Source organism: Serratia sp. 2880STDY5682894 (genome assembly GCF_001537385.1).
In the GTDB taxonomy this organism is placed as follows: Bacteria; Pseudomonadota; Gammaproteobacteria; order Enterobacterales; family Enterobacteriaceae; genus Serratia; species Serratia nevei.
Map to the genome: position 1 here is coordinate 230687 of NZ_FCJA01000001.1, position 56159 is coordinate 286845.

General features: G+C 61.1%; 54 protein-coding genes and 1 riboswitch (2 of these 55 running past the window's edge). Of the genes, 29 read left to right on the forward strand and 25 right to left on the reverse strand.

Features of this window, described 5'->3' with window-relative positions:
• Positions 1–6423 carry the 3' portion of a non-ribosomal peptide synthetase gene (locus tag AWX27_RS00970; RefSeq protein ID WP_060418854.1) on the forward strand. It extends 2088 nt beyond the left edge of the window, so the window shows 6423 of its 8511 coding nt (coding positions 2089–8511); its start codon lies beyond the left edge, outside the window; its stop codon occupies positions 6421–6423.
• Positions 6424–6483: 60 nt separating this feature from the next.
• Positions 6484–7767: an enterobactin transporter EntS gene (gene entS, locus AWX27_RS00975; protein ID WP_060418855.1), complete on the forward strand. Its 1284-nt coding sequence runs from the start codon at positions 6484–6486 to the stop codon at positions 7765–7767.
• Positions 7768–7771: 4 nt separating this feature from the next.
• On the opposite strand, the gene AWX27_RS00980 is transcribed toward entS, so the two are convergent.
• On the reverse strand, positions 7772–8131 hold the full coding sequence (locus AWX27_RS00980) for a winged helix-turn-helix transcriptional regulator (protein ID WP_025302868.1): 360 nt from the start codon (positions 8129–8131) through the stop codon (positions 7772–7774).
• 104 nt (positions 8132–8235) lie between these two features.
• Here AWX27_RS00980 and AWX27_RS00985 point away from each other — a divergent pair, with 104 nt between their 5' ends.
• Positions 8236–8790: an NAD(P)H-dependent oxidoreductase gene (locus tag AWX27_RS00985; protein ID WP_060418857.1), complete on the forward strand. Its 555-nt coding sequence runs from the start codon at positions 8236–8238 to the stop codon at positions 8788–8790.
• Between the two features lie 37 nt (positions 8791–8827).
• On the opposite strand, the gene AWX27_RS00990 is transcribed toward AWX27_RS00985, so the two are convergent.
• Complete coding sequence (locus AWX27_RS00990) at positions 8828–9604, reverse strand: NAD(P)H-dependent oxidoreductase (protein ID WP_060418859.1); 777 nt, start codon at positions 9602–9604, stop codon at positions 8828–8830.
• Between the two features lie 84 nt (positions 9605–9688).
• On the opposite strand from AWX27_RS00990, the gene AWX27_RS00995 reads away from it, so the two are divergent.
• Positions 9689–10582, forward strand: coding sequence for a LysR family transcriptional regulator (locus AWX27_RS00995; RefSeq protein WP_060418861.1), 894 nt, complete (start codon positions 9689–9691; stop codon positions 10580–10582).
• A 13-nt stretch (positions 10583–10595) separates the two neighbouring features.
• Here the strand turns inward: AWX27_RS00995 and AWX27_RS01000 are convergent, their stop codons facing one another.
• The 4 genes from AWX27_RS01000 to AWX27_RS01010 form a co-directional block, all read right to left on the reverse strand.
• On the reverse strand, positions 10596–11075 hold the full coding sequence (locus tag AWX27_RS01000; protein ID WP_060418863.1) for a GNAT family N-acetyltransferase: 480 nt from the start codon (positions 11073–11075) through the stop codon (positions 10596–10598).
• A 110-nt stretch (positions 11076–11185) separates the two neighbouring features.
• On the reverse strand, positions 11186–11347 hold the full coding sequence (locus AWX27_RS25215; RefSeq protein ID WP_019455371.1) for a hypothetical protein: 162 nt from the start codon (positions 11345–11347) through the stop codon (positions 11186–11188).
• Positions 11348–11488: 141 nt separating this feature from the next.
• A complete protein-coding gene (locus tag AWX27_RS01005; RefSeq protein ID WP_060418865.1) occupies positions 11489–13555 on the reverse strand; it encodes a TonB-dependent copper receptor in 2067 nt (688 codons plus the stop codon).
• 225 nt (positions 13556–13780) lie between these two features.
• The gene (locus tag AWX27_RS01010) at positions 13781–14182 is read right to left on the reverse strand and encodes a DUF2946 domain-containing protein (RefSeq protein WP_072265387.1); all 402 of its coding nucleotides are present in this window, start codon (positions 14180–14182) and stop codon (positions 13781–13783) included.
• 230 nt (positions 14183–14412) lie between these two features.
• Between AWX27_RS01010 and AWX27_RS01015 the strand changes: the two genes are divergently transcribed.
• Positions 14413–15021, forward strand: coding sequence for a class I SAM-dependent DNA methyltransferase (locus AWX27_RS01015; RefSeq protein ID WP_060418869.1), 609 nt, complete (start codon positions 14413–14415; stop codon positions 15019–15021).
• A gap of 41 nt (positions 15022–15062) precedes the next feature.
• Here the strand turns inward: AWX27_RS01015 and AWX27_RS01020 are convergent, their stop codons facing one another.
• Both AWX27_RS01020 and AWX27_RS01025 read right to left on the reverse strand, forming a co-directional pair.
• Complete coding sequence (locus tag AWX27_RS01020; protein WP_060418871.1) at positions 15063–16364, reverse strand: PQQ-dependent sugar dehydrogenase; 1302 nt, start codon at positions 16362–16364, stop codon at positions 15063–15065.
• A 10-nt stretch (positions 16365–16374) separates the two neighbouring features.
• The gene (locus AWX27_RS01025; RefSeq protein WP_060418873.1) at positions 16375–16800 is read right to left on the reverse strand and encodes a DUF2231 domain-containing protein; all 426 of its coding nucleotides are present in this window, start codon (positions 16798–16800) and stop codon (positions 16375–16377) included.
• Between the two features lie 167 nt (positions 16801–16967).
• Here AWX27_RS01025 and AWX27_RS01030 point away from each other — a divergent pair, with 167 nt between their 5' ends.
• On the forward strand, positions 16968–17426 hold the full coding sequence (locus AWX27_RS01030; RefSeq protein ID WP_048233970.1) for a YbaK/EbsC family protein: 459 nt from the start codon (positions 16968–16970) through the stop codon (positions 17424–17426).
• An 85-nt stretch (positions 17427–17511) separates the two neighbouring features.
• On the opposite strand, the gene AWX27_RS01035 is transcribed toward AWX27_RS01030, so the two are convergent.
• Positions 17512–17889: a VOC family protein gene (locus tag AWX27_RS01035; protein WP_060418875.1), complete on the reverse strand. Its 378-nt coding sequence runs from the start codon at positions 17887–17889 to the stop codon at positions 17512–17514.
• 271 nt (positions 17890–18160) lie between these two features.
• Here AWX27_RS01035 and AWX27_RS25220 point away from each other — a divergent pair, with 271 nt between their 5' ends.
• Positions 18161–18355 carry a GrpB family protein gene (locus tag AWX27_RS25220; protein ID WP_072265388.1) on the forward strand — a complete coding sequence of 65 codons (195 nt, stop codon included), beginning with the start codon at positions 18161–18163 and terminating at the stop codon, positions 18353–18355.
• A 33-nt stretch (positions 18356–18388) separates the two neighbouring features.
• Positions 18389–18583 (forward strand): GrpB family protein, encoded by a 195-nt coding sequence (locus AWX27_RS25455; RefSeq protein ID WP_072265389.1) that lies wholly within the window; start codon positions 18389–18391, stop codon positions 18581–18583.
• 215 nt (positions 18584–18798) lie between these two features.
• Here the strand turns inward: AWX27_RS25455 and bla are convergent, their stop codons facing one another.
• The 4 genes from bla to AWX27_RS01050 all read right to left on the reverse strand — a co-directional run bounded on the left by bla (position 18799) and on the right by AWX27_RS01050 (position 21886).
• A complete protein-coding gene (gene bla / locus AWX27_RS24250) occupies positions 18799–19656 on the reverse strand; it encodes a class A beta-lactamase (protein WP_072265390.1) in 858 nt (285 codons plus the stop codon).
• Positions 19657–19857: 201 nt separating this feature from the next.
• Positions 19858–20238: a nuclear transport factor 2 family protein gene (locus AWX27_RS01040; RefSeq protein ID WP_060418876.1), complete on the reverse strand. Its 381-nt coding sequence runs from the start codon at positions 20236–20238 to the stop codon at positions 19858–19860.
• Positions 20239–20323: 85 nt separating this feature from the next.
• Positions 20324–20836 carry a hypothetical protein gene (locus AWX27_RS01045; RefSeq protein ID WP_060418879.1) on the reverse strand — a complete coding sequence of 171 codons (513 nt, stop codon included), beginning with the start codon at positions 20834–20836 and terminating at the stop codon, positions 20324–20326.
• A 39-nt stretch (positions 20837–20875) separates the two neighbouring features.
• Positions 20876–21886, reverse strand: coding sequence for a LacI family DNA-binding transcriptional regulator (locus AWX27_RS01050; RefSeq protein ID WP_060418881.1), 1011 nt, complete (start codon positions 21884–21886; stop codon positions 20876–20878).
• Positions 21887–22203: 317 nt separating this feature from the next.
• Here AWX27_RS01050 and AWX27_RS01055 point away from each other — a divergent pair, with 317 nt between their 5' ends.
• The 3 genes from AWX27_RS01055 to AWX27_RS01065 all read left to right on the forward strand — a co-directional run bounded on the left by AWX27_RS01055 (position 22204) and on the right by AWX27_RS01065 (position 25322).
• Positions 22204–23127, forward strand: coding sequence for a substrate-binding domain-containing protein (locus tag AWX27_RS01055; RefSeq protein WP_060418883.1), 924 nt, complete (start codon positions 22204–22206; stop codon positions 23125–23127).
• A gap of 67 nt (positions 23128–23194) precedes the next feature.
• Positions 23195–24370: a Gfo/Idh/MocA family protein gene (locus tag AWX27_RS01060; protein ID WP_060418885.1), complete on the forward strand. Its 1176-nt coding sequence runs from the start codon at positions 23195–23197 to the stop codon at positions 24368–24370.
• A 10-nt stretch (positions 24371–24380) separates the two neighbouring features.
• Entirely contained in the window at positions 24381–25322 is a 942-nt protein-coding gene (locus tag AWX27_RS01065) for a sugar phosphate isomerase/epimerase family protein (protein ID WP_060418887.1), read from the forward strand.
• Positions 25323–25358: 36 nt separating this feature from the next.
• Here AWX27_RS01065 and AWX27_RS01070 read toward each other — a convergent pair whose 3' ends face one another.
• Complete coding sequence (locus tag AWX27_RS01070) at positions 25359–26291, reverse strand: AraC family transcriptional regulator (protein WP_060418889.1); 933 nt, start codon at positions 26289–26291, stop codon at positions 25359–25361.
• 166 nt (positions 26292–26457) lie between these two features.
• Here AWX27_RS01070 and AWX27_RS01075 point away from each other — a divergent pair, with 166 nt between their 5' ends.
• The 7 genes from AWX27_RS01075 to AWX27_RS01105 all read left to right on the forward strand — a co-directional run bounded on the left by AWX27_RS01075 (position 26458) and on the right by AWX27_RS01105 (position 32919).
• A complete protein-coding gene (locus AWX27_RS01075) occupies positions 26458–27480 on the forward strand; it encodes an MBL fold metallo-hydrolase (protein WP_060418891.1) in 1023 nt (340 codons plus the stop codon).
• Positions 27481–27512: 32 nt separating this feature from the next.
• Positions 27513–28379, forward strand: coding sequence for an oxidoreductase (locus AWX27_RS01080; protein ID WP_060418893.1), 867 nt, complete (start codon positions 27513–27515; stop codon positions 28377–28379).
• Between the two features lie 27 nt (positions 28380–28406).
• Entirely contained in the window at positions 28407–29267 is an 861-nt protein-coding gene (locus AWX27_RS01085; RefSeq protein WP_043147473.1) for an oxidoreductase, read from the forward strand.
• 156 nt (positions 29268–29423) lie between these two features.
• Positions 29424–29888 carry a MarR family winged helix-turn-helix transcriptional regulator gene (locus tag AWX27_RS01090; RefSeq protein WP_015377885.1) on the forward strand — a complete coding sequence of 155 codons (465 nt, stop codon included), beginning with the start codon at positions 29424–29426 and terminating at the stop codon, positions 29886–29888.
• A complete protein-coding gene (locus AWX27_RS01095) occupies positions 29885–31822 on the forward strand; it encodes an FUSC family protein (RefSeq protein ID WP_060418895.1) in 1938 nt (645 codons plus the stop codon). Before AWX27_RS01090 ends, AWX27_RS01095 begins: the two co-directional genes overlap by 4 nt.
• 1 nt (position 31823) lies before the next feature.
• Complete coding sequence (locus AWX27_RS01100) at positions 31824–32036, forward strand: DUF1656 domain-containing protein (RefSeq protein ID WP_033648323.1); 213 nt, start codon at positions 31824–31826, stop codon at positions 32034–32036.
• 7 nt (positions 32037–32043) lie between these two features.
• Entirely contained in the window at positions 32044–32919 is an 876-nt protein-coding gene (locus AWX27_RS01105) for an efflux RND transporter periplasmic adaptor subunit (protein WP_060418897.1), read from the forward strand.
• Here AWX27_RS01105 and AWX27_RS01110 read toward each other — a convergent pair.
• A complete protein-coding gene (locus AWX27_RS01110; RefSeq protein ID WP_033648321.1) occupies positions 32916–33836 on the reverse strand; it encodes a LysR family transcriptional regulator in 921 nt (306 codons plus the stop codon). The two genes, AWX27_RS01105 and AWX27_RS01110, sit on opposite strands and share 4 nt — an antisense overlap.
• 115 nt (positions 33837–33951) lie before the next feature.
• Here AWX27_RS01110 and AWX27_RS01115 point away from each other — a divergent pair, with 115 nt between their 5' ends.
• Positions 33952–34839 (forward strand): SDR family oxidoreductase, encoded by an 888-nt coding sequence (locus AWX27_RS01115; protein WP_039566125.1) that lies wholly within the window; start codon positions 33952–33954, stop codon positions 34837–34839.
• Positions 34840–34898: 59 nt separating this feature from the next.
• Here the strand turns inward: AWX27_RS01115 and AWX27_RS01120 are convergent, their stop codons facing one another.
• From AWX27_RS01120 to AWX27_RS01140, 5 genes are all read right to left on the reverse strand, one after another.
• The gene (locus AWX27_RS01120; protein WP_039566127.1) at positions 34899–36434 is read right to left on the reverse strand and encodes a phospholipase D family protein; all 1536 of its coding nucleotides are present in this window, start codon (positions 36432–36434) and stop codon (positions 34899–34901) included.
• 86 nt (positions 36435–36520) lie between these two features.
• Positions 36521–37312 carry an AraC family transcriptional regulator gene (locus AWX27_RS01125; RefSeq protein ID WP_060418899.1) on the reverse strand — a complete coding sequence of 264 codons (792 nt, stop codon included), beginning with the start codon at positions 37310–37312 and terminating at the stop codon, positions 36521–36523.
• A 357-nt stretch (positions 37313–37669) separates the two neighbouring features.
• A complete protein-coding gene (locus AWX27_RS01130; RefSeq protein WP_038871643.1) occupies positions 37670–37987 on the reverse strand; it encodes a cupin domain-containing protein in 318 nt (105 codons plus the stop codon).
• 237 nt (positions 37988–38224) lie between these two features.
• Positions 38225–39247 carry an NAD(P)/FAD-dependent oxidoreductase gene (locus AWX27_RS01135; protein ID WP_230200963.1) on the reverse strand — a complete coding sequence of 341 codons (1023 nt, stop codon included), beginning with the start codon at positions 39245–39247 and terminating at the stop codon, positions 38225–38227.
• 38 nt (positions 39248–39285) lie between these two features.
• Complete coding sequence (locus AWX27_RS01140) at positions 39286–40458, reverse strand: MFS transporter (protein WP_228011806.1); 1173 nt, start codon at positions 40456–40458, stop codon at positions 39286–39288.
• 181 nt (positions 40459–40639) lie between these two features.
• Here AWX27_RS01140 and AWX27_RS01145 point away from each other — a divergent pair, with 181 nt between their 5' ends.
• Positions 40640–41509 carry a LysR substrate-binding domain-containing protein gene (locus AWX27_RS01145; protein WP_060418903.1) on the forward strand — a complete coding sequence of 290 codons (870 nt, stop codon included), beginning with the start codon at positions 40640–40642 and terminating at the stop codon, positions 41507–41509.
• A 19-nt stretch (positions 41510–41528) separates the two neighbouring features.
• On the opposite strand, the gene AWX27_RS01150 is transcribed toward AWX27_RS01145, so the two are convergent.
• The 4 genes from AWX27_RS01150 to AWX27_RS01165 all read right to left on the reverse strand — a co-directional run bounded on the left by AWX27_RS01150 (position 41529) and on the right by AWX27_RS01165 (position 45711).
• Positions 41529–42212: a hypothetical protein gene (locus AWX27_RS01150; RefSeq protein WP_060418905.1), complete on the reverse strand. Its 684-nt coding sequence runs from the start codon at positions 42210–42212 to the stop codon at positions 41529–41531.
• Between the two features lie 239 nt (positions 42213–42451).
• Positions 42452–42859, reverse strand: a complete 408-nt coding sequence (locus AWX27_RS01155; protein ID WP_060418907.1) for a DUF2000 family protein — start codon at positions 42857–42859, stop codon at positions 42452–42454.
• 52 nt (positions 42860–42911) lie between these two features.
• Complete coding sequence (locus AWX27_RS01160; protein ID WP_060418909.1) at positions 42912–43760, reverse strand: AraC family transcriptional regulator; 849 nt, start codon at positions 43758–43760, stop codon at positions 42912–42914.
• A gap of 70 nt (positions 43761–43830) precedes the next feature.
• Complete coding sequence (locus tag AWX27_RS01165) at positions 43831–45711, reverse strand: diguanylate cyclase domain-containing protein (protein ID WP_060418911.1); 1881 nt, start codon at positions 45709–45711, stop codon at positions 43831–43833.
• Between the two features lie 181 nt (positions 45712–45892).
• Positions 45893–45968, forward strand: a riboswitch (Fluoride riboswitch).
• Between the two features lie 40 nt (positions 45969–46008).
• Here AWX27_RS01165 and AWX27_RS01170 point away from each other — a divergent pair.
• From AWX27_RS01170 to eno, 3 genes are read left to right on the forward strand one after another with little or no spacing between them, the layout of a single operon-like run.
• A complete protein-coding gene (locus AWX27_RS01170; RefSeq protein ID WP_080432925.1) occupies positions 46009–46974 on the forward strand; it encodes a DHHA2 domain-containing protein in 966 nt (321 codons plus the stop codon).
• Positions 46975–46977: 3 nt separating this feature from the next.
• On the forward strand, positions 46978–47406 hold the full coding sequence (locus AWX27_RS01175; RefSeq protein ID WP_047730706.1) for an adenine nucleotide alpha hydrolase family protein: 429 nt from the start codon (positions 46978–46980) through the stop codon (positions 47404–47406).
• Between the two features lie 16 nt (positions 47407–47422).
• The gene (eno, locus tag AWX27_RS01180) at positions 47423–48706 is read left to right on the forward strand and encodes a phosphopyruvate hydratase (RefSeq protein ID WP_060418913.1); all 1284 of its coding nucleotides are present in this window, start codon (positions 47423–47425) and stop codon (positions 48704–48706) included.
• On the opposite strand, the gene AWX27_RS01185 is transcribed toward eno, so the two are convergent.
• The gene (locus AWX27_RS01185; RefSeq protein WP_060418915.1) at positions 48693–49115 is read right to left on the reverse strand and encodes a MerR family transcriptional regulator; all 423 of its coding nucleotides are present in this window, start codon (positions 49113–49115) and stop codon (positions 48693–48695) included. The genes eno and AWX27_RS01185 overlap by 14 nt on opposite strands.
• A 72-nt stretch (positions 49116–49187) precedes the next feature.
• On the opposite strand from AWX27_RS01185, the gene AWX27_RS01190 reads away from it, so the two are divergent.
• The 6 genes from AWX27_RS01190 to pqqA all read left to right on the forward strand — a co-directional run.
• Positions 49188–50408: an NADH:flavin oxidoreductase/NADH oxidase family protein gene (locus AWX27_RS01190; protein ID WP_060418917.1), complete on the forward strand. Its 1221-nt coding sequence runs from the start codon at positions 49188–49190 to the stop codon at positions 50406–50408.
• Between the two features lie 506 nt (positions 50409–50914).
• On the forward strand, positions 50915–52297 hold the full coding sequence (locus tag AWX27_RS01195; protein WP_071845411.1) for a diaminobutyrate--2-oxoglutarate transaminase: 1383 nt from the start codon (positions 50915–50917) through the stop codon (positions 52295–52297).
• An 18-nt stretch (positions 52298–52315) separates the two neighbouring features.
• Entirely contained in the window at positions 52316–53785 is a 1470-nt protein-coding gene (locus AWX27_RS01200) for a pyridoxal phosphate-dependent decarboxylase family protein (RefSeq protein ID WP_060419700.1), read from the forward strand.
• 146 nt (positions 53786–53931) lie between these two features.
• Complete coding sequence (locus AWX27_RS01205) at positions 53932–54858, forward strand: LysR family transcriptional regulator (protein ID WP_060418919.1); 927 nt, start codon at positions 53932–53934, stop codon at positions 54856–54858.
• A 133-nt stretch (positions 54859–54991) separates the two neighbouring features.
• A complete protein-coding gene (locus tag AWX27_RS01210) occupies positions 54992–56041 on the forward strand; it encodes a dipeptidase (RefSeq protein WP_060418921.1) in 1050 nt (349 codons plus the stop codon).
• 117 nt (positions 56042–56158) lie between these two features.
• Position 56159: a 1-nt sliver of a pyrroloquinoline quinone precursor peptide PqqA gene (gene pqqA / locus AWX27_RS24255; protein ID WP_004937827.1), read on the forward strand. Its footprint extends 77 nt past the window's final position; a 1-nt sliver of its 78-nt coding sequence is all that appears in the window; only part of the start codon is in view: it crosses the right edge, with 1 base visible at position 56159; its stop codon lies beyond the right edge, outside the window.

A 56159-nucleotide genomic window follows, 5' to 3' on the forward strand; every position in this document is an offset into this window, starting at 1 on the left:
ATGGGCAGCGAACTGGTTATCTTCGATGAGGAGCTGCGCCGCGACCCCTGGGCGCTGCTGGAACAAACCCAACAGACGCCGATCGATCTGCTGGACATCACGCCGTCGTTCTTCTCGCAACTGGTGGACTGCGGCCTGCTGAAGGGGCAGTTTCCGCTGCCGTCGTTCGTGATGATCGGCGGCGAGGCGGCGACGCCGACGCTGTGGAACCTGATGCAGCAGCATCCGGAGGTGGAGATCCACAACTATTACGGCCCGTCCGAATACACCGTCGATACCCTCGGCGCGCCGGTGACGGCCGCAGACCAGCCGGTAATCGGCCGTCCCCTCGCCAATACCTCAGTTTGGCTGCTCGACAGCCGCCTGCAGCCGGTGCCGATCGGCGCGGCGGGCGAGCTGTACATTTCCGGCAAAGGCATCGCGCGCGGTTACCTGCGGCGCCCGGATCTGACGGCGGCGCGCTTTGTCGCCAACCCGTTCGCCGAAGGCGAGGTGATGTACCGCAGCGGCGATCTGATGCGCTGGAGCGCGGAGGGCCAGCTGGTGTTCATTGGCCGGACCGATCACCAAATCAAGGTGCGCGGCTTCCGCGTCGAGCTGGGGGAGGTGGAAAGCGCCTTGGCCGCCTTGCCGGACGTGGGGCGTGCGGTGGTGATCGCCGAGCCGATCGGCGCCACCTATCGCCTGATCGGCTACTGCTCGGTGCAGGATGACGCGCGCCGCGCCTCGCCGGCGCTGCAAAACGAGCTGCTGGGGCAGCTGGCGCAGCGTCTGCCGGATTATATGGTGCCGGCGATCCTGGTGGTGATGCCGGAGCTGCCGCTCAACGTCAACGGCAAGATTGACCGCCAGGCGCTACCCAAACCGCAGGAGACGCTGGCGCAAAGCATTCGCGAACCGGCCACCGAGCAGGAAAGGCTGATTTGCCGCGCGATGGCCCACCTGTTGGGGATGGAGCGCGTCGGCGCCGACGACGATTTCTTTGCGCTCGGCGGCGACAGCATCTCGGCGATGGGGTTGGGCACCGCCCTGCGGCGCAACGGTTATCTGCTGCGGCCGCGCGAGATCTTCGCGCTGCACACCCCCGCGCGCATGGCGCAGGCGATGCAGCCGCTGGCCGTAGACTCTCAGGCCGCACGCAGCGTGCAGCAAGGCCCGATCGACGGGCTGCCGATCCTGCACTGGTTCGCCGAGACGGGCGATATGCATCGCCGCTTCGCGCACGGCGTTTTCCTGCGCGTGCCTGCCGAGCTGCAACCGGAACAGCTGCGTGATGCGTTGGACCAGCTGCGCGCGGCGCACCCGGCGCTGGGCGCCAGGATCCGCGATGGCCGGTTGGTGGTTGAAGAAGCCGCTACCGCTGAGCTCATGCAGGTTCAGACCGTATCCGGCGAACTGGAGCCGGCGGCGGAACAGGCTTTCGACGCCGCACTCGAGCATCTCGATCCGGCGGCCGGCGCCATGATGCAGGCGATCCTGTTGCAGCGCGACGGGCAGAGCCTGGGGCTGGTGCTGGCGATCCACCACCTGGTGGTCGACGGCGTTTCCTGGCGCATCCTGCTCGAGGAGCTGCGGCAAGTGGCCGACAGCGCCATGCAGGGGCGGCCGATCACGCTGCCGCCGGAAGAAACCTCGCTCTATGAGTGGTCCGCGCGTTTACGCGCCGACGTGGAACGCCGGGAAGCCGAGCTGCCGTTCTGGCGGCAAATGCTGGCGGACGGCGTGCCGCGTTTGGGCCGGCGCGCGCTGGAACCGCAGACCGATCGCATCGCCTCGGTGAGCGAGCGGCGCACGCTGCTCGACAGCCGGTTGACCGCCGCGCTGCTCGGCACATTGCCGCAGGATTATCGCGCCCAGGTTGAAGAGATCATGCTGTGCGCACTGGCTCAGGCATGCCGCCGCCGTTTCCAGGCCGCTTCGCTGCGTTTCTCTCTGGAGTCGCACGGCCGCGCCGAACTGGATGACGGCCTCGATCTGGCCCGCACCGTGGGCTGGTTGACGGCGGAGTATCCGCTGCGCATCGAACTGCATGACGCCGAGCACAATGAGGCCGTGCGCGCGGTGAAACGGGCGACGCGAGCGGTGGCCGATCGCGGCGTCGGTTACGGCCAGCTGCGTTATCTGCATCCGCAGCGTGACGATCTGGCGGCGCTGGCGCAGCGCAACGCCCCGGAGATTTTATTCAACTACCTCGGGCGCTTCAGCCAGGATGAGGGGCACTGGACGCCGCAGCGCAGCCAAAACCGCTTCCGCGACGCCTTCGCCGTGGCGCAGGATGCGCAGCAGGCGCCGTCTTACGGGCTGGAAGTGAACATCTTTGTCGAGGAACGGCGCGACGGCGCCTGCCTGGCGATCAACTGGAGCTGGCTGGAGGGAGTTTTCAGCGAGAGCGACATTGCGCAGCTGCACAGCGGCATCGAGCAAGCGGTGCGTTCACTGTGCGAATTTGCCGAACGGCATCCCGAACGCGCGGCGGCGACGTTGGTGGCGGCCGAGATCGCCCAGCCGGGCGCCGATGATGAGGCGGTGCGCGCCTGGGAGCGGGAGTGCGGGCCGTTAGCCGCGGCGCTGCCGCTGTTGCCGCTGCAACACGGCCTGCTGTTCCATGCGCAGACGGCGCAGCAGGGCGGCAGCTATAACTCGCTGACGCGCCTGAGCCTCTGCGGCGAACTGGACGCGCATCAACTCCAGCAGGCGCTGGATGCGGTGATCCGCCGCCATCCGCAATTGGCCGCCCGATTTAACCGCGAGGGCGAGCCGCTGCAGCTGATACCGCAGCAAAGCCATTGGCCGCTGGACAACCACGCGCTGCCGCCGCTGACGGAAGAACAAGAAGCGCAGGCACTGCACCGGCTGGAGCAGCAGGAACTGCAGCGCGATCTTTTCAACCAGCCGGGCGCGATGCTGCACGCGCTGTGGGTCAAACACGGCGATAGCGAACGCTACACGCTGTTCCTTAACGCGCACCACCTGATCGTCGACGGCTGGTCGACGCCGGTGGTGCTCAACGATCTGATGCTGGCCCTGCGTGAAGGCGAGCAGGCGTTGCCGCCGCTGCGTTCGAACTATGCCGATATCGTGCGCCGCCTGACCGCGCGGGATGCCGAAGCCTCGCGCCGCCTGTGGCGCGAGACGCTGCAGGACGTGCGCCCGACGTTGCTGTTCGGTGAAACGCAGGACGAACGCGTGCATGAGCTGGAAATGACGCTGCCGCCGGCCGAGGAAAGACGCTTGCTGACCCTGTGCCGCGAACGCGGGTTGACGCTCAATACCGTAATGCAGGGCATTTGGGCATTGCAGCTGGCCAGCTGTTGCGGCCAGCAGGACGTGGTGTTCGGCTCGCCGGTTTCCGGCCGTTTTGGTCAGATAGAAGGGATCGAGGAACACGTCGGCCTGTTCAGCAACACGCTGCCGGTGCGGGTTCGTCTGCAGCACGACCGTCCGTTGACGGAACAGCTAATCGACCTGCAGCACCGGCAGATTGAACTGCTGGAGCACGACGATTTGGGGTTAGGGGAAATTCAGCACCTGGCCGGGGCGGGCACGCTGTTCGATACGCTGTTGGTGGTGGAGAACTACCCGGACAACGACGCTCTGCTGGGCGGCGCCGGATCGCTGCGCTGCGACGCCATCCGCAACAAAGGCTATACCCACTATCCGCTGACGCTGCTGGTGCTGCCGGGCGAACGTCTGCGCCTGCTGATGGAGTACCGCGCCTCGGTGCCGCAGCCTGAGCGCTTCGCCGCGCGGCTGATGGCGCTGCTGCAACAGTGGATCGCCCAGCCGGATCTGCCGCTGCCGCGCTGGCAGTTGCAAACCCCACAGGAGCAGGCGCTGATCGCGGCGATCAACCGCACCGGGCAGGCGGTGGCGGACACCACCTTGCATCAGGCGATCGCCGATCAAGCGCGGCGCACGCCGGAACGCATCGCGCTGCAGGATGCCGGGCACAGCCTCAGCTACCGTGACATGCAGCGCCAGGCCGCGCTGCTGGCCGAGCGGCTGACGGCGGCCGGCATTCAGCCGGGGGATATCGTCGCGGTGGCGTTGCCGCGCTCCGTGCGTCTCAGCCTGGCGCTGACGGCGATTGTGCAGACCGGCGCCGCCTGGTTGCCGCTGGACACCGGCTACCCGGACGAGCGGCTGGCCTACATGGTGGAGGACGCCAAGCCGCGGCTGATTATCACCGAAAGCGCGTTGGATGCCCGCTTCGCCGCGCTGGCGCCGACGCTGCTGTTCGATGCGCTGGACGAGAGCGGGCGCGAACCGGCGCCGCGCCAACCGGCGGGGAACGGCGATTATCCCGCCTACGTGCTGTATACCTCCGGCTCTACCGGGCGGCCGAAAGGCGTGGTGGTGAACCACCGGGCGATCGTCAACCGCCTGTTCTGGATGCAGCACGAGTATGCGCTCGATGCGCAGGACGTGGTATTACAGAAAACGCCGTGCAGCTTCGACGTTTCCGTCTGGGAATTCTTCTGGCCGCTGATGGTCGGCGCACGCCTGGTGATGGCGCCGCCGGAGGCGCACCGCGATCCGCAGGCGCTGACGACATTGATCGACGACTATGGCGTGACCACGCTGCATTTCGTTCCGTCCATGTTGGCTATCTGGGTGGAGGCGCTGAACGAACGGGCGCCACAGCGCGCCGCCGCCAGCCTGAAACGCGTGTTCTGCAGCGGTGAGGCGCTGTCGTGTGAACTGGCTTCCCGTTATCAGGCGTTGGTTACCGCGCCGCTGCACAACCTGTACGGCCCGACGGAGGCGGCGGTCGATGTCACCTACCAACCGGCGTCCGGCGCGGCATTGGCGGCGGTAAACGGCGCCGGCGTGCCGATCGGCAAACCGGTCTGGAACACCCAGCTGAGCATTCTTGACGCCATGCTGCGGCCGGTGCCCGTCGGCTGCGCCGGCGATCTTTACCTGCGCGGCATTCAGCTGGCCGATGGCTATCTGCATCGGCCGGGGCTGACGGCGCAGCGGTTTGTCGCCGATCCCGCCGGCAATGGCGCGCGCATGTATCGCACCGGCGATATCGCCCGCTGGCTGGAAGACGGCAGCGTCGAGTATTTGGGACGCAGCGACGATCAGCTGAAGATCCGCGGCCAGCGAATCGAGCTGGGCGAAATCGAGCAGGCGCTGCTGGCGCAGCCGGGGGTAGCGCAAGCGGCGGTGCACGCCATCGAGCTGGGCGAGGGCGCAACAGGGCTGGGCGGCGCCGATATGCGCCAGCTGGTCGCCTGGCTGATCGCCCAACCGGGCGTGACGCTGGATACCGCCGAGCTGCATCAGGCGCTGGAGCAGCGTTTGCCGGCGCACATGATGCCGGTCAGCTATGTCATGACCGACCGCTTCCCGCTCAGCGCCAGCGGCAAGCTGGATCGCAAGGCGTTGCCACGGCCGCAGCTGGCCCTGCAAGCCGGGCGTGCGCCGCAGGGCGACAGCGAACGCCTGCTGGCGGCGCTGTTCGTGGAACTGTTGGGGCGCGAGACGGTGTATGCCGACGACGACTTCTTCGCGCTGGGCGGCCATTCGCTGCTGGCGATGCGTCTGGCGGCGGAGTTGCGTCGCCGCGTGCCTCGGCCATTGAGCGTCGGGCAGATCATGTTCGCCCGCAGCCTGGAGAAGATGGCGCACCTGCTCGATGACGCGCAGGCGGCCAACTCGGCCGAGAGCCGCGGCGTCGGCGAATGCCTGCAGCTGCGGGCCGGCCAAGGCCCGGCGCTGTTCTGCCTGCATCCCGCTTCCGGTTTCGCCTGGCAGTACTCGGGGCTGAGCCGTTATCTGCCGGGGAGCTACCCCATCATCGGGCTGCAGTCGCCAAGACCGGATGGCGCCATCGCCACCTGCGAGGATATCGAGCAGATGGTCGATCGTCATCTCGCTAATCTGCGCCGCCTGCAGCCACAGGGGCCTTACTACCTGCTGGGCTATTCGCTCGGCGGCACGCTGGCGCATTCGATGGCCGCGCGCCTGCAGCAGCAGGGCGAAGAGGTGGCGTTCCTTGGGATGCTGGATACCTATCCGCCGGAAGGCCAGGATTGGACCGGCCCCAGCGAGGAGGAGGCGCAGAAAGAGGTGGCGCAGGAGCAGGCCGAGTTTATGGCGGAAGATCATGGCGATCCGGCGCTGATGGCGGAGAAGGCGGCGATGTTCGACAGTATCGTCGCCAACTACCGCGACGCGGTGCGCATTCTGTCCCAGGCGCGCAGCCGGCGTTTCCACGGCACGGCAACGCTGTTTGTCGCCGACCAGACGCTGCCGCCGGAGATGGATATCGACGCCGTGTGGGCGCCGTATCTGGATGGGCTGATCTGTCATCACCAGCGCTGCGAACACGCGGACATTCTGTCGCCGGCTTCGCTGGAGACGCTCGGCCCACTATTGCACCAGCTGCTGACGCGGCAATACGGGTTGGTATAACGCAACCGGGCCGGGGGGCGTGCGTCCCGGCCCGTACTAAAACATGATATGCAGGACACTATGGCCAGACCTTCTTTTTTTCTTGATTTCAGCTTGCTGAGAAGCAATGCGCATTTCCGCGCGATTTTCTGCGCCCGCATGCTGTCGGTGTTTTCCCTCGGCATGTTGGCGGTGGGGGTGCCGATCCAGATCCAGGCGATGACCGGCTCCACGTTGCAGGTGGGCGTGGCGGTGGCGCTGGACGGGGTGGGCATGTTTATCGGCCTGATGCTGGGCGGCGTGCTCGCCGATCGCTACGATCGCCGCAAGCTGATCCTGTTTGCGCGCGGCACCTGCGGGCTGGGCTTTGTCGCCCTGAGTCTGAACGCCTTCGCCCCGGCGCCGTCGCTGTGGGCGCTTTACCTGCTGGCGGCCTGGGACGGGTTCTTCGGCGCGCTGGGCATGACGGCGCTAATGGCGGTGATCCCGCTGCTGGTCGGGCGTGAAAACCTGGCGGCGGCGGGGGCCTTGAGTATGGTAACGGTGCGCATCGGCGCGATCCTGGCGCCGGCGCTGGGCGGGATCATCATCGTGTTCGGCGGCGTGGGGCTGGCGTTCGCCGTGGCCGCCGCCGGGACGCTGGGCACCCTGATCCCGCTGGTGCGCCTGCCGACGCTGTTGCCGCAGCAGCAGGAGCCGGAACACCCGCTGCGCGCGCTCGCCAGCGGCTTCCAGTTTGTCTGGCGCAATAAGGTGGTGGGGTCGGTGGTGCTGCTGGGAATGCTGATGAGCATCGTCGGCGCCGTCAGGGTGCTGTTCCCGGCGTTGGCGCAGGGCGCTTACCACGTCGGTGCGTCCTCTATTGGCCTGATGTATTCCGCGGTGCCGCTCGGCGCGATGCTGGGCGCGCTGACCAGCGGCTGGGTGGGGCGATACGCTCGTCCCGGCGTGCTGATCCTGGTCGCCGCCATCGTCGCATTTACCGCTATCGCTTCGCTGGGGCTGTTCAACCACCTGGCGCCGGCGCTGCTGGCGCTGGTGTGCTACGGCTACGCCAACGCCATCGCCTCGCTCCTGCAATTCATGCTGATCCAGAGCAACACGCCGGATCATCTGCTGGGGCGGGTGAACAGCCTCGGCACCGCGCAGGACGTAACCGGCGATTCGATCGGCGCGCTGGGACTCGGCGTACTGGGCAGGGTGTTTACTCCATTGATGAGCGTGCTGTCGTTTGGCGCATTCGCCGCCGTGCTCGGCGTGCTGGTGGCCTTCAGCGTGCGCACGCTGCGCCAGTGCCGGCCGGCGGACGCGTTGGTCGAGCACGATGAGCCCGCTGCGGCAACCTCAGCGGCGGCAGACAACTAACCCGTCACGGCACCGGCTGTTCCGGCCGGTGCTGCTCCCCCCAGTTGCACATCATGTCGATCACCGGGATCAGCGAACGCCCGCGCTCGGACAGACTGTACTCCACCTTGGGCGGGATCTGCGGATACTCCTTTCTCACCACCAGGCGATCTTTTTCCAGCTCTTTGAGCGTCGAACTCAGCGTTTTGTACGAAATGGTGCCGATGCAGCGCTGCAGCTCGTTGAACCGCAATACCGGCTTATACAACGCCAGCCAGTAGAGAATAATCATTTTATATTTGCCGTTGATCACCGACAGCGTATAGCCATAGCCGGTGTCTTCGAGGCTGATGCCCGTTGGGCTGCAGTGGGATTCGGCGGTCATTAGGTACTTTATCCAGGGTAAGTATGTGTCGTGAGTGTGCGTATTTTACATTGTTCCAGCATAACCTATGATGCGCCGGTAGACACCTGACTGGAGAAATCGATATGAAAACCTTGGTGGTGGTGACCCATCCCGATATGGCGAGCTCGGTGGTCAATAAACGCTGGCTGGAGGAGCTGCGGCGCTATCCGGAGCGGTATACCGTGCACGAACTGCATCAGGCCTATCCGGATTGGCAGATCGACGTCGCCCAAGAGCAGCGGCTGATTGAAGCCCATGACAACATCGTACTGCAGTTCCCGATTTTCTGGTTCAGCAGCCCGCCGTTGCTGAAAAAATGGCTGGACGACGTGCTCACCTACGGCTGGGCCTACGGTTCCCGCAGCGGCTACAAGATGCAAAACAAGAAGCTGGCGTTGGCGGTCACGGCGGGGGTGCGTGCAGAGGATTACGCGCGCGACGGGCGCTATCGTTATTCGCTGGAGGAAATCTTCCGGCCGTTTGAAGTCACCGCCGGCTACGTGCGGGCCGACTATGCCTCGTTCTTCGCCTTTTACGGCAAGGAGGCCGCGTCGGACGGGACGGTGGAACCGCTGCAATCCCACGAGTTGGATCGCAGCGCGCAAGGCTACCAGGCATTTCTCGCTGCCCTGAATTAACGCCGCGCCCCGGATGCGCCAGAGCGTGCGCATCCGGCTACTCGATGTGAACGCCGAAACCGTCTTGCCCCGGCGCGAGATGCGCTTTCAGCGTCAGCTGCGGGATCAGATAGTCACCGGCGTTCTGCCGCCGAAAGCGGATTGGCTCGGCGTTCCACAGATTATCCAGCCGCTGCCCGAGCTGTTCGCACAGGGCGGCAAAGCGTGCCTCATCGGTTTTGCCGGCGCGGTAGGTGACGAACGGCGGCAGCACCTCGAAGCCTGGGTAGTGCAGCATGCCGTGCTGGATCGGGAACAGGATATCGTCGATCGGCCCGTTGATGCCGCGCGGGGCGTAATGAGACTCCCAGCCGCCGGCGGTGACGATCAGCATCGCCCGTTTGCCCGCCAGCGTCCCCTCGCCGTAACGGTTACCCCAATGGGTGTCGGAATGCTCACCCACGCCGTAAGCAAAACCATAGGCATAGACACGCTCGAACCAGCCTTTCAGAATCGCCGGCATCGAGAACCACCACAGCGGAAACTGCAGCAGCACCGCATCCGCCCAGCGCAATTTTTGCTGCTCCCGTTCGATATCGGCGCTCTGCATGCCGTTGGCGAACGCGCGCTGCGAATCCAGCGAAGGATCGAAACGAGCCGTTGCCGGGCCTTCCAGACTGTCGTCAGCGTCGAGCGCCGCTTTCCACTTCATGGCGTACAGGTCGGACACCTGTACCTGATGGCCGGCCTGCGTCAGGCGTTCAACGGCGAAATTTTTCAGTGAGCCGGTCAGCGACAGCGGCTCCGGGTGGGCGTAAACAATCAGCACATTCATAACAGCTCTCCTTGGTGTGAGAGCTGCAGGTTAGGGCGTTAGTCGGTATATTAGAAATGAATTACCGTTATCCCAGGTATAACTATGAATAATTTAAGGCGGCTGGATCTCAACCTGCTGGTGACGCTCGACGCGCTGCTGGCGGAGCACAACGTCACGCGCGCGGCACAGCGGCTCAATTTCTCCCAGCCGGCGGTCAGCGTGCATCTCGCCAAACTGCGGGCGATCTTTGACGATCCGCTGCTGTTGCCCGGCCCGCGCGGCATGCGTCCGACCGCCAGAGCGGAACAGCTGCGGGAACCGTTACGTCAGGCATTGGCGGCGCTCGAGTTGGCGGTGACGCCGGCGACGCCGTTCGATCCCGCCGTGGCGACCGATACCTGGCGCGTGGCTGCCTTTGACTACGGCGAATCCACCATCGTGCTGCCGGCGCTGAACGGTTTACGCACGGCGGCGCCCGGCACCCGGCTGGCGGTGTTGGAGATCGCCCCAGCGCGCCTCGCCAAACGGGCGGAGCAAGGGGAAATCGACCTGGCGTTTCATACCCGAGAAGGTGCGCCATCCGGCCTGCGGCAGCGCACGCTGTTTAGCGAACGCTATGTGCTGGTGGGCCGGGTCGGCCACCCCAAGCTGCATGCCAGGCTGACGCCGGCGCAATTTTGCCAATTGGAGCAGGTGATGGTCTCGCCGGACGGCGGCGGGTTCTATGGTATGACCGACAGGGCGTTGGCGGACGTGGGGCTGACGCGGCGGGTGGTGCTTTCCGTGCCACATTTTCTGTTCGTTATCTCGGTGCTGACGCAGTCCGATTTGGTGGCGATGCTGCCGGAGCGGCTGGTGCGCAACCAGCCTTTATTACAACGGCTCGAGCCGCCGCTGGCGGTGCCGGGCTTTGAAATGACCATGCTGTGGCACGAACGATCGCACCGGGATCCCGCTCACCGGTGGCTGCGCGAACATATCGTGCGTTCAGTGTGAGCGGGTTGGCGGGTTAAAGGGAGAAGCGTTTTTTGATTCTGTCGATCGGCGTGCCATCGCTGAGCGGCACCTGCGGTAAACGGTCGTAATCGCGAAAGCCCATTTTGTGATAGTAGGCGAGGCCACCGACGTTATCCGCCCGAATGGTGGCGTTGATGTGCTTGAAACCGTGCGACTTCGCCGCCGCTAAAGTGGCAGGGAACAACGCACTGCCGACGCCGCGCACCTTCGGCGACAGGCGGGAAAAGGTGGCAATATCTGCGGTATCGGGCGGCAGGGCATCATCTGAGCTCAGCGACTGGAAGCCCACCAACAGCCCATCCACCTCCGCGACCTGGCAGCTCAGCGCATTGCTGCCGCTGATGAACCATTCGCTGAATTCGGCGGGGGTGAGGGGCGTTTCTATCGCCGTCGTGCCGCCGGCGCCGATCACGTCATTCAATAACTGCGTCAGGGCTTCAGCGTCTTGCGGGGTTACCGTTCTGATCTTCATTGCGTTGCTATCTCCTATGATGAATCGGCTGGAACCATCGAAAGAAGATAGACGCAGACGTCCGATAATGAAATATCGGAACGTGCCGGACCAAAAGACAGTGAAGGGAATTACATGAACAGGAAGCGGTCGGCCAGCGGAACCCCACGTTCGAGGCGCGGCGGCAACGCGTCGTCACGATCGTCAGGCTGAGCAGCCTGCGGCGCGACGTCTTCGGCTTTTTCAATCATCAGCTCGCCGAGCAGGGCCAGAAAACGAGTGAGCTTTTGCATATTCCCTCCGGATCCTTGATTACATTGAGAGTGATACTAATCGCCGCTCAACCGAATGGGAAAAACTTAAAACTCATATCCTAAGAACCGGATCGCATATCGCCTGACCGGGCGACGGTTGCCCATCGCCCGGTGTACGGTTTAGAAGGTGACGTTAACCTTGGCCCACAGGGTGCGGCCCGGCTCATTCACCGCGCTGTTGGCCGAATACCCGAAGGCGCTGTTGCCCGCCAGGTTGAGGTGTTCGCTGTAGGTCTTGTTCAGGATGTTATCCAGACCGGCGCTCAGCTTGACGTTTTTATTCACCTTGTAGGCGGCGTTGGCGGAAAGCACGCCGAAGCCGGCGCTTTCGGCAAAGTCTTTGCCTACCACGTTGCCTTCGTTGATCGCCACGCGGTGTTGGCTGCTGACCAAACGCCACAGGCCGGTGCCGCTCCAGTCGCCGTACTCATAGGTGAGCCCCAGACGCGCCTCCAGCGGCGGGATCTGCGGCAGCGGCCGGCCGTCGCTGGTGTTTTTGCCCCAGGAGTAGGCCAGGCTGGCGTCGGTTTTCCAGTGCTCGCTCAGCTGGTAACCCATGCCCATTTCGCCGCCCATGATGTTGGCGTTGACGTTATCGGCCTGGCTGAGACGCGCGTTGTGCGGATCGTATTTGAACAGGATGAAGTCATCGACGCGGCCCACGTAAGCGGAAACCCAGCCGTTGAAGCGTTTGCCGTTGTACTGCGCGCCGATGTCGAGCTGCGTGGTTTTTTCGCTCTTGACGCTGGAGAACGGATCCTTGCTGCCGTTCGGGCCGAGCTTCGGCGAGAACAGCTCCCAATAATCCGGGAAGCGCTCGGTATAACCGACGCCGGCATACAGCATCAGCGGCAGGTCGGCCAACGTATGCTCAAGACGCATAAAGCCGCTCGGCAGGGTATCCGAACGCTCCCCGTCGCTGCCGCTGCGGAAATTCTCCACCAGGGTGCGGTCAAGACGCGCGCCGCCGATCAGTTTATCCTGTTCGCTGGTGGACCAGGTCAGTTCACTGAAGGCGCCGTAGCTGTTGAACTGGGCGTCTTTTTCCCAGCTGCCGCGGCTCATGCTGCGATGGGTGTTGGTTTGGGTGTCCAGGCCGCTTTCAAGCTTCACGTCCTGCCACTGCCAGGTGCCCATCACGCGGCCGCCGACGGTGCGGCGATCGAGCTGCATCGTCATGCCGGAGGACATCATGTGCCCGCCGTGGCCGCCCATGCTCATACCGCCATGGCCCCCGTGGCCACCCATGCCGCCGCTGCCCGGCGAGCGCAGGGTGACGTTGTCCATCACGTGGTTGGCGTAGTTGTAGTAGACCTGCGCTTCCAGCTTATCCAGCACCTCGCCGATGTTGGATTTTTCCACCCGCATGCCCAGGCTTTCGCGCTTGAACTGCGAACCGTCCATGCTGCGGCCGGCATAGCGCGCTTCGCCGTTGCCGCGGCCCATGGTCACTTCCAGCAGCGTGTCGTTGTCCGGCGTCCAGCCGAGCGCCAGATCGCCATTCCACTTGTCCCAGCGTGACGGCACGCGCGTACTCGTTCCGTCCTGATAGTCGTTGGAGCGGGATTTGTTGGCCATCACCCGCAGGTAGCCTTGTTCGGCACCGAGGCTGGCGTCGATATTCTCGTCCCAGCGGCCGTTGGAGCCGGTCAGTACGCTGGCGCTGCCCTTGATGCCCGGTTTGTCGAAGCGAGGGCGTTCACGCTCGAAACGCACCGTGCCCGCCGACGATCCCGGCCCCCACAGCACCGTCTGCGGCCCCTTGGTGATGGTCAACAGATCGAAGCTTTCCGGCGAGATGTAAGAGGTCGGCGCATCCATCCGCGCTGGGCAGGCGCCCAGCATTTCCGAACCGTCGGTGAGGATCTTCAACCGCGAACCGAACATGCCGCGGAACACCGGATCGCCGTTGGTGCCGCCGTTGCGGATCTGCGAAAAGCCGGGGATGGTTTTCAGGTAGTCCGAACCGTCGCTGGCCGGCACCGGCTGGCGCGGGGTTTTCGGCGAGGTGACGATGGTCAACGGGGAGTAGAGCGGCGCGGTGACGGTGATCACGTCGCCATCATTAACCTGTGCGTCGGTAGGGTGCTGATGCGCCTGCGCCGCGTGGCCGGCCAGCAGGAACAGCGGCATGGCGGTGGTGATGGCGCGGGTAACGGCGTTCTTTTTATAAGTCGGTTTAAACATCATCTTTCCTTAAGCTAACTCTTTTCCGTTCTTGGCCGTGGGATTATTCAGGCGTGGGGCGGCCTGGCGAAAATCACCATCGGAAAATACGGGGGTTAATTCCATCAACGTGGAAATAACCGGATTAATAATGTCGTCTCGATGATTAACCGTTGGGCGAATTAATTCCGCCGGGTTGAAGCGATCAACGGCAATACAGAGAGCGGCAATGGGCTTATTGTTAAATCAGAGGAAAGAGACGGGGGGCGCGCGCGGCTGTAATTCGGTGTGAACGACGTGGGCAAACAGGGGAACGAGATAGTGAATCGGCGGCGGGCGCGAAGCCAGCAACTGGGACCAGAACAGCGGGGCGTGGCTCACGTCCAGCAGCGGCGCGTGCAGCAACAGCACGCAGTAGCCGCAGGCGCTGTCGTCCATCATCATCGCCATGTTGTGATGGCCGCCGCCGTGCTGCATCAGCGGCTGTGAGGCTTTTTCAGGCTCAGGCGGCGGCGAGTGCATCCCGTGATGCATCGGCATCTCCATGCCGCAATCCGCCATGACGGTCGTTCCAGCACTTCCGGCGCGTACATGCTCCAGGGATCGCGAGACCACCGGCGCAATGAACAACATCAGAATGGCAAACATCCCTAACCAGGCGGCGGCCCGATGTCGCGATGCAGAGCGCTGAATTAACGACACAATCAACCTAAAAAAAGGGTTAACACAGGGTAGGGAATTGTACTGGTTTATGTCGAAATGTTAAAACCTTTTATTTCTGGTCAACGGTCTGTTGATGAATATATTATCGAATAAGCGCTTTAATTCTGACCAAAGGCTATTTTTTTGGCACCAATAACGTGATGGGGACAATATTAATGACGGAAAAACTGGCGAGCACCATTATCCCGCTTTATGACGAACATGCCGCCGCCTGGGAACGCCTCAGACCCACCACGCTGTTTGAACGGCCGTGGCTCGATCGCTTTTTGCAGCTCACCCCGGCCAATGCGCGGCTGCTGGATCTCGGCTGCGGCAATGGCGCGCCGATCGCCGCCTATTTTATCGAACAGGGGTATCGGGTCACCGGCGTCGATGGTGCTCAGGCGATGATCGCGCGCTGCCGGCAGCGTTTTCCTCAGCAGGAGTGGCGACAAATGGATATGCGCCAGCTGGATTTGGCGACGAAGTTCGACGGCCTGCTGGCCTGGGACAGCTTCTTTCATCTGGCGCGCAACGATCAGCGCCGCATGTTTCCGCTGTTCAGACGGCATGCCGGGCCGCACGCCGCACTGATGTTCACCAGCGGCCCAGCCGACGGCGTGGCGATCGGCAGCTTCGAAGGCCAGCCGCTGTTTCACGCCAGCCTGGCGCCGGAGGAGTACAGACGTTTATTGCAGGAGAACGGCTTCCGCGTGGTCGACCATGTGGTGGAAGATCCCGCCTGCGGGGGAAGAACGGTCTGGTTGGCGCAGGGTGTTGAGTGACAATGTCACGGGCAGATCCCCCAAGAACCTGCCCGTTAACGTTATTTAGCGCTGACGCGCCAAACGGTGTTGCCCACGTCATCCGCAATCAGCAGGGCGCCGGCCTTGTCGACCGTTAATCCTACCGGTGCGCCATAGAGTTCCTTCTCGTCGTCGGAGACAAAGCCGGTGACCACCGCTTTGAGTTTGCCGACCGGTTTGCCTTGCTCAAACGCCACGTAGCTGACCCGGTAGCCGTTCAGCGGCGAGCGATCCCAGCTGCCGTGCTCACTGACAAAGGCGCCGCCGCGATACTCGGCCGGCAGTGCGTTCGCGGTATAGAACAGCAGCCCCAGCGGCGCGACGTGCGAGCTGAGGGCGTAGTCCGGCTTGATGGCTTTCGCCACCCGATCCGGCCGCGCCGGCTGCACCCGCCGATCGACGTGCTGGCCGAAATAGCTGTAAGGCCAGCCGTAGAAGCCGCCGTCCTGCACCGAGGTCAGGTAGTCCGGCACCAGATCGGCGCCGATCTCGTCACGCTCGTTGACGATGGCCCACAGCTTGCCGCTGTGCGGTTCCCACTGCAGCCCGGTTGGGTTGCGCAGGCCGCTGGCGAAGACACGGCTGGCGCCAGAGGCGGTGTCCACTTCCAGCACGGCGGCGCGCCGGTACTCTACGGCCAGGCCGTTTTCGGTGATGTTGCTGTTGGAACCGACGCCGACATACAGCTTTTTACCGTCCGGGCTGGCCAGCAGGGCCTTGGTCCAGTGGTGGTTGATGGTGTCCGGCAGATCGGCCAGCTCTTTACCCGCATCGCTGATGCGCGTTTCGCCCGGCTGATAGGCGTACTGCATGATGTTGCCGGTGTTGGCCACGTACAGGGTGTTGCCAATCAGCTGGACGCCGAACGGGGAATCGAGCCCCTCGAGGAAAACATGCTTTTCCCAGCCGCCGTCGGCAGTTGGGCGCAGCAGGGTGATGCGGTTGCCGCCTTTGCCGCCTTTACCGGACTGGCCTTTCACCAGCCCGGCGATCAGCTGCTTGGGCGTACTCACCGCCTCCGTGCCCGGCCCGTTGGCTTCCACCACCAGGACATCGCCGTTGGGCAGGGTAAGCAGCTGGCGCGGATGCAGCAAACCGTCCGCCACCTTATCGATTTTCAAACCCTCGGCCACTTTCGGCATCTGGTTTTGCTGCCAGCCGACGCCCTTTGGCACCTGCATCGGCGGCATCAGGAAGTTTTGCGCCGCCGGCAACACCGGATCCGGCCCCATTTGTTGTTCTGGCGAAATGACGGCGCTGTTATCGCAGCCGGCCAGCGCCAGCACGGCCGAAAGCGCAATCGCGGTGGATGATAGCTTCATGAAAACCTCCTTATTTTGCGCGGGCGCCCACGGCCAGCAGAATGTTGGCGAGGCTCAGCAGCGCGACCACGATCGCAGACAGCACCAGGCCTTGCGGCACCACGGCATACGCATCCCGGCTATGCACGAAAGCGTTAATGATGGCGAGAACGATGGCGATCAGATTCAGCCAGAAATGGAGCTTGACCGGTGAGCCCTGCAGCCGGCCGCTGCCGAACCACACCTGAACCAGGTTAATCAGCCGGGGAATAATGGCAAAAACCAGGCCGATGGCGATCAGCCAGCTGGCACCATTGACCCACTGAATATTCGCCGTGCAGGCATAGATGATGTCGAAAATCAGCGCCGCGGTGAAAAATCCGTAGGGGAGCGGATTGAGCCATTCATAGACGGCCACCGCGGCCGCTGAAGGCCTTGCTGTGGTTTGCGTGGTCATGCAGATATCTCCATGAAAAATGATAGGTAAAAAGGCGTAGGCCCCTTAAAGCTTTGTTCAGATTCACCGATTTGAACAATTTTGATTCTCATTTTTAGCATGCGATGTTAAAACCTGAACCCTCACTGCGGCATTATCAATGGTTTAGCAACATCGGGAGGAAGGGCATGAGTATAGAGCGCGTTCAGCGATTTCTGGCCGAGCACGCCCCGGAAACGGCGGTGACGGTGCTGACAAAGAATACCGCCACGGTGGCGCTGGCGGCGGAAGCCTTTGGCGTGGAGAGCGGGCAGATCGCCAAGACGCTGTCATTTCGCGTGAACGACGGCGTGGTGCTGTTGGTGATGGCGGGAACCGCCAGAATCGACAACAAGAAGTACAAACAATTCTTCGGCGTAAAGGCGCGCATGCTGCCGGCGGAGGAGGTGGAGGCGCTGACCGGCTATCCGCCCGGCGGCGTTTGCCCCTTTGCCGCACCGGCAGCGGTGAGAATTTACTGCGATCGCAGCCTGTGCAGCTACGGTGAAGTGCTTCCGGCAGGTGGCAGCGATAACTCCGGCGTGAGAATTGCGCCACAGCGGCTAGCCAGCATCACCGGAGCAGAGTGGATTGACGTGACGGGGTAACGTTAAGTGACGGCGTCACAATTGCATTATGTTAAATTCGATGTGTTACCTCGTGATTAATATACTGTTTTAACTGGAAAAATCACTAGCTCATCGGGTTATGGCAAACCGCTTCGATATTGTGGCCATCCGGGGCGATCACAAATGCCGCATAGTAGTGGGCATGGTAATTGGGCCGCAAACCGGGTGCGCCATTGTCTATGCCGCCGGCATTTAGCGCAGCGTGGTAGAACGCATCGACCTGTTCACGGCTGCTTGCGGCAAATGCCAGGTGCAGGTGTGCCGGCTTTTCATCGGTTTGAAACAGGCACAATGACACGTTACCCCGATCGGGACATAGTTCGACGCCATAGCCGGGCTCGCCTTCGGCAACGATCTTTACGCCCAGCGGCGCCAGCGCATTGAGGAAAAACGCTTTGCTAAGGGCAAAGTCGCTGACGCCAAATTTCACATGGTCAAACATGGAGAGGCTCCTGGAGCATGGAAGAATATTCCCATTCAGTATAGCCAACGCCGTGGTGGGCGCCGAAAGCGATACAAACGCACGCCAATGCGTATTTAGCATACAAATAGTGCCCGTTTAAGTAACGCGTTTGGGAGAAATCTGCAGTATCGTAGCCGCCACGTTTTATCAGATTTCACGTAGCGCGATCAAAAAAGCAGGGGATTTCTGGCCAATATCGGCAGGTATGCGCCTTAGAAATCATGTCCGGTCATCATTACTGAAGCGGGAAATGGCCGCACGCAGCATCACGGTCGAGGGCTATGAGACGCAGTGGCTGGAACGTTATCAAGATGAGGCGCTGAAACTACGCGAGATGTTGGCTGGCGTATTAACGGCAATTCATCATATCGGTAGTACAGCAGTGCCAAACCAACGATTGATATCTTGCTGGAGATTGAAAGCCTGGCGGCGTTGGATGGTGTGAATGACAAGATGCATGATATGAGATCTACGCCGCGTGGCGAGAACAGCATTACTGGCAGGCGTTGCTGCAGCAAGTGAACAGGCGATCAGACAGTTGGCGTTCAGAGATTTCCTGCGCAAGCATCATGGTATTGCTGAGCAACACAAACACCAGGCAGCAGAAGACCGTCGGCAAAACCCGGCGGCTTATGGCCGGTTGAAAAACGAATTAGTTCAGCGGCATGAGTAGCCGGCGCCGGCATGGCTAGCCACAGGAGAAAGCCCATGAATCAGGCCTGGACGGCAGAATCCACATATCATCACCTAGGTACGCATAATGTATATTATGTTAAATTGAACGTGATGAATGCTAACCGCCATGGCGTGGAGCTTTCCTGAGTACGTAACTCTCTGCTGCTTATCGGGGCTCTTCCATAGAACCCCTAACCTCTTACTACTATCCTCTTAGTGGCTAAGGTATTCGTCAAATATATGCGAACCTAAAGTACGGATCACCGCTGAGCGTTCATCCAAAGAGGTATCCGCTTTTCTCACATAGATGCTGATGAATATAGGATCATGATTATTTGACCAGACCATCGACGTTATCCCTCTGACACCATAATCACTTGCACCTGACCTATCGGCGATTTCCCATCCTTTAGGAAGAGACGCTCTAAGCATATTATCAGCGACTTTGTTATTGACCATCCATTCTTTCAATTGCGCTTTTGATGCATCGCTGAGAACTTCGCCGGTCAAAATTTTCTTGATACTCTTGCTCATCGCATCAGGAGTCGTTGTATCTCGCAAATCATCCACGGGATTGACCGTCAATTCTGGCTCATATCGGTCAGAGCGAGTAACTGTATCTCCTATAGATCTCATAAATTCGGTCAGAGCTTCTGGTCCTCCACCCGAAAAAATAGCAAAATTAGCTGCTGTATTATCACTGTATTCATTGGCCGCTTTGCAAGCTTGCTCAAGCGTAAATGGCTTGTTCATATAATCTTTAGCAACGGGTGAATAGGTCACAATATTTTTTTCAGTCACTACCATAGAATGATTTAATGAAAGCTTCTTTGCATCAACCTTTGCCAGGACATTGGCACAAGCAATTGATTTAACTGTGCTATCTAAAGGAAAACGTTGGTTTCCATTTATAGAAATCGTTTTATCATCTGAAGATAGAATTGACAACCCTACCTTCCAGCCCTCTTTTTCGTACTGTTTAACTTGATCTTGTAAAGTCAAAGCAAAAGCAGAGGGTGCCATAGGCATGCTTAATACCAATGTGGCAAATATTGTAAGTCGCAATTTCATAGCAAACCTTTTATAGTCAATGTTTATATAATGAAATTATTCCAGCATAAATATAAGGTTTAATTTATGCAGGGTTTTGTTTTTCCTCATGATTATATTTTATTTTTTATGGTTAACAAATGATGATAATTTTTAGTAGCCTATAGAAAAACTTATAGCGTGAGTTAAATGACTCCATTCGATCAGCTTTTTAAACTCTGCTCAATCCTCTGCCGGCGTACCTTGATGAAAGCGCATCTGCCAACCCGCCTTTTCCGTCAGCAGCCAGATCGATGAGCGTTCAGTGCAACGAACGGCGCGGCCCTGCGCATCACGCTGAAAACTTTTGTACGTCAGCAACACGGCGCCTTCACTGATTTTCGCCAGCTTAAAACCTTCGGCGAAAATTGGCGGATAATCCATTTCCATCTCCAGCGCCGCAACGGTTTGGCATTTGTCATAACGTAGGCCTGAACGACCAATCTCTTCAAAGTCTTCATGCAACAATGCCGCGACATGTTTCGGATCGCAGCGCGTTGTTGGCTGGTGCAGTTCAACCTCAAGCGCCTGAATTTGGCTAAGCCACTGTGCAAAATGGGTCAAAATGCCCTCCTTTTTGATCGCGCTACGTGAAATCTGGCAAACTTCGGCAGTCAATCTACATCTGAATGACACTCGTGAAACCTGACTATTCCCAGGATTCCTTCTCATAGGGTTTTTGCCAGTTTTTTTCCGTGACGGGCACCAGTTCCCCGTTGAACGTATAGGTACAACAGCGGCATCTCACCGGCACATCTTCTGCGGTGAATGCCGGGTTCACTTTCTGCAGTATCCCGTGCTCATCTATGCATAGCCCGCTGTAATAGCTCGACTCACCACAGCAGACATAGCTCTGCCAGTTTTTACGGTGCAGCGCCACCAGGTAAAAAATAGGTGCTTCTTTATCCAACCGACTAACCGCTTCGCTGTGCACTTCACTCCAGGGTTGGCCCACTTTACTGAGCAAAAATTGAAATAGCGGCGTGTAATCCATGCCATGTTGTATCCGCCCATGCATGCTTTCACGCAGCGGCAACTGCTCATCATCCAGCTGTTTGCTATGCCGTTCCCAGCGGTACTCACCACCGCTGGCTATGGGCCCTCTGGATGTCACGCTTTCTCTTCTATAGAGTTTTTTCTTTCTATCTCGATGTGCTCTCATCAAGCCTCAATAGTGACATTGTCACACAAAAAGAAATCCTTACGCCGGTTTCCCAGCCAAATGCGACCGCCGAACCCGCAACTCTCCGTGCCGCCAGGCGCCGTCTGCCGTGGCGCGATTGTCGATCAGGCGATTCAAAGCCTCCTCGACCAGCCGGTCGATGCGTTGGCTGTAGCTGGTCAGCGCCCAATTGGCTGAGCCGGCTTCATCGATATCGTCGAAACCGACCACGGCCATCGCGGACGACGGCGCCGTTTGCCTGAGCGCTTCGAGCGCCCCCAGCGCCAACACGTCGTTCTCGCAGAACAGCGCCTCAACCCGCTCGCTTTCCGGCGTTGCCTGCAGGTATTCGCTCATCAGCTGGAAACCGCGTTGGCGATCGTAGTGGCCGGCGGTGAGCACCCGATCCAACTGAAAGCCGGCAGCCATCAGTTTGTCGCGGTAGCCTTCCATGCGCAGCAAATGGCTGCTTTGCGTGTCCGGCCCCTTCATGTAGCCAAAGCGCCGATGCCCTTGTTCTATCAGCAACTCAGCGATCTCTTCGCCGGCGCGGTAACCGTCGATATTGACCACATCAATGTGTTCACTTTCCGTATTGCGGCACACCTGCACCAGCGGGATCTGATGCAGGTCTTGCGCGATCGCCGCCCACTCTTGGGTTAACACCGTCGCCAGGAACAAAATGCCATCGACCTGCAGCTGATCGGCCATCGCCATCACCGCCCGGTAGTTTTCCCCGGCGGTGATGTTCAGCAGCAGCGCCATATAGCCGCGGGTTTGCAGCTGTTTGGTGACCATATCGAGCATCATCATCGAATGCGGGTTCTTCATCTCGTCGATGGCCACGCCGATGATGTGCGTGCGTTTTTGCGACAGGCTGCGCGCCAGCAGGTTTGGCCGATAGCCCAACTCGGCCGCCGCCGCCAGTACGCTTTCACGCGCGCTGTCCGAGATCGACGCGCCGGGCGTAAAGGCGCGCGATACCGTCCATTTAGAGACGCCGGCCTTTTCGGCGACGTCGCTGGCGGTGGCTTTGTGGTGTTTTATCATGGTTGCGTCGATCCCGGCTTCGATGAAGTCAAACTATACCCTGCTCGCTCAGATCCCCTAAGCGCCCGTCGGCATTCCTGCTGCAATTATGTCCCGTTTTTGCACCCGATTGCAATTTGTTGTGCAACCGGGTGCAAAAGGTAAAGAGTTTGTGATCGTCCACGCTGTTTTCACCTTTCCCCAGTTGACCGAATTTTATCCATAGCCGACATTCACGGTGGCATTCAGAGACTCATCGCCGTCTTGTCTCTTGTTTTGCACCCGGTTGCAAATACACTGCTTTAACACAACACCTCTCATCTCGACAGGATACCGTAATGAAAAAAACCAGACTGCTGTTGATGTTAGCCTGCTCGCTGTTTGTCGTGACCGCCCAGGCCAAGACCTACCAGGTCGGCGTGGCGCTGGCCAACTTCGATCTCAACTTCGTCTCCATCCTGCGCAGCCAAATGGCGCGTGAACTGGCTGTGCAGCAGCTGCAAGGCCAGTTCGTCGATGCCAAGGGCGATGTCGCCCTGCAGGTGCAGCAGGTGGACGATCTGATTAATCAGGGCGTGGACGCCATTATCCTCAACCCGGTCGATACGCAAGGCGTCCAGCCGATGATAACAGCTGCCCAACGCGCCGCGATCCCCCTCATCTTCGTCAACCGCAAGCCCGAAGTGCCGCTTAGCGGCGCGACGGCCTACGTCGGCTCCGATTCGGCGCTCAGCGGCCGCCTGCAGATGGAGGCCCTGGCGAAAAAAATGAATTACCGCGGCAACGTGGCGATCCTGATGGGTGCCCTCTCCAACGAAGAAACCCGCGAACGCACCCGTGCGGTAGAAGCGGTAATCGCCACACACAAAGACATGAGAGTGGTAGAGAAACAGACCGCCAAATGGCAGCGCAATGAAGCGGTCGACGTGGTTTCCGGCTGGTTGCTGAACGGCACGCCGATCGATGCGATCGCCGCCAACAACGATGAGATGGCCATCGGCGCGATCATGGCGCTGAAGCAGGCCAAAAAGAATGGCGTGCTGGTCGCCGGTATCGACGGCACGCCAGACGGCCTGCAATTTATCAAAAGCGGCGACCTGGCGGTGACCATTTTCCAGGATGCCAAAGCCCAGGCGATCGGCGCGGTGAAAGTGACCCGAGCGATGTTGGATCACACTAAAACCGAGCCTTACAACTGGGTGCCTTATGCCACCGTGACGCGAGAAAACTACCCGCAATTTGCACAGATGAACCAGAAATAAACCGTTGCCACTCTCTTTTTAAACCCATTTTGCACCCGAGTGCAAAACCACAGTATCAGGAGTCAGCATGTTAAATGGTGAAAGAAGCATCCCTCGCCCGCTGCGTTGGGCGATGATCGGCGGCGGCCGCCTCAGCCAGGTGGGCTACAAGCACCGTTCCGGCGCACTGCGCGACAACACCGCTTATCGGCTGGTTGCCGGCGCTTTTGATATCGACGCGGCGCGCGGACGTGAGTTTGGCGTCAACCTCGGCGTGCCCGCCGAACGCTGCTATGACAACTATCAACAGCTGCTGGATCAAGAAGCCGACCGCGAAGATGGCGTTGAGGTGGTGACCATCGCCACCCCCAACGGCACCCATTATGCAATCACGCGCGCCGCGCTGAATGCTGGCCTGCATGTCATCTGCGAAAAGCCGCTGTTCTTCACCACGGCGGAGGCGAGAGAAATCAAGGCGCTGGCGGCGGAGAAAGGCCTGATCGTCGGCGTAACCTACGGCTTCTCCGGCCATCCGCTGCTGATGCAGATGCGCGCCATGATCGCGAACGGCGACATCGGCGAAATACGCATGGTCGAATTGCAATACACCCACGGTTTCAATGCCAACGAAAGCGCGGACACGTTCGAGGCGCAAAAGTGGCGCGTCGATCCGAAAATCGCCGGCCCCTCTTTTGTGCTGGGCGACATCTCCACCCATACCTTCTACATCTCGCAGCTGGTGATGCCCGATATGAAGATTGCCTCCCTGCTGTGCGATCGCCAGAGCTTTATTCCTTCTCGCGCCCCGCTGGAAGACAACGCCATGGTGCTGATGCACTACGAAAACGGCGCCGTCGGCCGCATGTGGGCCTCCGCCGTCAATGCGGGCGCGATGGACAGCCAAAGCATCCGCGTGGTGGGCTCGCTCGCCAGCCTGCAGTGGAGCGACGCTGCCCCCGGCGAATTGCGCCATGAGATCCAGGGGCGGCCCAACCAAACGCTGCACCACGGCATGCCCTATCTGGACGACAGCGCCCTGGCCGAAGAGCGGCTCGGTGCGCTGCATACCGAAGGGCTGGCCGAATCCTGGGCCAATATCTACCTCAAGTTCGCCATCGCCATCAGCGCCAGCCAGCGCGGCGATCGGCAGACGCTGGCCACGCTGATCTATCCGGATATCGACGCCGGATTGGAAGGCGTGCGCTGGATTGAAAACTGCGTTCGTTCCGCCGACAACGGCGCCACCTGGGTTAATTACCAATAAGGAAAGCACCATGAAACTTTCATTCTGTACCGACAGCCTGGGTCATTTACCCTTCGAGCAGATGCTGGATCGGCTGCTGGAGCTGGGGGTGCGCGGCGTGGAAATGACCACCGGCGGCTGGTCTCCGGCGCCCCATCTGGATACCGACGATCTGCTGGCTAACCCCGCCAAACGCCGGCAGCTGCAGCAGGCGCTGGCCAGCCGCGGCATGGAGATCGCCGCGCTCAACGTCTCCGGCAATCCGCTCGATCCCGGCGAACTGGGGCAACGCCATCAGCGCCAAACCGACAATACGCTGGAGCTGGCCGGGCTGCTGGGGGTGAAAAAGATCGTTATGATGAGCGGCCTGCCCCCGGCCAGCCCGCATGACACCATTCCCAACTGGATCACCTATACCGTCAGCTGGCCGCCGACGGTGAAAAACTGTCTGGACTATCAATGGAATGAAGTGGCAATCCCCTATTGGCAGGCGCTGGTCGCTCGGGCCAAAGCGTGCGGCGTCGAGCGCTTTGCGCTGGAAAACTTCAGCGCCATGCTGGTGTGGAACCCGGAAACGCTGTTCCGGCTGCGCGAGGCCGTTGGCCCGATGGTGGGCCTGAACCTCGATCCCAGCCACCTGATCTGGATGGGTGCGGATCCCATCGCGGTGGCCCGCGCCCTCGGCCCCGCCATTCACCATGTGCACGGCAAAGACGTGCGCCTTGAGCGCGGCGTCGTTGAGGTTAACGGACTGCTGGAGACCAAACCGATCGACGACGTGGCCCGCCGCGCCTGGAACTATGTCGCCGTCGGCTGCGGCCGGGATCTGCAGTGGTGGAAGGCGTTCTTCTCGGTGGTGCGCATGATGGGCTACAACGACTGGGTGTCGCTGGAAATGGAAGACCTGACCATGTCGGTCGATGCCGGCATCGTTTCCTCCGTTCAGGCGCTGCAGCAGAGCATCAGCCAGTAAAGCCAGGCGCGGCGGTCACGGCCGCTGCGCCCCCTTTCACTCCGGTTCACTCGCCCCGGCCGGCATTTGCCGCCGATACTGCGACGGCGACTGCGCCATCACCCGTTTGAAGGCGGTGCTGAACGCGCTTTCCGAGCCGTATCCCAACGAGTAGGCGATCGACGCGACGTTTTCTTTACCGGCCCGCAGGCGATCTGCCGCCTGCAGCATACGCCAACGCGAGAGGTATTCCATGGCGGTGCTGCCAACCAGCCCTTTGAAACGTTGAGCGAATACGGTGCGGGAAATGCCGGCGATGCGGGCCAGCTCTTCCAGCGTCCAGTTGCGCGCCGGCTCGGCGTGCATGGCGGCGATCGCCAGGCTGATCTGGCGGTCGGTCAGCGCCAGAAACCAACCTTTCGGCAGCCCATGGGCCGTTTCGAGGAACTGGCGAAACACCTGCACCAGCATCAAGTGCGCCAGGTGGGTCGACATCAGCGCACCGCCGAGCTGCGGGTGGCGCAACTCGTTCGTCCACTGTTCGAGCGTCCAGCGCAAAACGCCCGCCTGGCTCGAGGCTTTGGGGATGTTGATGATCGGCGGCAGCGCATCAAACAGCAGCGCCGCATGCTGGCCGGAAAAACCGAAACGCCCGCTGATCAAAAAGACCTCGCCACCGCCGTTATGCACGGCGATGCCGTCGCGCGTCGCCTCGGCCATGATCTGCTCCCCTCCCTGCGGCGGCAACGCCGGATCGGACGCGACCCTGAAGCGCCGCCGACTGTTCAGCAAAAAGCAGTCCCCTTCGCGGAAATGGATCGGCTGCGTCAGATCGTCGGTCATGCCCCAGCAGGCGCCGCGCATCACCGCCGTGAATTTGATGCCTTCATGAGGGGGAAACTCGAACGACCAGTCCCCGGCGGCGTCGAAACCGGCGTAAAACTGGTTTTGGGGTTGCAGCAGCGACAACACGTCTGACAGCGGGTCCATGATGAAATCCGTACTCTTGATAAACAAACAAGTACTTTAGCGCATGGATCGTCCGTCCCTCAAGGCTTATTCTTGACGACAAGTTTTATCGCGTCGTGCGGGCAAAGGCGACCTGAACCGCGTCGCTGCCCGAATCATCCATTGCTGTGCTGAGGGAATTCTGACTTTGAGCCGTTGTTCCAAATTGCGCCCGACATCGGGCGGCTATGCTTCATCGCCACAATGGCGCGATCGGCGCTTTAACAATCAGCGGCCGCCGGCGCCGGGTGACCTGCCCGAGTCCACCCTGCGCGTGTGGTGGGACGTATTTTTCAACAAGCCCAAAGGCACGGTGCCGGCGACGCCGGTGCCGATTCAGCGCCTGTCGCGCGCCGAGCTTGAGGCGGCACCCGATCGTAGCCTGTACCGTCTGGGGCATTCCACGGTGTTGCTCAAGCTGCGCGGCCAATGGTGGCTGACCGATCCGGTGTTCTCCGAGCGGGCATCGCCGCTGCCGTTCGCCGGGCCAAAACGCTTTCACGCGCCGCCGATCGCGATCGAGGAGCTGCCACCGATCCGCGCCGTGATCCTCTCACACGATCATTACGACCATCTGGACCAGGCCGCCATTCGGGCGCTGGACGGCAAGGTGGGCCAGTTCGTCGCACCGCTCGGCGTGGGCGATCGCCTGGCGGCCTGGGGCGTGGCGCCGGACAAAATCCGCCAGTTCGACTGGTGGCAAGGCACGGAAATCGACGGCCTGCGGCTGACGGCTACCCCGGCCCAGCACTTTTCGGGCCGGAGCCTGACCGACGGCAACCGCACGCTGTGGTGTTCCTGGGTGATTGAAGACGATGAGCTGCGGGTGTTCTTCAGCGGCGACAGCGGCTATTTCACCGGTTTTGCCGAGATTGGCCGCCGTTTTGGCCCCTTTGACCTGACGCTGATGGAAACCGGCGCCTACGACAAACGCTGGCCCTATGTGCATATGCACCCTCAGCAAACCGTGCAGGCGCACCGGGATTTGCTCGGCCGCTGGCTGCTGCCGATCCATAACGGCACCTTCGATCTGGCGATGCACGCCTGGCAAGACCCGTTCGACCAGGTACTGCGCCATGCCGCTACCTCTAGCGTGCAGGTCGCGACGCCGATGATCGGCGAACGTGTCGATATCGTTCGGCCGCACCCCGGCAGCCGTTGGTGGCGCTAAGCGCCGTTTTATTTATTCGCAGGAAACCTGAAATGAACAATGACCATAAAGTGTGGCTGATCACCGGCGCCTCGTCGGGCCTGGGCAAAGCCCTGGCGGAAGCGGCCATCGCCAACGGCGATCGGGTGGTGGTGACCGCCCGCCGTCTCGACCGCCTGCAGGCGCTGGCTAAGGGCCAGGAGGATCGCGTGCTGCCTTTGGCGGTGGACGTCACGGATGCCGCCGCGCGCGATAAGGCGGTCGCCGATACCCTGGCGCGGTTCGGCCGCATCGACGTGCTGGCCAACCTGGCCGGGCGCGGTGTAGCCGGCGCCTGCGAAGAGTTCAGCCTCGAACAGCTGCGCGAGCAGATGGAGCTGAATTTCTTTGCGGCGGCGGAGATGACCCGCGCCGTGCTGCCGCAGATGCGGCGCCAGGGCAGCGGCAACGTGATCACCGTAAGCAGCATCGCCGGTCTGGTGGCGATGAACGCCGCCGGCCCCTATTGCGCGGCGAAGTTTGCCCTCGAAGGCTGGACGGAGTCGCTGGCCATCGAGGCCAGGCCGCTGGGGATCCACGTGACCCTGATCGAGCCCGGCGCCTTCCGCACCGAATTCGCCGGCGACGTGAACATGCGGCCGACGCAGCGCATCGAGGCCTACCGCCCGTCGATTGCACCGTTTGAAACCTACCTGGCGCAGTCCGCCGGCCGACAGATGGGCGATCCCGCCAAAGCGGCGCAGCGCATGCTTGAGTTGGTCACTCTCACGGCCCCGCCGGTGCGCCTGATGCTGGGGCGCGACGCTTACGCCATGTGGGACACCACCCTCGCCAAACGCCAGCAGGAGCTTAACGCCTGGCGCGAACGGGGCGAAGACACCGCCTTTGATGGCGCAGAACTCACTGAAATTCAACGGTAACTCCCCACGATAACGAGGAATCTCGATATGAACAAAACCTGGTTTATTACAGGCGCATCTTCCGGCTTCGGCCAGGCTTTGGCTGAGGCCGTGCTGGCCAAGGGCGACAACGTGGTGCTCACCGCCCGCCGTCTGGCGCCGCTGCAGGCGATCGCCGCCGGCCACGGCGAACGCGCGCTGGCTCTGCAGCTGGACGTGACCGATCCTGCGGCGCGCGCCGCCGCCCTGAAGAAGACCGTCGAAACCTTCGGCCGCCTCGACGTACTGGCCAACATCGCCGGCGCCGGTTCTTACGGGGCGCTGGAAGAGTTCACTTCCGAACAGATCCGTGCCCAGATGGAGCTGAACTTCTTTGCGGCCGCCGAGCTGTCGCGTGAAGTGCTGCCGCAGATGCGCGCTCAACGGTCCGGCCATATTCTCAATCTGACCAGCATCGCCGGCCTGGTGGCCTTCCCCGGCAGCGGCCTGTACAACGCCACCAAATTCGCGTTGGAAGGGTTTACCGAAGCGCTGCACCACGAGGTCAAGCCGCTGGGGATCCACGTCACGCTGATCGAGCCGGGCGCCTTCCGTACCGGTTTCGCCAGCAGCGCCGCCATGAAGGCCGAACGCGAAATCGCTGCCTATGCGCCACTGGATGCCGGCATGGTGGAATATTACCGCACGCAGAACGGCAAACAGATGGGCGATCCGGTCAAGGGCGCTCGCGTGATCGTCGATATGGTGGCCAGCGCCACCCCGCCGGTGCGTTTGATGCTCGGTAAGGACGCGTATCAGCTGTGGGACAGCGCGGTAGCCTCCCGCAGCCGCGATCTGGCGCCGTGGCGTGAACGCGGTGAAGATACGGCCTTCCCCGGCGCTGCGATGAACCCCGTTCAGGCGCTGTAATACCCACCTTTCAAACGGGCTACCTATGTAGCCCGTTTGTTTTATGTGACGTCGTCACGTATGTCTTACCTTTTGTTTCTCAGTCGAGTGTTCAAAACTAATTGCCAAAGCAACTGTTGCCATTTAACCTATATACACTGTTTGCCGAGGTATCCCATGTCATCGAAAGAAAAATCCCTCTATGCCCTCACCAACGCCCTGCAACCGGTTCGCCGGGTGTGGAAACAGGCTGCGACGCTGGCGATCGCCAAATCCGGCATATCCATGTCGTTGGCTACCGTCGTGGTTCTGGTGCATCGCAATCCGCAGGGCATCAATCAGCGCGACCTGGCGGAAGAAGTCGGCGTCAATCCCGGTGCGCTGGTGCGTCTGTTGGATCAGGCCGCCGCGTTAGGCTTCCTCGAGCGGCAGGAGTCGGCCGGCGATCGTCGGTTTAAAACCCTGCGCATTCTGCCCGCCGGCGCCGAATTGGCCAAAAAGGTCGAAACCGCGGCCGATAAGCTGCGAGTCGAGCTGATGCACGACGTGCCGTTGGAAGATATTGAAACCGCTACGCGCATTCTGCGCCTGTTTGAAGAGCGCGCAGGCCACTATCTGCAACAGGCCGGCAATGAGCCATGAACATCGGTAAACCGCAGCTGCTGTACGCCGCGAAACTGTTTATTTCCGCCATGCTGGCCTTCGCGCTGGCGGAAAGCATCGGCCTGCAAAATCCCTATTGGGCGATGGTGACCTGCTGCGTGCTGAGCAATCCGGTCAGCGGCGCCGTACGCGCCCGCGCCACCTACCGTTTTTGCGGCACGCTGTTCGCCGGCGTGCTGACGCTGGGCCTTTCGGCCTGGCTTAGCAACACGCCGGTGCTGTTGATCGTCGCCGCTGGGCTGTCATCGTCACTGATGCTGGGCCTCTCCTATCTCGATCGCACGCCACGCGCTTACTTTTTCCAGCTGGGCGCCATCACCATGATGCTGGTCGCCATCGCCTACATCAATCACCCGGACACGATGTTCACTATGGTCGTCACGCGGGTGACGGAGATCTGCCTGGGTATTTTGGCGGTGACGCTGGTAGACAGCGTGCTGTTCCCATCGCCGCTGGCGCCGGTGTTGCGCACGCGGCTGAAAGGCTGGCTGGCTGACCTGGCGCGTTGGCAGGAGGACAGCCTCGACGGCAAGGGCAGTGACGCCCAGGCCGACGCGGACCGTATCCGTTTGCTGGGCGACATCGCCTCGTTCAATCAGATGATGACCACCCTTGGCTATGACAGTTCGGTCGATAAGCCCACCCGTCAGGCGGCGATTTCGATACAGCAACGCGTACTGCAAATCGTGCCGCTGCTCTCGGCCATCGGCAGCAGCATCGCCGCACTGCCGGTCGGCCTGCGCCCCCGCCTGCAGCCGTGGCTGAATGAGGTCCGGCGGCAGGCCGTTGAACCCGCACCGCACGCTGCGCCCTCGGTAAGCTTGTTGCCGCCTGCGGCGTCGCTGTCGCCGTGGGAAACGCTGATCGTCGACGAGCTGGCTGAACAGGTTGAGCAGTGGTTAACGCTGTGGGCCGAGGTACAGCAGTTGAACGCATTCCTGGACGGCGAGCCGCTGCCCGCGGCGCTGCAGGCGCAGATGATGCGCAGCCGCGTCTTCTCGCCGCCGCCGGATATCGGCATGGCGGTGCGCATGTTCGCCGGAATTTTGACGACCTACGCCCTGCTATGCGGTCTCTGGTATTTCACCGGCTGGGAACAGGGCGCCAATATGGTGCTGATGGGGATCGTGGCCATCGCCTTCTTCGGCGCTGGCGATAATCCCGGCGCCACCATCGCCACTTTTGGCCGCTTCGCCGCTATCGCTATGGCCCTCGGCGCCCTGCTCAGCTATGTGCTGCTGCCGCTGGCCGGGGATTACGGCAGTTTCCTGATCGTGATGGGGCTGTTTTTGCTGCCGCTCGGCGTGTGGGCGGCGAGCAACCCGTTGGCGACGTTGGCGATCGCCCTGTCGCTCAGCAACGTCAACTTTCAGGGGCACTATGCGCCGAACAATATGGGGCTGTATCTGGAAAGCACTACCGGCACGCTGATCGGCGTCTATTTCGCATTCCTGTGCGCCGCGCTGTTCCGCCGCTGGGGCACCGATCAGGTGGTGGCGCGGCTGATGCGGCAGGATGCGCAAGAGATGCTGCGCCTCAATCGCCACGTCACGGAACGCGACTTACAGCGCTATCAGGCCCGCGCGTTGGATCGCATCACCGCGCTGGGTAGCCGCCTGGCCGCCGTTGGGCAAGCCGATCGCAGCCCACAGCTGTTGATGCGCTTAAAAACCGCTATCGACCTGATTCGTCTGCAGCAGGCCGGCGCTCTCAGCCCTGGCGCTTCGCCGAACGCCGGTCTGCCGGCGGCGTTCCGCCAACTTTCTCTGCACGCCGAGGCCCCCTCCGCGCTGCTGGGCCAGATCGACGCCGGTCTGCAACAGGCCTGGCGGCAGAACGATCGGCGCGCGCTGCGGCCGCTTACCCGGCTACGGCTGCTGCACTTCCCCACGGCTTTGCACTGGAATCCCTGACATGATCGGTGAAATCAACATTGACGGCGTGTTCATCTCGCCCTTGCTGCTGTGCCTGGTGTGCGCGTTTTTCTCGCGCATGGCGCTTTCCTGGACGCTCAGCGCGGTGGGCGTCTATCGCTGGGTCGCGCAGCGCCCGCTGTTCGACACCGCCCTGTTTCTTATTCTGGCCGGGCTGTTTTTCCACGGCCTGAAATGGCTTACCACCCCCTGAGGACCCCATGTTTCGTGAACGTACCCTTGCTCTGCTGCGCCCCGCGCTGACCCTGATTGCCGTTTTGATCGCGGCAGGCGTGCTGTGGCAGCTTTATCTCTATTACACCTATGCCCCGCAAACGCGCGACGGCAAGATCCGCGCCGATGTGGTGCCGCTGGCCACGGATGTTTCCGGCAAGGTGGACGCCGTGCACATTCACGACAACCAGGTGGTGCATAAAGGGCAGCTGCTGCTCAGCCTGGACAAAGTACGGCTGCGCAACGCGCTGGATCAGGCCGAGGCCGCCGTGGAACGCGCCAACGTCCAGTTGGCGTCATCCCAGCGCGAAAACCGGCGCTATCAAGCGCTGCAGTCGGCTATTTCACAGCAGGAACGCGACAATCGCCGCGATGCCCAATCGCTGGCAAAGGCCAATCTGGATCAGGCCCTGGCGGATCGGGCGCTGGCGCGCATCAACCTGCAGCGCGCCGATCTCTATGCGCCGGTGGATGGCGTGATCACCAACTTCTCCCTGCGCCCCGGCGCTTACGCGACCGCCGGTCAGCCGATCATGGCGTTGGTGGATTCCAACAGTTTCTACATCGCCGGATACTTCGAAGAGACCAAGCTGGGCCGCATCCAGAACGGTGACAAGGTGGTGATCCGCATCATGGGGGAACGGCAGCCGCTGTATGGCCACGTCGACGGGCTTTCCGCCGGCATCAACGACAGCGAGCGCACCACCGCCGCCGGCAATCTGCTCGCCAACGTCAACCCGACATTCAGCTGGATCCGTCTGGCGCAGCGCATCCCGGTGCGCATCGCGATCGACACCATTCCCCACGGCGTCGAGCTGATCGCCGGCCGCACGGCGACGGTCAGTTTGAGTGAAACTCATTAAGCCTGTCCCTCCGGCGTCAACCCGGCGATCAGCGCCTGCAGTAAAGCGCTGACCTTCGGCTGCGCCCGGCGGCTTTTCAGCCAGACCACGTTGATCGGCAGGCCGTCGGTCGCCAGATGCGGCAACACCTCGGCCAACGCCCCCTCCTCTAGCTGCCGTTTGACCAGCCAGGTCGGTAACTGGGCAATGCCGTGCCCCGCCAGCACCGCCGTCAGTTGCCCCTCCGCATCGCCAATGGCCACCCGCGGCGTCAACGTTCTTCGCTCTACCGGCTGGGCACCGCTTCCCGAGAAATGCCAGGGTGTCTGCACGCCGTCGTTTTCCTGATACAGCACGCAGTGATGATGCGCCAATTCAGCAGCGGTGGTGGGTTCACCCTGGCGCTTCAGGTAGCCGGGCGCGGCGCAGAAGATATGCCGCTGCTTACCAAGGTAGTGATGCCCCAGCGTATTTGGCCACACATCTGAACCGCCGATACGCACCAGGATATCGATGCCTTCACTGACCGGATCGGCGAAACGGTCCGTAAACGTGATATGCGGCACCAGCAACGGGTGATCCTCAATACATCGCAAGATCACCGGCAGCGCATGCAAACGGCCAAAGGAAGCGGGAAGATCGATGCGCACCCTGCCGCGCGGCTCGGCGCTTTCCGCCTGCATCGCCAGTTCGGCCTCTTCCAGCTCGGCCAGCACGCCGGTACAGGTGCGATAAAATTGGGTGCCGGCGTCGGTCAGCGCCAGCCGCCGCGTGGTGCGCTGGAACAGCTTCGTCTGTAATCGGCTTTCCAGCCGGGCGATCCCTTTGCTGACGGCGGAGGCAGTCAGGTTCATGCGTTCCGCCGCCAGCGTAAAGCTGCCCATATCGGCCACGCAAACAAACAGACCGATCCCTTTAAGACGTTCGGAAGAAAACATGCCCCTGCCTTATTGATGAATTTAGTTCCCGCAACTCGGTAATTTATAGCGCAAATCATGATTTTTATTCCGATAGACTTTCCCTCACAGCGTTAAAAACCGCAAGAGGTAAGTTATGAAGAACAAGAAGCCCCAGATCCTGATCACCGGCGCCACCGGCCAGATAGGCGGTGCGACCCTGCGTCTTTTACAATCCCAGGCAGAGATCGAGCCGGTTGCCGCCGTGCGCTCTCCCGCCAAGGCGGCGCCCTTCGAAAAACTGGGTATCCGCACCGTCCAGCTCGATTTTGATCGGGAAGAGACGCTGGCACCGGCGCTGGCCGGCATCGAGCGCGTATTTCTGGCCACTGGCTACACGGTGGACATGCTGCGGCAAAGCAAGGTGTTTCTCGATCGCGCGCGCCAGGCCGGCGTGCGGCATGTCGTGCACCTCGGCGCCTGCGGCCGTGACGACACCACCGTCGCGCATTGGGCCTGGCACCAGCTCATCGAGCGTTACATCGAGTGGTCGGGATTTTCTTTCACCCACCTGCGGCCGGAGTGCTTTATGCAGAACCTGCTCAACTACGACGGCGTACCGGCGGTGAAAAACGGCGTGATCCGGCAATATACCGGCGATGCGCCGTTCAGCTGGGTGGACGGCGACGATGTAGCGCAGGCGGCGGCGCTGGCGCTGCTACACCCCGAGCGGCACGGCGGCCAAACCTACCGCATGGGCTATGACGTTAAATCCTACGGCGAGATCGCTGCCATGATGACGGAAGAGCTGGGGCAGCCGTTCCGCTATGAATCACAAGATCCGCAGGTTTTTCTGGATGAGATGCGCGCGACGGGTGCCGAAATGGCCTACATGAGCTGCGTCTACGACAATTTTCGCCGCATGGCGGCGCGCGATATCCCAGGCGTCGATGAGGTTTTCGATAATTTCCCGCAGATCGCGGGCAGAGAGCCGATGCGGCTAAGGGCGTTTATCCGCAAGCACCGTGACAAGCTGGCCTACTGAGCCTCGCAAGGTTCGCCGGCCAACACCGGCGAACCTTCCTTTTCCCTCCCGCCGCGCCGTTACAGCATCCACTCGATCGGCAGCCAGCCGGCCACGGTGAGAATAATGCGTTTTACCCAGCCGGCGCCGGGCTCTTGCTGATGCACCTCGGTGTGGCCGTCTTCGAAGGCTTCTTTCCACACCATTTTGCCCTCGGGCGTCAATACCGGGCGGTAGGCGGCGTACTCGAGCGGGCCATCAAACAGTTGGCGAGTGTCGGCCGCCAGCGTCGGGCTGTCGATCAAGAAGCCCATTTCGCAGTTCAGGTGCGCCGAGCGCGGATCGAAATTGAACGAACCGATAAACACCCGCTTATCATCGATGGCGAAGGTTTTCGCGTGCAGCGCCGCGCCGGACAGCCCCAGCGGCTTGAGTTCCTTGCGCCCGGTCGGTTGACCGGCGCGCAGCTTCAGCTCGAACAGTTCGACGCCCGCCTGCAGCAGCTCACGCCGGTATTTCGCGTAGCCGGCATGCACCACCAGCACGTCGGTGGTGTTCATCGCGTTGGTCAGCACGCGTATGGACTTCCCCTGTTTGGCAAGCGATTCAAAGAAGCTCGCCCCTTCCCGCCCCGGCACGAAATAGGCGGAAACCAGATCCAGCTGCCGGCCGACGCCGCCGATGATCTTGCCGAGCTGCGTCACCATCAACCGATCGCGCGACGCCTTGCCCAGCCCTTTCGCCGGATCGTCGGCCACCAGCTCTACCTGGGTGAATTCCGGCTGGACGGCGCCATCGCGAAAGCGCACCGCGCTGGTTTCCAGCTGCACCGCCAATTTGCGGGCCCGCTCGCTGCTTTCGGTCGCGGTGGCCTGCGTCAGGAAGGCAGAAAGATTACCTTTGCCACGGATAATCTGCTCAACGCCGAACACCGACGCGCTGTTCCAGTAGCGATCGAAGACCTCGGCCGTTTCTGCCACTACGCTGCCGACGCTCAGCACGTCGAGATCGAGGAAATAGTTTTCGTCGCCGACCTGGAAATACTCGTCGCCAATGTTGCGGCCGCCGATGATCGCCACGGCGCCGTCGACGATGTAAGACTTGTTATGCATGCGCCGATTCATGCGCATAAAGTCAAAGGCGTAGCCGGCCAACTTCGGCGTGCGCACGGTTGATGGGTTGAACAGGCGGATCTCGACGTTTTCCTGGGCGTTCAGCGCCGCCAGGGTCTCGTCCATGGCGACGCCGTTATCGTCCAGCAGCAGCCGCACGCGCACGCCGCGTTGGGCGGCGTCATACAGGGTTTTCAGCAGGATCTGCCCGGAGGTGTCGTTATGCCAGATGTAGTACTGGGCGTCGATCGACCTTTCCGCCATCCGCGCCAACGCCAGGCGGCTGGCGAACGCATCGTGCCCGCTGGCCAGCGGCACCACGCCGCTCAGGCCAGGATGCGCCGCCATCAGTTCGGCGGCCCGCGCCGGCAACTGCGCGGCAGGATCCGCCGGCAACGCCGCCTGCGGCAGACGCTGGGAAATATCCGGCAAACGAAAGAGGACTCTTGCCGCAATAATGGCGATCGTCACGGCGAGAATCAGATACACGACAATTTTTATCACGGGAAGCGGCCTCGGAGGTTGACTGCTTTGCTTTATACGTCATTAGGTTGCTTCAATCTATAGGAGAAGCGCGCTATGCCATAAGGCTATAGCGTAAAGCGCGAAGGCGAAACGCCAAACAGTTTTTTGAACGCCACCGAATAGGCGCTGTGGCTCTCGTAACCGCTTTCGAAGGCGGCATGGATGATCGAGTTGCCGGCCAACAGCAGCGGAATGGACGACAGCAGCCGCAGGCGCTGTTTCCACTGGCCGAAGGTGATGCCGGTTTGTTGAGTGAAATGACGCTGGAAGGTTTTCGCGCTGATCGACAGTGAATCGGCCCAGGCCTCAATGCCGCGATCGTCGGCCGGCGTGATGACCAACAGCCGGCAAATCTCGGCCATTCTCGCCTCTGCCGGCCAAGGCAAATGCAGCGCCAGCTGCGGCTGCAGGCTCAGCTCCTCAAGGAACAACGCTCTGAGCAGCATATTGCGTTTGGTCTCCGCCCCTTCGGGCGCCAGCGTCGCCAGCTGAGCGATCAGTTCTCGCAGCAGCGGTGAGACCTGCAATACGCCGTCGCGCAGCGGCAAACGCGCGGCGGTGACTTCATCAACCAAAATCCCGTAAACGCAAATGTTGCTCTGCATGACCAGCTGATGTTCTACCCCCGGCCGCAGCCAGACCGCGGTGGTGGGCGGCACGATCCAGCGCCCGCTGCTCGCCTCGACCGCCATAACGCCCTGCTGCGAATAGAGCAAATGGCAGCGTTTATGCGAGTGGTAAGGAATGACAAACCCCGCCGGATAGTGTTTCACCAGCCCCGTCACCTCGAACGAGGAGTTTTCGTGGCTGCTGAGGTCGATGCGTTTCGTTTCGGCGTTGTCGACTTCGAATCCCATGGTCGTTTGTCCCTTTTGATAACGCGAATGTCTTTTATTTGATAGAGGCGCCGCATGATCCTCCATATAGTGACGTTCTCGCAAGCCACACCAGGGGCCTTATGCGAAGAAACTCACTATTTACACCAAAATTTCATCGTTCTGCGTAAAACCAAGGCGATGACGTTGCGCATGCGCTGCGCGATGGCGGCTCGTTGCGGGGGCGACGTTGCCGAAAGTGATGGAAAGGGAAAGCGCGGTGGCTTAAATCAGGAGGTATACGCATCAATCAGCAGGTAGCTCAGCCTGGGGGGCGGCTTAATGCTGCAGGGATAGGGAGAGCGCCTAGGCTCTCCTCTATCCATTCGTGTTATCACCTCAACGGGCCAACTCAGCGCCGTCCAGTTCGGAAATCGCCAGACAAATCACTTCAGTAATGGCCTGTACCGTATAGGCGGTATTGGCAGGGATGATTAACATCTCATGGGGTTGCAACGTCTGATCGTCAACCTTCAGTTCACCGCTCAGCACCATCAGTTTCACCCACCCCGGATGAAAACGCGCCGGTTGTCGGCTGCCCGCATCCAACTTCAGCAACGCCGTATGGCCAGGCGTCTCCCGTTTCAAAATATGAAAACGCACCCCATCGTAAGGCATGTTTTCGTAATGCAGTGACGCCAGTGTTCTCTTATGCATGGTAAGTGTCCTCGTGACCTGTGAGTAGCTGCTCCGCCTTCGGTCGCCATAAAAACGATTGGCGGCTGTCCCTACCGAAAGCACAGGCTCGCAGCCTCTTGGCGAACGGATTTAACTGTCGTACTTGCAGCGGCCCGACCGACCGCCGTTTCATGCCCAACCTGCCTCAGGCATGCTACTAAATATATAAGAGCCTCGCCGACGGCGCAAAAAACCGCTGCCAGGTTGAGCGTATATTCATTTCCCGTCGTCAAATCGCTCGGGGCGATAAGCGTGCGGAATGGCAGGATTGACGCCATACAGCAGCTCGTCGCTGACCAGTCGGCCAAGCGTTGGCGCGCACATCACTGCCGGGTGCATCACCGCCACATAGAGCCGGGTAGCGCCCAGTGGCCCGATGATGGGATAACCGTCGCGCGGCCGGGGCCGCATCCCCACCGAACACGCCTGCAGTTGCAAGGGTGCCGTATCCGGCAGGCGGTTTTTAATCGCCGATTGCGCGTCGTTTTCCACCCGTTTAACGTCCCCCTCCGGCGGGTAATCCTCCGCCGCCAGCAGATCGCCGCTTTGCGTATGGCGCACTTCAACGTCATCGCCCGCAATCAGCGTGTTCACTGCCAGCGCCGCCGCACGATAGCGTAACAGAATCGCCGGCGACGCCTCGATCGGCAGCGAGAACCCGCTGCCATCCAGCAGCGCGGAGATTCCCGTGCCGCAGGCGAGCACCACCCGATCGGCGGCAATCGCGCCTTCCTCGGTAACGATGCCGATTATCTGCCCCTCTTCACGCAAAAATCCGGTGACGGTTCGCCCCAGGAGCAACTCCCCGCCCCACGCGCTAACGCACTCGAGCAGCCGCTGTGTCACTTCTTGCGGATCGACGGCGCCGTCACGCGCCGCAAAATAGGCTTGGCTATCGGGCTGCCTGAGCCCCGGTTCCAGCGCGTTCACCTCGGCGGAGGGCAAAAGCCGATTGTCGGGGTTTTGCGTCGCCGGCGCCTGGCCATAGCTGAGCGCGCCGGACCAATTCACCCAGAGATCCGGGATCTCCTGCGCCAGGCGCATCCAGTCAGCGACGATCTCGCGCCGCAGAAACGCGTCGGGAGCGCCCTCAGGCACGCCTTCGCTGATCCAGCCAAACGAGCTGCCTGTGGCCCCCGCCGCGGGATACGCCTGCTCAACGACGACAACGTGCTGCCCCTGGCGCGCGAGATGATAGGCGACCGATGCCCCGACAATCCCGGCGCCCACGATAACCATGCGTGATGATGTTCCATTCATTTAATGATGTCCGTACCTCATTTCAAGTGCTGCCGCCAAAGCAGGCAGGCCGCCAAACAGGCTACTCCACCGCCGCAGGCCAATACGGCATAAGACGTGCCCCAGCTCTGGGTGGTATCCATCACGACGCCAAAGGATAAAGGGGCGAACGAACCGATGCCGAACCCCAGCAGCGATCGCCAGCCCATCACGCTGCCGAGCTGTTGCGGCGGCACGTTGTCCGCCATCGCGGCCGACAGCACGCCGGAGTCGCCGAGGATGAAGAAACTGCCGATGCTGACGGCCAGCAGCGTCCAGCCCGGCCCCCAGTTCGCCGACCACCCCATCAGCAGCGATCCCAACGCGCCGGCGGCGCCCATAAACATCAGCACCGATGCACGGTTAAAATAGTCGGAAACGGTGCCGACAATCAGCGTGGCAACCATGCCGGCCAGGTGGATCACCGCCGCGACGATCAATCCGGCGCTGAGCGGATCCAGAGAGAAACCGCTCAACGCCTCGCTGACCAGGCTGGGCGCCCAGGCCCAGTTGCCGAGCAGTTCCCAACTGTGGGCGATATACCCGACCAGCAACAGCAGGGTCGCATAGGTGATAGCATAACTTTCACGTTTCGTCTGCCTCCCCAGCGTGCGCGGCTGCGGTTCCCGATAACCGACCAGGGCCAACGAACCGGCCAGCGCCCCCAGCAACGCACCGGCGGCACACAGGGAGAACGCCACGCCGGCCCCCCAGCGCATGGCGCTCCAACCGGCGATGAAAACCGACAGAAAATACCCCAACGAACTGGCCGCCAGCATCATGCCGATGGCGTAACCGCGCCGGGCCGGGCCGTTCATCCCCATCGCCAGCAGCAGCGCCGGCGTATAGGCGCCGCCCTGCGTCAGGCCGACGAAGGCCATCAACACCAGCGCGCCGGCATAAGAATGGGCAAACACGGCGAACAGCATCAGCGCAGCGGCGCCCAGCCAGGAAAACAGCAGGTAAACCCGGCGCGCGCCCAGCGAATCACACCACCAGGAAGCCACCAGCAGCGCCAGCGCGTTGGTCAGGCTAAATACCGTTTGCACCGTACCGGCGGAGGCGGCATCGAGCTGCCACTCGCTTCTGATGGTCGGCAGTGCACCGGCGAACATCATGGTGCCCAGGCAGAGGCCGGCCCGGCTCACGCAAAGCAGAAAGAAAGCTCGCATCTCAGCGCCGTCTCCCTGCCCATCGAAGGGTGAGGATAATTCGACTAACACGAACGACAGACGGGGAAAATCGCTGCATGACACACTCGGCAAACCGGGAAAGATGCGTGATAATAGTGAGAAAAATCAACGGCCGACAAACGATCTTTCCTCGCTCATTAGGTTGAGCTAGACTCAACCAATGAAAAAAATTCACTCCCTGCCGCACCTGTCCGCTTTCGAAGCCGCCGCCCGCCTTGGCAGCTTCAGCGCCGCTGCGGATGAGCTGTTTCTCACCACCGGCGCGGTCAGCCGCCACATTCGCAGCCTGGAAGAACAGCTAGGGATCACACTGTTTTATCGCGGACACAAGTCCGTGCGGCTGACGCAGGCCGGCGAGAATTTTTCCCGTACCGCTTCGCGGGTGATAAGCGAACTGTATGCTGCGGAAAGCGCACTGAAAGCGAGCGCCGGCCGGCAGCGGCTGGTGGTGCACAGCCTGCCGACGTTCACCATGCACTGGCTGATGCCGAAGCTGGCGGCGTTCAATGAGATTCATCCGGAGGTCGCGATTGATATCACCACCAGCACAGGGGCCGTCGATCGCAATACGCCGTTTGATCTGGCGATCCGGCGCGATCCCGCGCACTTCTCCGGGCTGAAAGCGATCCCTTTTCTGCAGGAAGAGAGCCTGTTGGTCTGCAGCCAGAGCTACTTGCGCGCCATGCCGGTCAGTGCGCCCGGCACGCTGGCCGGGCATACCGCTATCCGCATCCGCGCCCGTGAGGATTTATGGCACAGCTGGCTGAATACCTACCCGACGGCGTTGGACGCCTCGCCGCCGCCGCTCACGCTCGACCATACCTTCGCCGCCATTCAGGCGGCCGAGGACGGCCTGGGGCTGGCCGTCGTGCCTTACCTGTTCTGCGCCAAGCATCTGTCGTCCGGCCGACTGGTGTCGCCTTTCCCGGCGTTGACTATCCGAACCGGCGTTTATTCCCTGCTGCTGCGCGATCGGGACGATGAGGTCGTGAGAAAGTTCGCCGCCTGGCTGCAGGCGTTTCAGGCGTAAGCGCCGGATCGGGAACGCGTCAGCCCTCCCGGACATGCGCGAGCGTTTCGTGCGTCCACTCGGCAAACCAGGCAAAGACGTGGTCAACATGGGTGATACAACGTTGCCTGACGCCATCCGTCAAGGGGATCGCCGCCAGTTCCGCATGATCCTGCAGCTGGGCATGCCCGCTCTCCAGCGCCAGATGAAACTCGCCGCAGTAGCGCAGTTCGACGCCGGTCGCCTGATGAATGCGCGTGGCCAGCGGCGCCGTCAGCCCAAACAACACGTTGCCGGTAGCTTCGATGGCCTCGATCACCACGATCCGCTCCAGGCCGCCGAGGCTGCTTACCTGTGCGCACAGCCGATAGGTCAATAACCGATTCGCCTGAGTGCTGTCGCTCCACAGCGTTTCCAGATGCGCCACCGTGTCGACGCAGCGGTTGTAACCGAGTTTGTCCAAATCCTCGAGATACCACGGCCAATGATGGTCATCTTCATGGGTATGCGCATTGACTTTCCGTTGGTAAATATCGGCCTCCGGCGTTTCATTACGCAGCATCAGCTTATTCACATCGGCGAAAGCCATAATAAAAAACGCGATATGGGGCAGAAACGCCAGCCGCTCCTGTGGCGTGCGATTTTCATCGCGCAGGAACTCAAACAGCGGAAGCTGGGCGTAACGTGCTTTATTGACCAAAATATGCTGCAGGACGGTTTTCATAAAAACCCCCTTGATATTGAAGTGATTTGATAGATTGCGTATCAGGCTGAACGGCTTGCGAGCCAAAAAGAAACGTTGGAGAACTCTCCTGCAGTATAGCTGCTTTCGTTTTATGCACACTGAAGGATAAATAAGGCATTTAATATGAGTTAAATAATCATGCCGTTGATTATTTAACTCAGCTTCAAACTCCTTAACGCTTATTTCGAGGCAAAAAAAACATCGCGCTCACGGTATTCTCAGCCGTGAAGCGCCAGGCCTTTTATCGCCTTATCCACCGCTTTTTTCGATCCGCGCAGCGCCAGACCGACCAAATCCAGATTGTCCGCGTCTTCAGCGAGAAAAACCTGCCGATTGGCTTCATCGTGCCCGGTCGAGAACATGGCGTGCACATAGGGGATCAACGTCAATTCCCGCTCCAACCCTTTGCGATGCACATTTTGCAGGCCCGGCAAATCTGCGGCGAAAATCAGCATCGGCTGCCCGGAAATACCGCCGTAGCGTCTGCCCTGCGCATCCACGTAACACTCGCCGATGATTTCCGGGGCGGCGGCGGCGATGCCCGTCGCCAGAAAGGCCACCACGTTCAGCCGCTGCCAGGTCTGCAGATCGTCGCGTACGATAAACGCTATCTTGGTATCAAACATCTTTCGCTCTACTCCGTAGTGCTGTTAAAAGCACATCATCGGAAATGGCAAATCAGCGGTATAGAACGTTTGTGCACTGGCGTTGATAGGCCGCCGGTGATAAACGGTAGGCACGCTGGAACCAGCGACCCAAATGGCTCTGATCGGCAAAGCCCACCTGCATGGCGACCTGCGCCGGTTCTTGCCCCTGCGCCAACAACAAGCGTGCGGCCCGCAGCCTCAACCGAACCAAATACGCATGCGGCGACTGACCAAAAGCCCGAGTGAATTGGCGAGTCAGGCGGAAACGGTCCAGACCACACTGAAGCGCCAGGTCATCCAGACTGGGATTATCCGCCATATGTGCATGCAGATAGTCCCGTAAGCGGTTCATCTCAACCAAAGCGTCGTCGTGTTGGGAATCCGGCCTGGCACGGATGTGCCGTGACAATAGCGTCAGCAGATGGTCCAGGCTTTGATCGCGCGCCAGTCGCCCCTCTCTATGATGCAACGAGAAAAAGGCCTGCTGTATCGCGGCCGCCAGCATCGGATCGTCGGTCAACGTGCTGTGGAAGGCACCTTCCAGCACGGAGGCGTCCCCCATTCCACGGCGGTGCATAGCGGCGGATACCCAATGCTGGGGCAAATAGAGCATCGCATAGGTAAATCCCTCGGCCTGCGGCGCATGGCCATCATGCACCGCATCCGGTTCGATCAGCATGGCGCGCCCCGGCCGGCTGGTATGCAATGAGCGGTGGCAGTTGAAACGCTGTAAACCCTGCTGCGTGACACCTACCAGCATTTCATCATGATCGTGAGGATCGTAGGCATGTCCCTGAAAGTGGGCATTGACGCTCTCAATACCGGTTTCCTCATCGCGTCGCAGTTCGAGCCAATCTTTATGTTGATGATTTGACGCCATGCAATAAATCCAGAGTTCTGCTCACAGGAAAAGAAAAACAGCTTACCCTGAGACCGCCACCGTTGCACGCTCACAGCTCGCAGATGGCGTAAGTGCCCTTTCCGGCCGATTTCGCCTGATACATCGCGCCGTCGGCGCGGGTCAGCAGCATCTCCTCCGTCACATCGCCGCGTGGGGAAATGGCCGCGCCGATGCTGGCGGAAAGCCGTACCTTCTGCGGCCCGATCTGCGTAATTTTGGCCAGATGCGCCAACACGTTTTCGCAAAACTCGCTGACTTCGCGCCGCGGATCCGTCAACGGCCACAGGATCACCGTGAACTCGTCACCGGCCAGACGCGAGACGCTGTGGCGCTCGCCGGCGCAGGTGCTGAGCAATGTGGCGAACGTCTTCAGGATCGCGTCGCCGAAGTCATGGCCATAGCTGTCGTTAAGGGTTTTGAACCCGTCGAGATCGATAAACAGCAGCGCCATCTGCCGCTGATGGCAACAGGCCTGCAGCGTGCCCGACAACCGGCGTAGAAACGCGCGGCGATTGGTCAATCCGGTCAACATGTCGTGGGTTGCGTCATATTCCAGCCGCTGCTGCAGCCGCTTCAGTTCGGTGATGTCCATGGCGAGAATGTAGAAGCCCTGCGCTTCGCACGGCACCAGCGTGGTGTGGATCATCAGCAGCCCTTGCCGGGTCTGCAGCTCATTCTCAAAACTCACCATTTCGCCCGCGAGGGCCCGCTCGATCATCGGTTTTGCTATTCGATAAACGCTTTCCCCCATGAAATCGTGCACCGTCATCCCCCTGAGGCTAGACTCCTCCAGACCGAACCAGGTTTTGTAGGCGCTGTTGGCGAACAGGTAGCGTTCATTGCCGTCGATCTGGCTGATTAAGGCCGGCATATTGTCGGTAATGGCGCGCAGACGCTCCTTCTCCGCACTGAGCTGATATTCGGCGAGCACCCGGGTCTCAATCTCTTCGTTGAGCTTTTTAACCACCACGTTCAGCTCCCGCGTGCGAATTTCGACGCGTTGTTCCAGCTCGTGTTGCAGAGCGAACAGATCGGCCTCGGCCGCTTTACGCTCGCTGATATCGACGATAACCGAGATGAAATGGTCCGGCTTGCCGTTCGGCAAACAGTTGAGCGCCACCGTCAGCTGCACCCAAACGATCGAGCCGTCGGCGCGGAAATAGCGTTTTTCCATCGAATAGGTACTGATTTCATTTTTCAGCAGCTGCTGCAGCTTTTCCAGATCGGTGTTGAGATCGAGCGGATAGGTGATGTCCTGGAAGGTGCGATCCATCAGCTCGCGCTCGGAGTACTGAAGCATTTCGCAGATGCGCGGATTCACCCGCAGCCAATATCCTTGCAGCGAGACCAGCGCCATCCCTACCGCCGCCTGGGAGAAGGTTTGTTCGAACAGCGCCTCCGTGCGCTGCAGGTCGGATTTCAGGTTTTCGGTATAGACGAGGCGTTCAATGCTCTGCAGATATTCCTCCACCACGGCGGCGAAATCGTGCAGATCGGCCAGTTGAGCAGGAGAAAACGGCTGCGGGTGGCTGTCGATAATGCACAGCGTGCCTAGCGGCAAGCCATCGAGCGACAGCAGCGGCTGCCCGACGTAAAAACCGATCCTCGGCCCGCCGATCACCAGCGGATTATCGAAAAAGCGCGGATCCTTGGCGGTATCGGGCACCACCAGCGCTTCGCGTTGCAAGATGGCATGGCCGCAAAACGAGATATTGCGCGGCGTTTCTCGGGCATCCAGACCGTAGCGCGATAAAAACCATTGGCGATCCCGGTCGATCAGCGACACCAGCGCAATGGTCACGCCGAAGTATTTCGCCGCCAACCGCGTGATGCGATCCAGTTTTTCCACCGAGTTCGAATCCAGCACGTTCAGTGAGTTCAATACCGACAGGCGTTCGGCTTCGTTTTCGGGGAAGCAGGGTTCGAGCATGTTGTCTCCCATTGTGTCACCCACGGACCCGGCATAGCCGGCGTGAGTCCGTTCAGCCTATCCGTCGGTTAGCGGCAAATAATATCCTTGTCCATCATAGACTCACTCACAGTATCAATCCGATTATGTATTCTCGCCAACTTTGCCGGGCGTTGCGTTTCCCCCCGCGCTGCGCTACAGTCGTTCACAAGGTGATGGTGTTCCACCTTTCCCAACCGCCGCGTTCACTCGAACCGGATGATGACGCCTGATATACAACTTCGCTTTATTTTTTAGGCAGGTATGTCAGGAGTTGCTATGAATGAAATCTCACGTTTTACCTCTTTTCCACTCCAGCCCGATGCCGTCGCGCGGGAAATGCCCCTGTGCGTTTTTGGCCATAAAAATCCCGACAGCGACAGCATCTGCAGCGCGCTGGTGGTCGCGGACTGGCTCAATCACCTCGGCAAACCGGCCGTGGCTTTCCGCCTTGGCGAGCTGACGCCGGAAACCCGCTACATACTGGCTGCCGCCGGCATACAGGCGCCTGCGCTGCTGACAGACGATCTCCGTGACCGCAAAGTCTGGCTGGTCGACTTTACCGATATCGAACAAGGCCCGGCCTCATTGCCCGACAGCGACGTGGTCGGCGTTATCGACCATCACCGGCTGGGCACGTTAGTCACCCGCAACCCGCCCGATGTCTGGGTGCGCGCCGTCGGCTGTTGCGCCACCGTGATCCTGCAAATCCTGACGACAGAAAAGCCAATGCCACTTAACGCCGCGCAGGCCACGCTGCTGCTGGGCGCCATCTTGAGCGACACCGTCGCGCTCAGTGCGCCGACCACCACGGAACAGGATCGGCTGGCGGTCACCCGGTTGCGCGCAATCTCTCACGTCGACTATGACGCTTTCATCGCCGGGCTGCTGGCCGCCAAAACCGATCTCTCCGGGCAATCCGCCCCGCAGTTGCTGCAGCGCGACGCCAAGAATTACCGCATCCATACCGTTTCGCTGCTGCTGTCGCAGATAGAAGTGCGGGCCATGAGCGACATCGATCCGCTGTTGCCCGCGCTGCAACAGGCGCTCGAGCAGGCGAAACAGGAGGCCGGGCTGGAGATGACCGCGCTGTTGGTTACCGATATCACCCACCGCCGTTCCACCCTGTATTTCTCGTCGAACCGGGTGCTCGCCATTCGGCAAGTGTCGCTGCCCGGTATGACGAGCCGAAAAAAAGAGGTTTTACCGTGGTTAACCCTACAGATTGCTCACGCAGGGAGATAAGTCATGCCGATCTACCAACACGCTTTACTGCTGGTACAGGATGAACGCGACGGCCGGCTGCTGTTGCGCCATGCCGAACGCCTCAATCAGCAGATGAATACGCGCATTACCGTGGCGCACATCAGCGCCGACTATGCCGAGCTGGACTACCTCAGCGATGCGCAAACCAAAGATCGCCAGTCCAGCGAGGTGATCGCCGCCAAAGCCATGCTCAGCCGCCTGGTGGACGACTGCTCAATCCCCCTGGAGGTGCGCGCAATGGTCAGCATCCATCGCTTCAAAGACGTCGAAGCCCTGATTGCCCGTGAAGGCGTCGATCTTTTGTTGCTCGGCCATCAGAACCGTCCGTTTGGCGTCTATGCCTCCTTCGGCTTCGAATTCATCAACCATTTATCCATCGACGTGCTGATAAAGCACGTTCCCACTCCCTAGAACGAGGTGACACCCCATGAACGATGAGATTGAAAGCGTAACCGCCAGAGAGATCCTGGATTCGCGCGGCAACCCGACCGTCGAAGTCGAAATGAGCGCGGCGGGCGTCGTGGCCCGGGCTTCGGTGCCTTCGGGAGCCAGCACCGGGTCGCGCGAGGCGGTGGAGCACCGCGACGGCGATCCGCACCGTTTCGGCGGCAAAGGCGTGCTGGAGGCGGTGCACAGCGTCAAAACGGCGATCAACGAGGCGCTGCGCGGAGTGGATGTGCGCCAACAAGAGGAGATAGACCGCCGGCTGATCGCGCTGGACGGCAGCGAGAACAAGAGCCGATTGGGGGCCAACGCCCTGCTCGGCGTTTCTCTGGCCGCCGCCCGCCTCGCGGCGCAATTGTCGCAGCTGCCGCTGTATCGTTATCTGGGCGGCATCGGCGCCAACCTGCTGCCGGTGCCCTGCATGAATATCATCAACGGCGGCGTGCACGCCCGGTGGCAAGGGGCGGACTTTCAGGAGTTTATGATAGCTCCCCTGGGCGCGCCGTCGCTGCGCGAGGCCGTGCGCTGGGGCAGTGAAGTTTATCAGACGCTGCGCCAAATCCTGTTGGAAAAAGGCCTGTCGGTCGGCGTCGGTGACGAAGGCGGTTTCGCGCCGGCGGTCGCCTCAAACCGCCAGCCGCTCGAGCTGATCGTGCAGGCGATAGAGAAAGCCGGCTACCGGCCGGGAGAAGATATCGCGATCTGCATGGATCCGGCCTCGAGCGAATTCTACGCCGACGGCAAGTACCGCCTGCGCAGCGAGAATCTCGAGTTGGACGCAGCCCAGATGACGGCCTATTACCAACGGCTGGTGCAGGATTTCCCCATCGTGCTGATTGAAGACGGCTTGGCCGAGGACGACTGGGCCGGCTGGCGTATTCTGAGCGACGCCCTGGGCGACCAGGTGGAGCTGGTCGGCGACGATCTGTTCGTCACCAACGTGAAATACATCCAGCGCGGGATTGATGAACGGTTGGCCAATGCGGCGCTGATCAAGCTGAACCAGATCGGCACGCTGAGCGAAACCTTCGCCGCCGTACAGCTCTGCCAGGCGAACGGCTGGGGCACCTTTATCTCGCACCGCAGCGGTGAAACCGTCGACAGCTTTATCGCCGACATGACGGTCGCGATGCGAGCCGGCCATCTGAAAACCGGCGCGCCGAGCCGCGGCGAGCGAATCGAAAAATACAATCAGCTGATGCGCATCGAAGACCAGTTGGGCGCCGCGGCGGTGTATGCCGGGCGTTCCGCCTTTAAACGCCGCTAAGCTTTGCCGGCCGGGCCGGCGATGCGTCGGCCTGTTTTTCGCCCTTGGCTTGGCACAGCCCGGCGACACCGGACTCCAATAAGGTCAGCCGGGTCGTCAACAAGGTTTCTCGTTGTTCATTCAGCGTGGCCATCATCAGCTCGATCTCCGCTAGCCGTTCATCGACGCCGCGTATCAACCCATCCTCATAAGCGCTGCCCTGTAGCGCCAGCACGCGTTGGATCGCCTGCAGCGAAAACCCCAGATTTTGGCCGATTTGGATCAGGTGCAATCGCTCCAGCGCGCTATCGCTGTAGACCCGATAGCCGTTGACGCCGCGCACCGGTTTCGGCAGCAACCCCAGCTGCTCGTAGTAGCGTATCGCCGAGGCGGCCACGCCGGCGCGCTGCGCCAATTCTCCGATCTTCATGCCCTATTGACCTTAAAGTTAACTTTAAACCTAGTATAGCGCCATTCCCCTTACGACAGGAGCGCAAAACCGATGTTTACCCCACTGACGCTGCCCAACGGCAGCCGCCTGACCAACCGTCTGGCCAAGGCGGCGATGGAAGAAAATCTGGCCGCCCCAGGCCAACTGCCCGGCCCGGCGCTGTGGCGCTTATACCGCTATTGGGCCGAAGGCGGCGCCGGCTTGATCATCACCGGCAACGTGATGATCGACGGCCGCGCCATGACCGGCCCCGGCGGAGTGGTGCTGGAACAAGACACGCTGCTCGCCCCGTTCGAAACCTGGGCCAAGGCCGCGCGCCAGGGCGGCGCGCAGGTGTGGATGCAGCTTAACCACCCGGGCCGGCAGGTGATGGCGAACATGGGCGGCAACGCATGGGCACCCTCCGCCATCCCGCTGGCGATGGGCAAGCACAGCAAGCTGTTCGCCCAGCCGCAGGCGATGGATGAAGCGCAGATCGCCGAGGTTATCGCGCGCTTCGCCGCCAGCGCGCACGCTGCCGAACGGGCCGGTTTTACCGGCGTGGAGATCCACGCGGCGCACGGCTATCTGATTTCCCAGTTTCTCTCGCCGCTGACCAACCAACGCAACGATCGCTGGGGCGGCGAGTTGGCGAACCGCGCCCGCCTGCTGCTGGAGGTGGTGCGTGCGGTGCGCGAGCGCGTCTCGCCGGGCTTTTGCGTGGCGGTCAAACTCAACTCCGCCGATTTTCAGCGCGGCGGTTTTTCTTCGGACGATGCCCGCCAGGTGGTGCTGATGCTGAACGATCTGCCGGTCGATCTGATCGAACTGTCGGGCGGCAGCTACGAAAGCCCGGCGATGCAAGGCGAAACGGCGGACGGCCGCACCCTGGCGCGAGAAGCCTATTTTCTGTCCTTCGCCCGCGATCTTGCCGCGGTGGCCCGCATGCCGGTGATGACCACCGGCGGCATCGCCCGTCCTTCAGTAGCGCAGCAAGTGCTGGACAGCGGCGTCGCGGTTGCCGGCATCGCCACCGCCATGGCGGAAGTGCCCGATCTGCCGCGGCGCTGGCAAACCGGGGCGGCCCCCCATGCGCTGCCAGCCCCGGTCACCTGGCGCAGCAAAGCGATGGCGTCGCTCGCCCGGATGGCGTTGGTCAAGCGCCGGATGCGAGCGCTGAGTGACAATCGGCCGCGCAGCGTGCGCTATTCCCCGCTGTTCACGCTGCTCGTCGATCAGTGGCGTACCCGCCGCATCCTGCAGCGCTACCACGCCTGGTTACGGCAACGTTAACGGCAACAGCGCCGGCGAACCCGGCCGGCGCTGCGTAAAAATCGCGCTTTTTTGATCGCGCTACGTGAAATCTGAGAGAAATCACCGATCTGGATGCAGCGCTTTTAACGGTTGGCCATTTATATTCATCACAAATTTTGTGTATATAAACGCTATAGGACTTAAGGTGGTGAATAGATAAAAATAAGCCGTTAATTCCTATTTATGTTATTAAACGGAAATTCACCTTATTAATAAGCGTATTAAAGCCGCCTGCAGGTTGGCGACGGAAAGGATTTTTGTGCCATGTTAACGATATGTTGTTTTTTACCGGCAAAACCAACGGTCAATAAATCAACAACATATTGATGAGCCTAAGAAAAAACTAAACAATTCAAAACAAAATCGGCTATTGAGTCCCAGGCGAAAAAGCCATATATTGGTCGCGCTTTTCACAAGGCAGTTACTTTTCTAATTCATTAATTCAATCGGAGCGTGTTGAGACCTTCGGTTGTAGGAGAGATATGATGACGGATAAAGTCCGTATTGATACTTTAGTTGCAAACTCATTAAACGGAAACAATGAAACCTATTTGGCGCGCCAAGCCGAATTTGAGTCGAATGTTAGGAGTTATCCGCGCAAATTGCCGTTGGCAATTGCGAAAGCCCAGGGCGTTTGGATCACTGATGTTGAGAATAATCAATATCTTGATTGCCTGGCCGGGGCGGGAACGTTGGCTCTTGGACATAATCACCCCGACGTCCTGCAAAGCATCCAAAATGTCATTACCAGCGGCTTGCCGTTACATACTCTCGATCTCACGACCCCGTTAAAAGATCGTTTCTCCGATTACCTGCTCTCTCTGTTGCCGGGCGAAGGCAAAGCCTATTGCCTGCAGTTCTGCGGCCCGTCCGGTGCCGATGCGGTGGAAGCCGCGCTGAAGCTGGCGAAAAAGCACACCGGCCGTTCCGGCGTGATCAGCTTCTCCGGCGGTTATCACGGCATGACCCACGGCGCGCTGTCGGTTACCGGCAACCTGTCGCCGAAGGCGGCGATCAACGGCATGATGCCGGAAGTGCAGTTCATGCCTTATCCGCATGAATACCGCTGCCCGCTGGGCATCGGCGGCGAAGCCGGCGTCAAGGCGCTGACCTACTACTTCGACAACCTGATCAACGACGTGGAAAGCGGCGTGCGTAAACCGGCGGCGGTGATCCTGGAAGCCGTTCAGGGCGAAGGCGGCGTTAACCCGGCACCGGCCGAGTGGCTGCAGCGCATCCGCAAAGTGACGCAGGAGCATGGCATTCTGCTGATCATCGACGAAGTTCAGGCCGGTTTCGCCCGTACGGGCAAGCTGTTCGCCTTCGAACACGCCGGCATCGAGCCGGACATCATCGTGATGTCGAAAGCGGTCGGCGGCGGCTTGCCGCTCGCGGTACTGGGCATCAAGAAAGAGTTTGACGCCTGGGAACCGGGTCACCACACCGGCACCTTCCGCGGCAACCAGCTGGCGATGGCCACCGGCCTGACCACCCTGCAATACCTGAAAGAGCACAAGGTCGCCGACAAAGTGGCCGCTCAGGGCGAATGGCTGAAAGGCAAACTGGCCGAGCTGCAGAAACGTTATCCGGTGATCGGTCACGTCCGCGGTCTGGGCCTGATGATCGGCATTGAGATCGTCAAGCCGAACGAAGCGCAGGATCACATGGGCTGCTACCCGGCCGATGGCGAACTGTCTGCGCTGCTGCAGAAGAAATGCTTCGAATCCGGCCTGATCCTGGAGCGCGGCGGGCGCAACGGCTGCGTACTACGCCTGCTGCCTTCGCTGCTGATCACCAATGATGAGCTGGGTATTTTCCTGGATAAATTTGAGCAGGCGCTGTTGGCCGCCGGCGTCAAGCCAGTCTGATTGGAGCGAATGACCGCGATGTCCAAGTTAAACCCGATTCTGGCTTCCTCGGCGCACAGCGCCGAGGCTTACCGCCAGGCGATCGCGCAGAGCAGTGAAGCCGTCGTGCAGTGGCTGCAACAGCCCGAGATGTATCAGGGCAAAAGCGTGGCCGAACTGCGCGAGCGCATCAAGCTCGACTTCACCCCGCAAGGCCTGGGCAACCAGGCGGCGATCGATCGCGCCATCGAGTACTTTTTGAAAGACAGCCTGTCGGTACACCACCCGCAGTGCGTGGCGCACCTGCACTGCCCGAGCCTGGTAATTAGCCAGGCCGCCGAAGTGCTGATCAACGCCACCAACCAGAGCATGGATTCCTGGGATCAAAGCCCGTCGGCCACGCTGATCGAAATGAAGCTGATCGAGTGGCTGCGTGCCCAGGTCGGTTACCAGCCCGGCGACGCCGGGGTGTTCACCAGCGGCGGCACCCAGAGCAACCTGATGGGGCTGATGCTGGCGCGCGATGCGTTCTTCGCGCGTCAGGGCCACTCCGTGCAGCAGGACGGCCTGGTGGGCGATCTGCGCAAGCTGAAGGTGTTCTGTTCTGAAAACGCCCACTTCTCGGTGCAGAAGAACATGGCGCTGATGGGCCTCGGCTATCAGTCCGTCACCCTGGTGAAAACCGATCGCTTCGCCCGTATGGACGTGAACGACCTGGCGGAAAAACTGGCACAGGCCAAGGCCAACGGCGAGCAGGTGATGGCGATTGTCGCCACCGCCGGCACCACCGACGCCGGTGCCATTGACCCGCTGCGCGACATCGCGCGGCTGGCGGCGCAGCAGCAGATTTGGGTACACGTGGATGCGGCCTGGGGCGGCGCGCTGCTGCTTTCCGAGCAGTACCGCGACTACCTGGACGGCCTGGAACTGGTGGACTCCATTACCCTGGACTTCCACAAGCAGTTCTTCCAGACCATCAGCTGCGGGGCCTTCTTGCTGAAAGACGAGCGCCACTATGAGCTGATGCGCTATCAGGCGGCCTACCTGAACTCCGAGTTCGACGAAGCGCAAGGCGTGCCGAACCTGGTGTCCAAATCGCTGCAGACCACCCGCCGCTTCGATGCGTTGAAGCTGTGGATGGGGCTGGAAGCGCTGGGGCGGAAGCAATACGCCGAGATCATCGATCATGGCGTGACGCTGGCGCAGCAGGTGGCGCGTTACATCGCCGATCAGGAATCGCTGGAACTGGTGATGCAGCCGCAGCTGGCCAGCGTGCTGTTCCGCTACCGTCCGGCGCAGCTGGCGGCGAACGGCGACGCGGCCGTCGCGCTGTTCAACCAGCGCATCGGCGACGCCCTGCTGGAATCGGGCCGCGCCAACGTCGGCGTGACCGAGTTCGATGGCGTGACCTGCCTGAAGATGACGCTGCTGAACCCGATCGTGACGCTGGAAGACATCAAGCTGTTGCTGGCGCTGGTCGAGAAAACCGCCCAGCAGCTGCCGGCGTAACGTCGCCCAGCCTGCCACCCAAGCCGATAACCTCCGTTATCGGCTTTTTTATTGCTCATCAATCGCAGGAGACGCAGCGTTTACGCTGATATACTGCAGCAAACGCCTTCCCCCCATTTCCAGCACAACAGGACACCCAATCAATCATGACCGATCCGGATTTCAACCTGTTGATCGCACTCGACGCGCTGCTGACGGCGGGCAGCGTCGTCGGCGCCGCACGGCGTCTCGGTTTAAGCGCCTCGGCGATGAGCCGCACCCTCAGCCGGCTGCGCGCGGCCACCGGCGATCCCCTGTTGGTGCGCGCCGGCCGCCATATGGTGCTGACGCCCTATGCCGAAACGCTGCGCGAGCGGGCGCGGCACGCGGCGTTCGAAGCGCGCGCGGTGTTGCGCCCGGCGCAGGGGGCATTGGATCCCGCCGTGCTGGATCGGACCTTTACGCTGCGCGCCAACGACGGCTTCGTCGAAGCCTTCGGCCCGGCGCTGATCGCCGCCGCGGCCGAACAGGCGCCGCGGGTGCGACTGCGCTTTGCGCCCAAGCCGGAGAAAAGCGACCGCCCCCTGCGTGAAGGGCTGGTCGATCTGGAGATTGGCGTGCTGGGTGACATGGGCCCGGAAATCCGCCTGCAGGCGCTGTTCCGCGATCGCTTCGTCGGCGTGATGAGAACCTCACACCCGCTGGCGCAGCAGCCGGCGATCGGCGCCGCCGACTACGCCGCCTGCGGCCACGTGGTGGCTTCGCGCAGCGGGCGCATCCTCGGGCCGGTAGACGCAGCGCTGGCGGAGCTGGGGCTGGCACGCCATATCGCCGCCGTGGTGCCGAGCTTTCCGGCCGCGCTGGCGGTTGCGCAAGCCTCGAACCTGCTGGCGTTGCTGCCCGCCTCGTTCCTGCATGCGCAACCGGCGGGCGGCCCGCTGCGCGTCTTCGAGCTGCCGGTGAAAACGCCGCCCATCACCGTGTCGCAAATGTGGCATCCGCGCCTGGACGCCGAGGCCGATCACCGCTGGCTACGCCAGCTACTGCTGACGGTCTGCCGCCAACGCGTGCAGGAACCGTTTCGCGCAGAGTGACAATGTCACTAAATTTTGCCTTGCTGACGGCGAGTGATCCCGCCGACGGCAAAGCCCCCATAGCCTGAGGGTTGTTCCCCCTCGCGCGATGGGAGAACATAGCGTTCACGATGCCTGACTCAGTGAAGCGCCCATGACACTTCCCCCTCTCTGGCCGGTGTTCGACGGCCATAACGACCTGCTGCTCAACCTGTGGCTGCAGCATGACGACGATCCGGCCACCGCCTTCTATTCCCGCGTCACGCCGGGCCACCTCGATTTCGCCCGCATGCGGCGCGGCGGATTTTTCGGCGGGCTGTTCGCGGTATTTATTCCCCCGGTCAGCTATATCGCCCAGATGCGCCACCAAACGCAGGACGAGGCGCAGGCCACCTTCGATCCGCTGGCGATCGCCGAACGGCAAATCGCCATCCTGCAGCAGCTGGAGCAGGCTTCTCAGGGGCGGCTGCGCATCTGTCGCACCGCCACCGAGATAGAACAGTGTCGTCTCAACCGACAAATCGCCGCGGTGCTGCATATTGAAGGCGCCGGCATGATCGATGCGGAGCTGACGCAGCTGGAGGCCCTCTACCGGCTGGGTGTGCGCAGTATCGGGCCCTTCTGGAATCTGCCGAACGCCTTCGGCACCGGCGTCAGCGGGCCGTTCCCCGGCTCACCCGATACCGGCCCCGGCCTGACGCCGGCCGGCGAGGCGCTGATCCGCGCCTGCAACCGCCGCCGCATCATGATAGACGTCTCGCACATGAACGAGAAAACCTTCTGGCAAACCGCCGCGCTGAGCCGCGCGCCGCTGGTCGCCACCCACTCCAACGCCCACGCCCTCTGCCCGCAACCGCGCAACCTGACCGACGCACAGCTGGACGCCATCGCTCAGAGCGGCGGGATGGTCGGCGTCAATTTCGGTACCGCCTTCCTGCGTGCGGACGGCAAACGTGACAGTGCAACGACTGGCTTAACAGAAATTGTTAAACACGTTGAGTATTTGATCGCTAAACTTGGTGAAGATCGCGTGGGATTTGGCTCTGATTTTGACGGGGTCAACGTACCGCACCCGTTGGCAGATGTCGGCGGCCTGCCGCTGCTGACGCAAGCGCTGGCACAGGCCGGGTTCGATAACCGGCTGCTGGAGAAGCTGACCTGGCGCAACTGGCTGAACGTGCTCGCCACCACCTGGGGCGAATAACCCGGTTACGCTTTAAAGGTTGCGATCTCCGTCACATTTCGTCAACATTGGGCCGGCCGAATGCGAACGTTTCTCATTGGGCTCGAACTATTACGATGCATGCTAAGGAGCACCGCTA

What these genes read in the sequence shown, in the direction of transcription:
- entS (WP_060418855.1), top strand. Translation starts at nt 6,484, where the DNA reads ATGGCCAGACCTTCTTTTTTTCTTGATTTCAGCTTGCTGAGAAGCAAT.
- AWX27_RS00980 (WP_025302868.1), bottom strand. Translation starts at nt 8,131, where the DNA reads ATGACCGCCGAATCCCACTGCAGCCCAACGGGCATCAGCCTCGAAGAC.
- AWX27_RS00985 (WP_060418857.1), top strand. Translation starts at nt 8,236, where the DNA reads ATGAAAACCTTGGTGGTGGTGACCCATCCCGATATGGCGAGCTCGGTG.
- AWX27_RS00990 (WP_060418859.1), bottom strand. Translation starts at nt 9,604, where the DNA reads ATGAATGTGCTGATTGTTTACGCCCACCCGGAGCCGCTGTCGCTGACC.
- AWX27_RS00995 (WP_060418861.1), top strand. Translation starts at nt 9,689, where the DNA reads ATGAATAATTTAAGGCGGCTGGATCTCAACCTGCTGGTGACGCTCGAC.
- AWX27_RS01000 (WP_060418863.1), bottom strand. Translation starts at nt 11,075, where the DNA reads ATGAAGATCAGAACGGTAACCCCGCAAGACGCTGAAGCCCTGACGCAG.
- AWX27_RS25215 (WP_019455371.1), bottom strand. Translation starts at nt 11,347, where the DNA reads ATGCAAAAGCTCACTCGTTTTCTGGCCCTGCTCGGCGAGCTGATGATT.
- AWX27_RS01005 (WP_060418865.1), bottom strand. Translation starts at nt 13,555, where the DNA reads ATGTTTAAACCGACTTATAAAAAGAACGCCGTTACCCGCGCCATCACC.
- AWX27_RS01010 (WP_072265387.1), bottom strand. Translation starts at nt 14,182, where the DNA reads ATGTTTGCCATTCTGATGTTGTTCATTGCGCCGGTGGTCTCGCGATCC.
- AWX27_RS01015 (WP_060418869.1), top strand. Translation starts at nt 14,413, where the DNA reads ATGACGGAAAAACTGGCGAGCACCATTATCCCGCTTTATGACGAACAT.
- AWX27_RS01020 (WP_060418871.1), bottom strand. Translation starts at nt 16,364, where the DNA reads ATGAAGCTATCATCCACCGCGATTGCGCTTTCGGCCGTGCTGGCGCTG.
- AWX27_RS01025 (WP_060418873.1), bottom strand. Translation starts at nt 16,800, where the DNA reads ATGACCACGCAAACCACAGCAAGGCCTTCAGCGGCCGCGGTGGCCGTC.
- AWX27_RS01030 (WP_048233970.1), top strand. Translation starts at nt 16,968, where the DNA reads ATGAGTATAGAGCGCGTTCAGCGATTTCTGGCCGAGCACGCCCCGGAA.
- AWX27_RS01035 (WP_060418875.1), bottom strand. Translation starts at nt 17,889, where the DNA reads ATGTTTGACCATGTGAAATTTGGCGTCAGCGACTTTGCCCTTAGCAAA.
- AWX27_RS25220 (WP_072265388.1), top strand. Translation starts at nt 18,161, where the DNA reads ATGGCCGCACGCAGCATCACGGTCGAGGGCTATGAGACGCAGTGGCTG.
- bla (WP_072265390.1), bottom strand. Translation starts at nt 19,656, where the DNA reads ATGAAATTGCGACTTACAATATTTGCCACATTGGTATTAAGCATGCCT.
- AWX27_RS01045 (WP_060418879.1), bottom strand. Translation starts at nt 20,836, where the DNA reads ATGAGAGCACATCGAGATAGAAAGAAAAAACTCTATAGAAGAGAAAGC.
- AWX27_RS01050 (WP_060418881.1), bottom strand. Translation starts at nt 21,886, where the DNA reads ATGATAAAACACCACAAAGCCACCGCCAGCGACGTCGCCGAAAAGGCC.
- AWX27_RS01055 (WP_060418883.1), top strand. Translation starts at nt 22,204, where the DNA reads ATGAAAAAAACCAGACTGCTGTTGATGTTAGCCTGCTCGCTGTTTGTC.
- AWX27_RS01060 (WP_060418885.1), top strand. Translation starts at nt 23,195, where the DNA reads ATGTTAAATGGTGAAAGAAGCATCCCTCGCCCGCTGCGTTGGGCGATG.
- AWX27_RS01065 (WP_060418887.1), top strand. Translation starts at nt 24,381, where the DNA reads ATGAAACTTTCATTCTGTACCGACAGCCTGGGTCATTTACCCTTCGAG.
- AWX27_RS01070 (WP_060418889.1), bottom strand. Translation starts at nt 26,291, where the DNA reads ATGGACCCGCTGTCAGACGTGTTGTCGCTGCTGCAACCCCAAAACCAG.
- AWX27_RS01080 (WP_060418893.1), top strand. Translation starts at nt 27,513, where the DNA reads ATGAACAATGACCATAAAGTGTGGCTGATCACCGGCGCCTCGTCGGGC.
- AWX27_RS01085 (WP_043147473.1), top strand. Translation starts at nt 28,407, where the DNA reads ATGAACAAAACCTGGTTTATTACAGGCGCATCTTCCGGCTTCGGCCAG.
- AWX27_RS01090 (WP_015377885.1), top strand. Translation starts at nt 29,424, where the DNA reads ATGTCATCGAAAGAAAAATCCCTCTATGCCCTCACCAACGCCCTGCAA.
- AWX27_RS01095 (WP_060418895.1), top strand. Translation starts at nt 29,885, where the DNA reads ATGAACATCGGTAAACCGCAGCTGCTGTACGCCGCGAAACTGTTTATT.
- AWX27_RS01100 (WP_033648323.1), top strand. Translation starts at nt 31,824, where the DNA reads ATGATCGGTGAAATCAACATTGACGGCGTGTTCATCTCGCCCTTGCTG.
- AWX27_RS01105 (WP_060418897.1), top strand. Translation starts at nt 32,044, where the DNA reads ATGTTTCGTGAACGTACCCTTGCTCTGCTGCGCCCCGCGCTGACCCTG.
- AWX27_RS01110 (WP_033648321.1), bottom strand. Translation starts at nt 33,836, where the DNA reads ATGTTTTCTTCCGAACGTCTTAAAGGGATCGGTCTGTTTGTTTGCGTG.
- AWX27_RS01115 (WP_039566125.1), top strand. Translation starts at nt 33,952, where the DNA reads ATGAAGAACAAGAAGCCCCAGATCCTGATCACCGGCGCCACCGGCCAG.
- AWX27_RS01125 (WP_060418899.1), bottom strand. Translation starts at nt 37,312, where the DNA reads ATGGGATTCGAAGTCGACAACGCCGAAACGAAACGCATCGACCTCAGC.
- AWX27_RS01130 (WP_038871643.1), bottom strand. Translation starts at nt 37,987, where the DNA reads ATGCATAAGAGAACACTGGCGTCACTGCATTACGAAAACATGCCTTAC.
- AWX27_RS01135 (WP_230200963.1), bottom strand. Translation starts at nt 39,247, where the DNA reads ATGGTTATCGTGGGCGCCGGGATTGTCGGGGCATCGGTCGCCTATCAT.
- AWX27_RS01140 (WP_228011806.1), bottom strand. Translation starts at nt 40,458, where the DNA reads ATGCGAGCTTTCTTTCTGCTTTGCGTGAGCCGGGCCGGCCTCTGCCTG.
- AWX27_RS01145 (WP_060418903.1), top strand. Translation starts at nt 40,640, where the DNA reads ATGAAAAAAATTCACTCCCTGCCGCACCTGTCCGCTTTCGAAGCCGCC.
- AWX27_RS01150 (WP_060418905.1), bottom strand. Translation starts at nt 42,212, where the DNA reads ATGAAAACCGTCCTGCAGCATATTTTGGTCAATAAAGCACGTTACGCC.
- AWX27_RS01155 (WP_060418907.1), bottom strand. Translation starts at nt 42,859, where the DNA reads ATGTTTGATACCAAGATAGCGTTTATCGTACGCGACGATCTGCAGACC.
- AWX27_RS01160 (WP_060418909.1), bottom strand. Translation starts at nt 43,760, where the DNA reads ATGGCGTCAAATCATCAACATAAAGATTGGCTCGAACTGCGACGCGAT.
- AWX27_RS01165 (WP_060418911.1), bottom strand. Translation starts at nt 45,711, where the DNA reads ATGCTCGAACCCTGCTTCCCCGAAAACGAAGCCGAACGCCTGTCGGTA.
- AWX27_RS01170 (WP_080432925.1), top strand. Translation starts at nt 46,009, where the DNA reads ATGAATGAAATCTCACGTTTTACCTCTTTTCCACTCCAGCCCGATGCC.
- AWX27_RS01175 (WP_047730706.1), top strand. Translation starts at nt 46,978, where the DNA reads ATGCCGATCTACCAACACGCTTTACTGCTGGTACAGGATGAACGCGAC.
- eno (WP_060418913.1), top strand. Translation starts at nt 47,423, where the DNA reads ATGAACGATGAGATTGAAAGCGTAACCGCCAGAGAGATCCTGGATTCG.
- AWX27_RS01185 (WP_060418915.1), bottom strand. Translation starts at nt 49,115, where the DNA reads ATGAAGATCGGAGAATTGGCGCAGCGCGCCGGCGTGGCCGCCTCGGCG.
- AWX27_RS01190 (WP_060418917.1), top strand. Translation starts at nt 49,188, where the DNA reads ATGTTTACCCCACTGACGCTGCCCAACGGCAGCCGCCTGACCAACCGT.
- AWX27_RS01195 (WP_071845411.1), top strand. Translation starts at nt 50,915, where the DNA reads ATGACGGATAAAGTCCGTATTGATACTTTAGTTGCAAACTCATTAAAC.
- AWX27_RS01200 (WP_060419700.1), top strand. Translation starts at nt 52,316, where the DNA reads ATGTCCAAGTTAAACCCGATTCTGGCTTCCTCGGCGCACAGCGCCGAG.
- AWX27_RS01205 (WP_060418919.1), top strand. Translation starts at nt 53,932, where the DNA reads ATGACCGATCCGGATTTCAACCTGTTGATCGCACTCGACGCGCTGCTG.
- AWX27_RS01210 (WP_060418921.1), top strand. Translation starts at nt 54,992, where the DNA reads ATGACACTTCCCCCTCTCTGGCCGGTGTTCGACGGCCATAACGACCTG.